Raw genomic sequence first — 57,671 nt, 5'->3', positions numbered from 1 at the left:
CCAAAGGCCTGGCCTCGGCTCAAGCCAATTTCATCCCAGGTGCTGGCCGGCAACGACTCAGTGGCGACAATCAGGCTTTGCACCGGTAACTGATAGCGCCCCAGCGGCGGCAATGTGGTGGCGTAACCCTCAACCGCCGGCACTACCCACGCGGCGCGCACGCTGGCATTGGCCGTGCGCACGCTGCCGGACTGCCAATGGGTGACCGGGCTGTTCTCATAGATCGTCACGCCCATGCTCTCCACCACCCGCGCCAGGCCGCGTACCAGTTTGGCGGGGTTGATGGTTGCGACATGGGGCGCATAGATACCGCCATACGGCTTGGCGATGCGGATTTGCTCGGCCAGCTGTTGCGGGCTCAGCCAGCGGTAGTCCGCTTCGGTAAGGCCCTGGGCGTGGAGCGTGTCCAGGTAACGGCGCAGGCTGCCTTCCTGCTCCGGGTAACGCGCCGCGCAGTACAGCACGCCGCCTTTGCGGTAGTCGCAGTCGATGCCTTCACGGGACAGCACCCGGGCGACCTCGTCGGGGATGCCATGCAACAGGTCAAACGAGGCGCGCCGTTGTTGCGCTGACAGGCCGGCCAGCAGGCGGTCTTCGCCCAACAGGTTGCCCATCAGCCAGCCGCCATTGCGGCCAGACGCACCGAAGCCTGCTGTCTGCGCTTCGATAATCGCAATCTTCAGCTCCGGAGCCTGGCGCTTGAGGTAGTAGGCGGTCCACAACCCGGTGTAGCCGGCGCCGATAATCGCCACATTGACGTCCAGGTCGTGCGCAAGGGACGGCCGCGCCACCAGCGGGTCGTCCAACTGGTCCATCCATAAACTGATGTTGCGCCATGCCGGCATGCCAAGCTCCCCAACCTCATTTCGATAGGCTGGATCCTAGAGCGCGGCGTTATGGGCTGTCTTGCGCGCGTGCACGCAGAGAAATTTGTTTGACGTAGGCCTTGGGCGATTGCCCGGTGTGCTGGCGGAACGCGCTGTAGAACGCCGACAGCGAATTAAAACCGGCGGCAAAGGCCAGGTCATCGACCTTTATCGGCGGCACAGCCTTGTCCAGCGCAGCCAGCAGGTGTTGGAGCCGGGCCTGGTTGACGTAACGGTAGAAGCTCTGCCCCAGCACCTGGTTGAGCAGGTAGGAAATCTGGTTGCGGCTGTAGCCACACTCATTGGCCACACGTTGCAGGTCCAGCTCCGGGTCGAGATAGGGTTGCTTGAGTTCGAAGTACTGCTGCAGATCGTTGGCCATATGCCCCAATTGTTGGGGCGACAGGCCCAGGCGGCTGACTGTCGGGCGCAGGGTTTGGGTCGGCTGCTCATGCACCAGGGAGGCGTACTCGTTGACGCGCCAGATCAACCCATCGCGCACGGTAATCGCCTCACTGGTGCGAAATGACACCAGGCCCTGGCCGCCGCGCAGCGTAATGCGGTACTGGATAAACGCGGTATCGCCGTCGGCGCGAATGCGGTCGATGTGTTCAATCGCCTCGTCGGCGCCTCGCGGCATGCTGGCTTGCAGATACTCGCGCAACTCGGCCTGGCCCACCACGCGGTTTTGGAAGAAGTCGTGGTATTGGATGTCGGGGTGGTAGTAAGACATCACGCCATCCAGGTCGCGATGGCGCCAGCACAGGTGATGGCGCAACACCAGATCGCCGGTGGCTTGGGTTTGTTCGTACTCTTCACTCAAGACGGGCTGCATGGAAGGCTCTGCGGCGGGAATGCCTGGGAGATTGCCGAATTTGCCAGCGGCATTCAATGGTCAATTGGTACTTCTGACTAATGGCCTTTTGCCTGGTTTTGAGTAAGAAATGACCCACGTCATATGATCGCAAAAGAACTGCCGAACGGCCCCTAAAAAGTCACCGCGCGCTTGCGAACGAATGCTATTTTGAAGGTCTTGATGCCACGACCAGTGAAGGTCATGGCCCCCTGCCGCGAGCTAAAGGAAGCGCTCAATGAACAAGGTGGGCAACATGAACAAAGTGACATTTCCCAACGCCTGCCAGCTGATGCGCTGGCATTTTCATCCGATGGGCTTCGAGGGGAGTATGGACGCCCCCGGCAGTATGGTCGCGCGCCTGTTCGACCGGGCCAGCGGCGAGACGTTGATCGCGATTGCCGGCATTCCTTGCGCGACGGTGATGAATGCCGCGGATGTGGAGCGCATCATCGAGGCGGTGGAGGATGAGCTGGAGTGTTTTGTGCCGCCGCTGTCGTTGCGGGCGTGAACCCGATTTAACAGGTAAATCTTAACCAATGTGGGAGCGGGCTTGCCCGCGATGGCGGAGTGTCAGTTTGCAAAGTTGCCAACTGATCTACTGCTATCGCGGGCAAGCCCGCTCCCACATTGGGTACTGTGTTTAGCTGCTAGCTGCGTTGGTCATCAAAAAACGCCTTTCGCCCATCAACCCGCTCCGAAGCCCTGGGCACATTCACGCCCTGGCCTTCCGGCTTCTCCACATACCAATAGCAATGGCTCACTGCCCGGGTAATGCCGACATAGGCCAGGCGCAGCACTTCGTCTTTCTGCGCGCTGTCGTAGGGTTCGCTGTCGCCGTCCTTGCCCAGGCCTGCCATGCGGTAAACCTGGTTTTTGTAAGGCGAGCTGGTGACGTGCTGGCAATCCCCGAGCAGGAATACCGTGTCTGCTTGCAGGCCCTTGGCACTATGATAAGTCAGCTGTTTGAGTCGGCGATCCTGTGGATTCAAGCTAGAATCCACATTAACTACAGACTGAATATGCTCTTGTATCAATAACTTATCGCTACTTTTTCGATAAAGCATTAGCACTGTATTACCGCGCTGATAGTGCTCCAGCAACTGCCGCCCCAGTGCGGCGTCGTCCCGTTCCAGCACCACGACGGGTTCCAAAGCCTTGGGCTCGCCACTGGCCTTGGCCTTCTTGCCGGGGATCGCCGGGGCCGTGCGTACCACATGTTCGGCGGCGTCGATGATGTGCTGGTGGCTGCGGTAGTTCTCGCTGAGCATCACGCGGGTGGTGCTGGGTGACGGGAATTCCTGGTTGAACGCCATGAAGTACTTGGGTGAACTGCCGCGCCAGCCGTAGATCGACTGCCAGTCATCACCCACGCACAGCAACGACGAGCGTTGCGCCCCGCGCCCTACGTGCATCGCCGGGCCACGGCTGCGAATCTCGCGCAGGCTGGCGCGGATCCACGAGACGATCTGCGGCGATACGTCCTGGAACTCGTCGATCATCAGGTGCGACATCGGCCGTAGCAGTGGATCGCTGAGCAGCTTGAGGTTCTCCGGGGTGTTCTCACCGAACAGCGAAAACATGCGGTTATAGGTCATGATCGGCGGCGATTGATCGAGCAAATGATCTTCCAGCGCCTTCCAGAAAATGCTCAAGGCTTCAAAGTAGCCCCGGTCCGGGTCGTCCTTGGCGAAGCTCATTTGGCCCACAGCCGTTGGCACATCCAACCCGAGATTCTCGATAAACCCGGCCGCCATCACGAAACTGTCCAACAGCGGCGCCGAGGCCAGCTCGCCCTTGACCTTGTAATCAAAGCCAGGCCCGGCGCTGGCATCGCCCGCCAGGCTGCTTAAAAGGCGCCTTGATGATTCGTAGTTATCGATCCATATCAATGGCTTGCGACAGAATGCTTGAAACAAGGTGCGCTTTACCGCCCATTCGGCCCGCACGGAAAGCTTTGAATTTGGCCGGCTGTTCTGAGCGTTTTCCCGCGGGTCAAAACCCAATACCACCCAGGCATCCAGTTCCGCGATGTAGCCGTGGCAGTGAAATTGCGCACCATTGATTTCGAAGGTCTGGCGACTGGGCTCTATGCCTTTGATCGGCCAGGCGCCGGCGCGAAACCACAGGTCCTCGATCACGTCACAGAGTTCTTCATCGCGCTTGGCTGCCAGCTCGGTGACGGCGATGCGTTTCTGCACGTCGGGGTGGTCGCGCTCCAGTTCCTTGAGTTGCAGGCCATGGCGGGCCAGTGGTGCGATCAGCTCGCGAAAGCGCGCATGGCGGCCATGCAGCCGGTGATAACAGGTGTTCATCTGTTGGCGCTGGGCGTCGCTGATACGCAGGTCGAAGGGGTTGCTGTCGGCATCGTCGAAACCGCTGCTGAGGTTTTCAAACGCTTGTAGCCGCTCGAAGCCCGGCAGGCTGCGCACCATCGGCAGAATGCGCGAATGAAAGGTACGCACCACGGCCTGGGCTTCTTTGAAACCAAGGGGCTGGCCCCACAGGCTGAGAATTTCCATGAGCTTATTGATGAAGTCTTTGCGCGATTCGCGGGTGAAGGTCACCACGGTCATCGAACTCAGCTCAAAGCCCAGATAGTGGTTCAGCAAGAGGATGCGCAGCACCAGCGAGGTGGACTTACCCGCCCCGGCACCGGCAATCACTGAGGTCGAGGGGGTATCACTGAAGATCATCTTCCATTGCGCGGCACTGGGCTGGGCGTGGGCCGGTAGCAGACGTGCTACGTCAGCCTTCATGCGCTTCTTCACGTCGGCCGTGAGTGGCAAGCGCCAATCGTCGAACAAGCTGTCATCCACCCCCGGTGCGCGGTGCTCGTCGGGGCGAAAGTCGCGGATCAGCAACACCTGCCGACCTTCCTCGAGGCCGTCGGCCTTGCCTTCGCGATAGCCATATTCCACGCCGGCTTCGTGCCCGCTGCGAAAGCCGTCCGCCTGGCCGTGCAGCCAGGAAAACCGATGCTGGGCACGCAAACGCGTCAGGCCATGGCCAAACAAACGGGCGGCGAGCCGTTTCAGCAGGGGCATTTCTGCCAGGGGACGCAGTTCGGGGGGCAGATCGGGCGTTTGTTGCGGCACGCGGACTCCAGCGATGAGGTTGGTTCTGGCGAAGGTGCCATGGTCGCCGGAATCGGCGCGCAGTTCCAGCCAATTGCTTTGTTGTCATGCAGTTAGGCGATGAAGTAAAAGTCAAAACGCCAGCAATCAATCGAATAAACAGATTGGAATCCGGCATTTTTTACGCTTTTTATCGATCATGTACTGCTGGATGATAGCCACCATCCACAGGAGACCCATCATGCTTGAACTTCGACCTTTCACTACCCTGGGCGGCGCCCATCATGGCTGGCTCGACGCCCATCATCACTTTTCCTTCGCCGAGTACCACGACCCCAAGCGCATGCACTGGGGCAACCTGCGGGTGTGGAACGACGACATCATTGCGCCCGGCACGGGCTTCCCGCAGCACCCGCATCGCGACATGGAAATCATCACCTATGTGCGTGAAGGTGCCATCAGCCATGCCGACAACCTTGGCAATAAAGGCCGCACCGAAGCGGGCGACGTACAGGTCATGAGTGCCGGCACCGGGATTGCCCACAGCGAATACAACCTGGAAGCCATGCCCGCCAAGATTTTCCAGATCTTGATCATCCCGAATGAAGCCGGGCTGCCGCCTTCCTGGGGTGCCAAGCCGTTTCCCAAGGGCAATCGCGAGGGTTTTGTGACCCTGGCCAGCGGCAAGGCCGGTGACACTGAAAGCTTGCGCATTCGGGCGGACGCACGCCTGGTGGCGGCTAACTTGAAGGCAGGGGAAAGTGCCGAATATCGGCTGGACAGCGGGCGCCGGGCGTATCTGGTGCCGGCGACGGGGATCATTGAAGTCAATGGCCTGCGTGCGCAAGCGCGAGACGGTGTGGCGGTGGAAGATGAGCAGGTGTTGCGGGTAACAGCGGTTGAAGACAGCGAAATCGTCTTGGTAGATCTGGCTTAACACAAAGCAATGTGGGAGCGGGCTTGTGTGGGAGCTGGCTTGCCTGCGATACAGACACCTCGGTGTATTTGTTACACCGCGGTGATGCTATCGCAGGCAAGCCAGCTCCCACATGTCTGGATCTGCGGTGTTACTGGGAGATGGCGCCGTCTACCAGCACCTGCGCCTCTTCCACCAACTGCTTGAGGTGGTCTTCACCCACAAAGCTTTCAGCGTAGATCTTGTAGATGTCCTCGGTGCCCGATGGCCGTGCGGCGAACCAGCCGTTTTTGGTCATCACTTTCAAGCCGCCGATTGCCTGGTTATTACCCGGCGCGTGGCTGAGGATCTGCTCGATGCTCTCCCCGGCCAGTTGCGTGGAGGTGACCTGCGCAGGCGACAGCTTGCCCAGCAACGCTTTCTGCGCCGGGGTCGCCTTGGCGTCGACACGAATCGCGAACGGCTCGCCCAGCGCGTCAGTCAGGCCACGGTAGATCTGGCTTGGGTCCTGGCCTTTGCGCGAGGTCATTTCGGCGGCCAGCAAGGCCGGGATCAGACCATCTTTGTCGGTGCTCCACACCGTGCCGTCCTTGCGCAGGAACGACGCGCCGGCGCTTTCTTCGCCGCCAAAGCCCAGTGAGCCTTCGAACAGGCCATCGGCAAACCACTTGAAGCCCACTGGCACCTCAAACAGGCGACGGCCGATACGCGCCGCAACACGATCAATCAAGCCACTGCTGACCACGGTCTTGCCCACAGCAGCATCGGCGCGCCACTGCGCACGGTTCTGGAACAGGTAATCAATCGACACGGCAAGGTAATTGTTCGGTGCCAGCAGGCCACCCGATGGCGTAACGATGCCGTGGCGGTCGTGGTCCGGGTCACAGGCGAAGGCGACGTCGAAACGGTCCTTGAGGCCGATCAAGCCTTGCATCGCATAGCTGGAGGACGGGTCCATGCGGATCTGGCCGTCCCAGTCGACGCTCATGAAGCGGAAAGTCGAGTCGACCTCGGTGTTCACCACGTCCAGGTTCAAACGGTAGTGCTCGGCAATCGCCGACCAGTAGCGCACCCCTGCTCCGCCCAACGGATCCACGCCCAGGCGCAGGTCGGCGCTGCGGATGGCGTCCATATCGATCACATTGACCAGGTCGGCCACATAGCTGTTGAGGTAGTCATGGCGATGGGTGGTGTCGGCCTTGAGTGCCTGGGCGTGGGTAATGCGTTTAACCCCGGCCAGTTTGTTGGCCAGCAGCTCGTTGGCCTTGGCTTCGATCCACTTGGTAACGTGGGTATCGGCCGGGCCGCCATTGGGCGGGTTGTACTTGTAACCGCCACTTTGTGGCGGGTTGTGCGACGGCGTAATCACGATGCCGTCTGCCAGGCCGCTGGTACGGCCACGGTTGTAGCAAATGATGGCGTGGGAGATGGCCGGGGTCGGCGTGTATTCATCGCCTTCAGCCAGCATCACGTGCACGCCGTTGGCGGCCAGCACTTCCAGGGCACTCGCGCCCGCTGGAGTCGACAGTGCGTGGGTGTCCAGGCCGACGAACAAGGGACCATTGATGCCCTGGGCTTCACGGTACAGGCAAATAGCCTGGCTGATGGCCAGCACGTGCCATTCGTTGAAACTCAGCTCGAACGAGCTGCCACGGTGCCCGGAAGTACCAAAGGCCACGCGCTGGGTGGAGATCGCTGCATCAGGCTGGCCGGTGTAATAGGCCGTGACCAGTCGCGGGATATCCACCAGCAACTGAGCTGGCGCCGGCTTGCCCGCAAAAGGACTGATTGTCATGCATAAACCTCGAGAAAGAAGGATTCGGAAAAAATGACAGTTTACTGAGAGTTGGACTACTGCGCGACGGTATTGATCCTACAAGCCACAGAGAAATTTCATGCATCTAGCTGATCTGTGCATCACGCAGCGCCTCGCCCACCAAGGCCAGGGCAATGTCCAGGTTGGGCTGCCCATGGAAGGTGCTGCTCAACCGCAGATGCTGGTGATGCAAGCCGCACAGGCTGAACAACTCACCGGGCGCCACAACTACCTGACGGGCCAGCAAGGCGTGGAAAGCCTTGCGCATGTCCACCGCCCGGGAGGCGCCCAACCAAAAGGTGGCCCCGCCCGCCGGCATTCGGTAAGTCACTTGATCACCCAGGTGCCGACCCACAAGTTCGCCCATTTCGCGCGCCTGCTCACGCAGCAGAAGGCGTAAGTGGTGCAAGTGCTGGTCGATCTTGCCGCTGTGGTACAGGCGCGCAATCGCGCGCTGGCGAATTGAGGATAGCCGGAACGAGCGCAGCAGGAACTGGCGCTGCAACTCACCGCTTAAGTGCCGCGACAATGCGTAGCCAAACGGCGCCTCTGGCCCGAGTATTTTCTCGAAAGAGGCAAACACCACCAACCGCTCAGGGTTGACCAGATCGCGCAGGGCAACCGGTGCCGGCTTGAATCCCAGTTCGCCGCAGGTATCGTTTTCCAATAGCCAGCAATCGTACCGATCGAGCAGTTGCGCCACCTCCAGGCGGTCTTGGGGCTGCAAGGCAAAGGCTGACGGCAAGCTGATCGACGATGACAGCACGACCAATTGCACTGATTCGTGACGCAGCATCCCTTCAAGCAATGCCAGTTCCAGGCGGCCATCCTCGCCCCAGGGCAGTTCAAGGACACGTACCCCGGCATCCTGCAGCAGGCGCAGGATTGACCACTCGCAGGGTGACTCGACCACCACCGAGGCACCGCGCAAGCCCAATACCTCGATAAGGATGTCGAGCACACCGCGCAAATCCGCGCCGATGTACACGTCGTCAGCATGCCAGCAACGGGTGGGTGATGAGGTGTAGCGAGCCGCCAATGCCGCTCTCAGTTCCCACACCCCGCAGGGCTGTGACCAAGGCTGCAGATGCCCAGGATACTGGCGCACCAACTCGCGCTCCAGGCGCAGCAAGGTGCCGTCCAATGATGCCAGCAAGGCCGGTTCATCGCCGCTGAGCACTGTCATGCCCGGGCGCCGGGACGCCACATAGAGACGCTCGAGCAGATCCCCGCTGGGACACGCCACGGGTCCACCGGCGAGCGGCCAGGCGTAGTACCCCGACTTGGCCACCGAATACACCCTGCCCTCCTTTTCCAGCAACGAATACGCATATTGAATGGTGGAGATCGACACGTTGAGTCGCTGGGATAACTGGCGCAATGACGGCAGCTTTACGCGCGTATCCGTGCTCACCTCGTTAATCAGGCTGATCATGTAGCGGTAGACCGCCTGATAAGCAAAGTCAGCCTGCCGTGCGCCCCGCAGCGTCATCGCCCAGACAGCTGAAAGGCCATGCCATCACGGGCTTGAGACCTTTGCACAGGCGCGCTGCGGGCACCGCCGAGGGCCAGGTTCATCGGCCGCTTGCGGTACAGATGCTGGAGCAAAGGCAACGGCAACCCACTGGCATCGGCGACCCATTGCTGCAGCATCTCGGCTGCCGGTTTACCCTGCAATACCTTGTGCAACTCGGGCAACGCCACGAGCATGCCAGGGTGGCACTGACGGAAATAGCCTTCCAGCCGTTCGCCATGATGAATGAAAGGCGAAAACAGCAGGCAGACCAGCTGGTTCTCGTCCAGACCGAAAAATTGTTGGGCAAGGCTGCTCGACAACGCACGCTCCCCGCGATTGGCGACCTGGTTCACCAACTCTTCGGGCACCTGCCGACGCCGCAGGTAATTGCGCGCCTGCCCGAGGAACTCCTCCACGCCCTCCTCGTAATGCAACTCGCGCAGGCATTCGGCCTGCAGGCCGCGCAGGTGCGCCATCAACGGTGGGTTGGCAAAGCTCGGGTGGCTAAAGTGAAAGCCCAACGGATCTGGCGTGTAAGCCATGAAGTCGATGAGCAACGGCGCAGTCGCGCGGTCGATGCCTTCGAGCAAGTCGGCAATGCCGATATAGGCCAGGTGGCGATACCCGCCTGGGCTGACGTCAGCTTTGGGCACATAGTGCTCGCCGTACAGGTCACGGTAGAAGTCGCCGCTCCACTCATCCATGCGCGTGAACAACCCGCCAAGCGACGTCGGTATACCCTTGGCAGCCTTGACGCTTTTGGCCTGGGCGGCTTTTTTCAGCCAGGCCAGCAGCTGGCTCTGTTTGCGCGCGGAATCGCCGCTGACCAGCGCGTGCACGCCACCGTTCCAGGCGGTGACACGTTGATAAAAGTCCCCCAGTGCCAGGTAGGCATCGTTACACAGCGTGGCGCGAACATCGCCGGAGGTCAGGTGCCCCACCATCAACATGTTGCGCTGGTGAGCTTCACAGCCACGGCTGGAGGCCGGACGCTGATGGTTGAAGGGCAACACCTGTTCGTTTTCGACCATCAACAACTCGACCCGCTCGTCATCATGGAAAAACAGCCGGCTATAACCGCGATGAATCGCGTCGAGGGTTTCTTGCGTCATACCCGCGTGGCGTAACGTTGCCACCCGTAACTGGAAGGTCCTGGGCGCACGTGCGGCAATACTCAACTGTGCGGCACGCAGTAGCGCCAAGGTGTAGCTGCTGACTTCGCCACCGCCATGGGCCACCAGCACTTTGTAATCGCCTACTTGTTCCATGCCGCCGGCGGCCACAACAATACGCTGAATCAATAATTGAAGTGCGGTGCGCTCCGCGCGTGTGAAATACCCAACCAAGCGTTGTTGAACTTGCTGGTAAACATAATTCATGGCCTGCTCGTGAATAGCGCTCATAGTTCTACTACCTGAGTTGAAATATCAGTTCAAAACAACTACCGAGCGTAGTTGTCCGATCTATTGCATGTGTAAGAACGTTGCCTGCGGCGCAGTGTGTGCGACAGATAAACACTAGCACCCGGTAACAAATCGATAAGGACCGCGCACGGGCTCCTTGCACGGCAGCGCAGGAGTCGAATGGCCGTACCACAAGCATCCCAGCGATTTGCGGCAGCGCTCCTAGGAATATTCAGACAAGCTCCTACAGCTCTTTAACCTCGAATTTAAAGATCCATCTGACAAATAAAACTTGTCAATTTTCAATCTCCGGTCATGCATCGATCGGAACCAGTCCTTGGCGTGCCGATCACCTCGCGTCCTGATAGCAATGGCGTCACGCGTAGTTGCAGGAAGTACCTGCTGATGAATCAGACAATCATTCATTACTCAGTCCTTGAGTTGAAAGTGAAGTACCAATTATCAGGACTGAAATAATGATTAACAGATACAGAAGCTGGCCGAAAACCAGTTCAGATAGTTGCCGGGCCAAATACGCAGGGCGCAGACACAACAACGCCGCGCTGAATTTCAGGGCGGCGGCGGGAAAAAGGGCATCGTTTGCGGGACCGGACGGCCGTTGCGCGTTTCAGACAACGCGCGGATTCAACCCTTTCAAATGGCGCATTTGCCCCATGCGCCGAGGGTTTGTAAAACTCATTTACGAATCTTCCTACACCTCAAACAGCCTCAACCTGCAACGCAACGCGCTCGCGGCACGGGCATTCGTCCATGTAACGGTGTGCTTCTACAAACTGGTTGAACGCAAACACGGTGGTTTTCAGCGGCACCAGCACGCGATCGGCCGTCAGTTGGTTGATGTCACGCAAGGCGCGTTGCAAGGCGACGTGGTCCTGAATGATGCCCAGTTCCGGCTTACCGGTGAAGTTACCGATACAGTGTACGAAGAACTGGATGTTCTTCTGGAACGCTGCACAGGCCGGGAACGGCGTCTGGTTGCCGCCTTGCAAACCGTAGAGCACCAGGCTGCCACGGGGCGCCAGCACATCACCGAGCAATGACATCTGCGGGCCGCCCAAGCCATCGAACACCACATCCACGCCGCGGTTATCGGTGAACTTGTTGATTTGCATCAGCAGGTCCTGCTCTTCGGTGACAATGACCTTCTCGGCCCCCAGCGACAGCAGGTATTCACGCTCGGCGCTGTCCTTGGTGGCGGCGATCACGCGCACGCCCAGCGCCTTGCCCAGTTGTACGAACGAAGGGCCGGCACAGTGGCTGGCGTCAGTCACCAGGGCAAACTGGCCGGGTTTGACCCGCGCCAGATCCATATAGGCAAAGTAGGCGATCAACAGCGGCGTGTAATGCACGCTGGCTTCAATCGGGCTCAGCACATCCGGATAACGGGTCAGCGCCGAACGCGGCAGCACGATTTGCTCGCCATACACGGGGTAATCATTGGGGCTCTCGGCCGGAAAACTGGCCACCTTATCGCCCACCGCCAAGTCATCTACGCCCTCACCGAGGGCCACCACCACCCCGGCCATCTCATGGCCAAGGCCGGACGGCAGACGTGCATGGGAAGACGCCAGGTTCTGGCGCCACAGAATGTCATACCAGCTGATGCCAATCGCTTCGACACGCACCTGCACTTCGCCCGGTGCGGGCTGCGCGGCTGCATGCTCTTCGCATTTGAGCACCTCGGCCGGACCAAACTTGTGAAAACGGATCGTGCGGGACATCGCAAACCTCGTCAAAGTAACCTCTAATGCCATGAACTCTATCTGGGCTTTCCAGGTAAGGCCACCGGTCGCCATTAATAGTCGACATGTCTGTCATTGATTCCGCAACTGAGGCATTTGCCTCAAGTATCGTAGGAAAACTCAATTATCCGGTGCAGAGTACCAGCCTTTCCCCGTAAGATTCATGCCGGTCATTGTTTACATGTGGCCGCTCACGTCAAGTTTGCTGACTCTTCCAGGACACAAGATGAACCGTAACGACCTGCGTCGTGTCGACCTTAACCTCTTGATCGTATTCGAAACCTTGATGCATGAGCGCAGTGTGACCCGCGCTGCCGAGAAATTGTTCCTTGGCCAGCCGGCCATCAGCGCGGCGTTGTCGCGTCTGCGTGGGCTGTTCGATGACCCGCTGTTTGTACGTACCGGGCGCAGCATGGAGCCGACGGCACGTGCCGTGGAAATCTTCGCCCTGCTCTCCCCGGCCCTGGACTCGATCTCCACCGCGGTGAGCCGCGCCGCCGAGTTCGACCCGGCCACCAGCACCGCCGTGTTCCGTATCGGCCTGTCCGACGACGTTGAATTCGCCCTGCTGCCACAACTGCTCAAACGCCTGCGCGCCGAGGCGCCTGGCATCGTGCTGGTGGTGCGCCGCGTCAACTACATCCTGATGCCGGGCCTGCTGGCCTCCGGCGAAATTTCCATCGGCGTCAGCTACACCGCCGACCTGCCGGCCAACGCCAAGCGCAAAGTGCTGCGCCGCAGCCTGCCAAAACTGCTGCGCGCCGACAGCGTGCCCGGCGCCCTGAGCCTCGACGACTTCTGCGCCCGCCCTCACGCCCTCGTGTCCTTCGCAGGCGACTTGAGTGGGTTTATTGATGAAGAGTTGGAAAAACTCGATCGCAAACGCCACGTGGTATTGGCCGTGCCGCAATTCAACGGGCTGGGCACACTGCTGGCCGGCACCGACATCCTCGCCACCGTGCCGGATTACGCCGCCGAAGCACTGACCTCCGCGGGCGGTTTGCGCGCCGAAGACCCACCGTTGCCGGTGCGCACGTTTGAGCTGCATATGGCGTGGCGTGGGTCGCAGGATAATGATCCGGGGGAGCGGTGGTTGAGGTCGCGGATTCAGATGTTCTTTGGCGACCCTGACAGTCTCTAGGCGTCTTCTGGAGGGCTCGAATGCAACTGCCAGAGCAACGCCGACGGTTTGGCCGTCACAGCGCCGGGGCAGCGGGCATTGCAATACGGGTGCGCCGCTCATTCAGGGCAAATACCGTCATCGCCAGCGCCGCAATCGCGCCGGGGATGGCAAAGACCATGAAATTCAGTTGCAGAGGCAGTTCGATCGCCATCAGCGCGCCGCCCAACAGCGGGCCGACAATCGCGCCATTGCGACCGATGCCGGACGCCCAGCCCAGGCCTGTGGCGCGAATCGACAAGCCGTAGAGCTGCGCAGCCCCCGCGTACAGCAGGATTTGCGTACCAATGGTGGTGGCGCCCGCGACGAAGATCAGCAGGTACAGGATCGGCATCGGGCTGTTGATGCCCAGCAGGCTGATCGAGACCATGGCCGCGGCGAAGAAGCAGATCACGACTTTCACCAGGTTCAGGCGGTCGCCCAAACGGCCGCCGAGCAGCGCCCCGGCCATGCCGCCCAGGTTCAGCGCGATCAGGAATGACAGGCTCGACCCCAGGCTGTAACCGGCGCCGGCCATCAGCTTGGGCAGCCATGAACTCAATGCATAGACCATCAGCAGGCAGCAGAAAAACGCGACCCAGATCATCGCCGTACGTACCGCCAGGCCATGGCGGAACAGCTCTACCACCGAGGCGCCTTTACCGTTGCTGTCGACGATCACCAGTGCATCGTCGACCTCGATCCTGGTGCCTGGCGACAACCGATTAAGCAGCGCGCGAGCCTTGTCTTGTTGGCCCTGGCGGATCAGGAAGCCGATGGATTCTGGCAGCCAGTACACAATCAGTGGCAACAGCAGCAGCGGAATCACCGCCACAAAAAACATCGACTGCCAACCGTAGGCCGGTAGCATGAAAATCCCCACGCTGGCGGCGAGCATGCCGCCCAGGGAATAGCCGCTGAACATGAAGGCCATCAAGGTGCTGCGCAATTTCTTCGGCGCGTATTCGTTGATCAGCGCCGCCGCGTTGGGCATCAACCCGCCGCAGCCGAGCCCGGCGATAAAACGGCAGAGACCGAACTCGGTTGGGCTGCTGGCAAAGCCATTGATCACGGTGGCCAGACTGAACAGGGTGAAACAGAACACGATGCCTTTCTTGCGCCCGAAACGGTCCGCCAGGGTGCCGAAAATCAACGCGCCGAACATCATGCCGAACAGCGCATAGCTGCCCAGAGCGCCAGCCTGCAACGGCGTCAGCCCCCACTCGCGCATGATTGACGGCAGGACCACGCCGTAGATAAACAAGTCATAGCCGTCAAAGATCAACAGCAAGGCACACAGGCTCACGATCAACCAGTGGAAGCGGTTGAACGGGGCATTATCGATAATCGAATGGACATCATGGCTACGCATGGCAGTGCTCTCTTTATTGTTGTTGTGAGTCAGTGTCAGCTGATGGAAAAAGCCTTAGCCGAGGTCGCCGCCGCCCACCGGCAAGGTCACGCCGGTGATGTAGGAGGCCTCGTCGCAGGCCAGGAACAGAATCGCGCCAGCTTGTTCGTCGATGCTGCCGTAGCGTTTCATCGGGCTGCTGTCGAGGGTCTGGTCGACGATCTGCTGGTACCACACACGCTCTTGCTCGCTCTGCGGCTGGCTGTTGCGCGGGATCCGCCGTGGCGGTGCCTCGGTGCCGCCGGGCGCGGTGGCGTTGACCCGGATCCCGCTGCCGGCAGTCTCCAGGGCCAGGCAGGCCGTCAAGGCATTCACGCCGCCCTTGGCCGCGCCATACGGCACGCGATTGACCCCACGCGTCGCCACGGAAGACACGTTGACGATGGCGCCCGCGCCCTGCTCCAGCATGTAGGGCAGCACGCAATGGCAGCACCACAACGTAGGGAACAGCGAGCGGCGCACTTCGGCCTCGATTTCAGCCTCGGCGTAATGTTCGAAAGGCTTGGCCCAGATAGTTCCGCCGACGTTGTTGACCAGCACGTCGATGCGCCCGAAACGCGCCGTGGTGGCGGCCATCACCCGCGCGCACTCGCTGTAGTGTTCCAGGTCGGCGGTCAGCAGCAGCGCTCGCTCATGCTGCAATTCATGCACCAGCTCAGAGCGATCCACTGCGACCAGCCAGGCGCCCTCCTCCAGCAAGCGCTCGGCGACACGCCGGCCGATCCCTTGGGCAGCGCCGGTGACCAGCGCGACCTTGTTGTTAAACCGTTGAGTCATGCGGCAGTCCTCAGGCGGCATCGCACGTGGCGACGGCGTTAGCGGTGAATTTCTCGTAATGGAAGCTGGTCGGGGTCACGCCCTGCTGCTTGAAGTGCTCGCGCACCGCATCGACCATCGGCGGCGGGCCGCACAGGTACACGTCGACATCGCCGCCATTGAGGGCTTCGTCGGCCATGTGCTGCGTCACATAGCCCTGGCGCGGGTGAGTGGTGTGCGGATCAGCCACGCAGGTCACCAGGTTGAAGTCGGGCAAACGCGCGGTAAAAGCCTGCAACGCCTCGACCATCACCAGGTCCTGATCGCGCGTTACGCCGTAGATCAAGCGGATTGGGCGGGTTTCCTGGCGCTGCGCGAGCACTTCAAGCATCGACAGGAACGGCGCCAGGCCGGTACCACCGGCCAGTAACAGCAGCGGCCGCGCCACCTCACGCAGGTAGAAACTCCCCAGCGGGCCGGTGATCGCCACGCGGTCGCCCGGCTGGGCGTGCTCCAGCCAGCTGCTCATCAACCCGCCGGGCACGTGCTTGATCAGGAAGCTGGCGTGCGTGTCGCCCGGGCGACTGCTGAAGGAGTAAGCGCGTGTCTGCCCACTGTCGGGCACGCTGATATTCACGTACTGGCCGGGCAGGAATACCGGCGCCTGGTCCAGCTCGAAACTCACCTGCAGCGCGGCATCGGCATGTCGGGTGATGCCGGCCAGCGTCGCGGCAAACTGTGTGGTGCCGGTCTTGCAGGCGCTGGACGGCACCGGCACGGCGATCACGCAGTCGGACTGCGGCACCATCTGGCAGGTCAGTACCTGGCGCGCCTGCGCTTCGTCGGCGCTCAGCGCGTCGTCGATATAGTCGTCGCCCAAGTCGTAGGCGCCGGTTTCACAGCGGCATTTGCAGGTGCCGCACACACCGTCCGAGCAGTCCATGGGCAGGTTGATGCGTTGGCGGAAGGCGGCATCGAGCACCTTTTCCCCCGCCTTGCAGTCGATGAAGCGGGTCACCCCATCTTCGAAGTTCAGAGCAATGGCATACGTCATGGCGGTGTCCTCAGATATGGTAGATGTCGATGACCTGGTGGATGTAGTCGTTTTTCAGCACCACCTTCTTGCGCGTGATCAGCGGCTGCTCGGCACGGATGTCGAGGCGATAGAAGGAGGTACCGAAATAACTGTCGGTGGTTTTGTAGCGGTGGCTGAGGGTGTGCCAGTTGAAACGCAGGTCCACCTGCGAGCCATCGTCGGCCAGCACTTCGAGGTTGCACAGCATGTGCACGGTGCGTGGCTCGGGGGTGCTGGCGCTGGAGCGCTCGGTCTTGATGCGGAAGATGCGGTCTTCCAGACCGTCACGGCTGGGGTAGTAGATCAGCGAGATTTCGCGCTGCGGGTCTTCGGTGAGGGTGTCGTGATCGTCCCAGGCGGGCATCCAGAACTCGGCCTTGGGCGAATAGCAGGCCAGCCAGTCATCCCATTGGCGGTCGTCGAGCAGGCGCGCTTCACGGTAGAGAAAATCCAGCAGGTGCTCACGGGCAAGGCTCATGGCTGCACCTCGCGGTCGCTGGCAATCAGCCCTTGCTGTTCGCGCTCTATCGCACGCTGCAGGCTTTGGGCCCAGTGCGCATGCTGGCGCACAAACAAGCCCTCGTCCTCGGTCTTGACCCCGCTGAGCTGCGGTTGCATACCCATGGCCAAGGCATTCTCATCGGCCCCTTCCACCCACTGTTTGGCGCCACGGCTGAGGTCATTCCACAGGGTGCTCGCGCCCTGGTAACCGGTCTGGCAGGCGCGGAACTCCTCGAGGTCATCCGGGGTGCCCATGCCGCTGACGTTAAAGAAGTCTTCGTACTGGCGAATCCGCGTGGCGCGCTCCTGGGCGCTTTCGCCGACGGGCGCCATGCAATAGATGGTCACTTCGGTTTTATCCACGGCGAGGGGGCGCACCACGCGGATCTGGGTCGAGAACTGGTCCATCAGGTACACATTGGGGTAGAGGCAGAGGTTGCGGGTCTGGTCGACGATAAAGTCGGCGCGCGCCTGGCCCAGGCGTTCGGCCAAGGCCTCGCGGTGAGCGTGCACCGGGCGCACTTCGGGGTTGAGCAGGCGCGTCCACAGCAGGATATGCCCGTGGTCGAAGGCGTAGACGCCGCCCAGGCTTTTCGACCAGCCATTGGCGTCGACGGTGCGCGTGCCTTCGGCCTCGTAGTTGCGCCGGCCCATGGTCGCCGAGTAGTTCCAGTGCACCGAGCTGACGTGGTAACCGTCGGCGCCGTTTTCGATTTGCAGCTTCCAGTTGCCGTCATAGACATAGGATGAGCTGCCGCGCAGCACCTCCAGGCCCAAAGGCGCCTGGTCGACCATCTGGTCGATGATCACGCGGGTTTCGCCCAGGTAATCGCGCAGTTCCGGCACCGCATCGCTGAGGCTGCCGAACAGGAAACCGCGGTAGCTTTCAAAGCGCGCCAGGCGCTTGAGGTCATGGGAGCCGTCGCAGTCGAAGCTGTCCGGGTAGGCGCCGGTCTTGGCGTCCTTGACCTTTAGCAGCTTGCCGGCGTTGCTGAACGTCCAGCCATGGAAGGGGCAAGTGAATGAGCCCTTGTTGCCTTGTTTGCGCCGGCACAGCATGGCGCCGCGATGCGCGCAGGCGTTGACCAGGCCATGCAGCGCGGCGTGTTTGTCACGGGTGATGACCACCGGCTGGCGGCCGATCCAGGTGGTGAAGTAATCGTTGATCTCGGGCACCTGGCTTTCATGGGCCAGGTAGATCCAGCCGCCTTCGAAGATGTGTTTCATCTCCAGGGCAAACAGGTCGGGGTCGGTAAAGATGTCGCGGCGGCAGCGGAACACTCCGGTGGCGGGGTCTTCCTGTACGGACTCGCGCAATTGGCCGGCGAGTCGGTCGAGTGTACTGATCATGGGGCGGGCCCTCCGTTGTTCTTGTATCAGGCGCCCTCACCGTACGTGTTCGCCCTGCGCGTCAATATCCGCTGCCTGCACATCGTTATCCGCCAGGCGCACGTCGCTTAACGATGGCGTTTGAAGGTCTGCGACGGCAGTTCGCCGAAGCATTTGCGATAGGCCTCGGCAAACCGCCCCAGGTGCATGAAGCCATGGTCCAAAGCCACCTCGGTCACGCTGCGCGTGCTGCGCAGTTGCAAGCGTGCGTGCACGCGTTCGAGCTTGCAGCGGCGTACATAGTCGCGCGGCGACAGCCCCACCTGGCGCGCAAACAGGCTGTACAGCGAACGTTCGCTGACGTTGGCCACCGCCATCAACTGCTCGACGCTGATGTCATCGCCCAGGTGCTGCTGGATAAATTCGCGCACCGCTTCAAACCCACCGCCGTGGGCCGCCTGGGGGATCACCCGCAACACATTGCTGCCCAGCAATGCCAGCAGCTTGTTGGCCACGATGCGTTCATACAGACCCTGCGTGTGGGGCTCGGCAGCGTTTTCCGCCTCATGGCAGATCAGCCCGAGCAACGGCAGGAAGCCGCCCATTTCACTGAGCGCGTGGCGGGCCGTCGCGAAGCGGATACCCACCTGCGGCAGGCTCCAGTGCTGCTCCAGGCAGGCGTTTTCCAGCAGGCGCACCGGCAGTTTGATGATGAATTTCTCGCAGTCGGCGGAATAGGTCAGGTCTACCGGGTCGTCCGGGTTGATCAGCAGGATTTCCCCCGGCCCGAACACGTGATCCTCACCACGGGAGCTGGAGCGGCAATGCCCGCTCAACAGGATCTGCAGGTGATAGATGGTCTCCAGCGCCACCGATGTGACCCGTACCGGTGCGCCGTAGCTGATGCGGCACAGGTCCAGGCTGGCGAAGGTGCGATGGCTGATACTCGCCCGTGGCCGGCCCTTGGGAGGCAGGCGAATGCAGTGGCTGCCCACATGCTGGTTGACGTAGTCCGACACCGCGTAGGCATCGGCACCCCGGAAAATCTGGCTGCGCTCACTCAATAGCACGGTCATGGTTGCGACTCTTTTATAGTTATTGGGCTCAGGCTGACGCGTGGGTACGGGGGCGTCCAATATGGAAAAAGTCTGAAGGGATACCCTGGAGGTATTGTCGGGCGTTCTGCGCCAGGGTTTCAGCGGTGCGCCGGGGCGCGCAGGGCTTGGGGTGAGCATGGCGTGCTAAAATTTTGAAACAATACGCTTGGCCGGATTGGACGGCCGCTCGGGTACCTAGCGATACCCCCGCGCCTGAACATCGAACAACTCGGCATAGCGCCCACCTGCCGCCATCAGTTGGTGATGGCTGCCCTCCTCCAGGATTCGCCCGCCGTCCAGCACGATGATGTGGTCGGCATTGCGCACGCTGGAGAAGCGATGGGAAATCAACAACGTCATGCGGCCCTTGGCGTGTTCGCGAAAGTGCTCGAACACCGCCGCCTCGGCGCCGGCGTCCAGCGCGGCCGTCGGCTCGTCAAGAATCAGCAGGTCCGCCTCCTGGCGCATATACGCGCGTGACAAGGCGACTTTCTGCCATTGCCCACCCGACAACTCCTGGCCGCCAAGCCAGCGCCCTAACGGTGTGCCGTAGGCCTTGCTCAGACGCTCGATGAATTCGGCGGCCACCCCTTGTGTGGCGGCCGCGCGCCAGCGCGCCTCGTCGTTCAGCGCATCGACGTCACCCACGCCAAGGTTCTCGCCGACGGTCATCTGGTAGCGGATGTAATCCTGGAAAATCACTCCGATGCGCTGGCGCAGTGTCTGTTCATCCCAGTCTTGCAAGTCGCTGCCATCCAGCAGAATGCGCCCCTCGTGCGGGGTATACAGGCGCGTGAGCAGTTTGATCAGGCTGGTTTTGCCCGAGCCGTTCTCGCCCACCAGGGCCAGGCTTTGCCCCGGCGCCAAGTGCAGGTTGATGTCAGTCAATGCCGGCCGCTCAGCGCCGGGGTAACTGAACCCCACGTGCTCGCAGCGCAGACCGTCGCCGGGACGCGCGCCCTGGGTAAGCCGGCCACGCGGCACGACCACAGGGGTCAGCAGGTACTCATAAAGGTCCGACAGAAACAGACTGTCGTCATACAGGCCGGCAATCGCGCTGAGGCTGGCGGTGATCGCGCTTTGCCCCTGCTTGAACAGCACGATGTACATGGTCATCTGGCCCAGGCTGGTCTGGCCGCGCACGGTGTCCAGCACCACCCAGGCGTAAGCCACATAAAACGCCGCGGTGCCCAGCAGGCCCAGGGCAAAGCCCCAGGCATCCCGGCGCACCGTCAACTGGCGGTCTTCGGTGTACAAGCGCCGGGCGTTGTCGCGGTAGCGCTTGAGGAACAGCGGCGCCAGGCCGAACAGTTTGACCTCTTTGGCGTGGGTTTCGTGGGACAGCAGAGATTCCAGGTAATTCTGCTGACGGGTCTCGGGCGCGCGCCGGTGGAACAGGCGAAACGCATTGCCCGAGAAATGCGTCTCGGCGAAGAACACCGGTAACGCGCCGACCACCAGAATCACCAGCGCCCACGGCGAAAAGTGCACCAACAGCACGGCAAAGCTGATCAGCGAGATCAGGTTCTGCACCAACCCCAGGCCCTTGGTGACCAGGCTCAGCGGCCGTGTCGACGCGCCCTGGCGCACGCGCACCAGCTTGTCGTGGAACTCGGCGTCTTCAAATTGCAGGAGTGAGAGGGTCTGGGCTTTCTCCAGAATCATCAGGTTGACCTTCACCCCCAACTGCACCCGCAGCAACGATTGCTGCATGGACAACGCACGCTGGGCGGCGGCCAGCAGCGCCAACACGCCCGCCTCGGCCAGCACGTACTGCATCACTGGCCACACGGGCGCCTGGCTGCCGGCGGCATGAATCTGCATCGCGTGCACCACGCCATCGACAATACGCTGGCCGATCCAGGCAGCCAGCGCAGGCAACAGACCGGCAATGATGGTGGCCAACAGCAGGCCTATGAATAAGGGCCGCGACGTGCCCCACACCAGCTTCAGTGCCCGGCGCGCCTGGATGGAAAACGCGCTCAATCGATTCAACAGCACCATGAATGGCATGGACTCCGTGTGGGGGGCTGGGGTTAGACGGGTGGATTATGGCAGGCGATGGCGTTGCGCACATCCAACGACGAGGCAACGGGAGATTAATTAAAACAGAAGAAAAAAGGCGCTCCGCAGAGCGCCATAAACACACTTATTGCAGGCTTACTTGACGCTGGTCTGGCTTGCCGGCAGTACCGATCTCAATACGTTTTGGCTTGGCTTCTTCGGGTATAACCCGAAGCAGCTCGATGGCTAACAGGCCGTGGGTGAGCGCTGCACCTTGCACTTCGATATGGTCAGCCAGCCGGAAGGACAAGCGGAAGGCGCGTTGCGCTATCCCTTGGTGCAGGTAAGTCACCTTCTCGTCGTTTTCACGTTTTCCACCAGAAACGCTCAATACGCCATTTTCAACCTGAATGTCTATGTCCTCCTCAGTAAGCCCTGCCACTGCAATCACAATGCGGTATTGATCCTCACCATGCTTCTCCACGTTATGCGGTGGATAGGTATTACCAGCCTCACTACGAAGCGCTGATTCAAACAGGTCGTTGAAGCGATCAAAACCCACAGACTGACGAAACAGAGGGGCCAAAGAAAGAGTAGTAGCCATAGTAAATCTCCTGAGTGTTCTCCAAGTGATTTAAGACGCGACCCGTTTGCGGCATCGCGTAGAACCGAAAATAGGTACTACCAAAACGTTTTCAAGAGCCCCTCGAAAAATTTTTTCAACTCGATTGTTTAGGCAGGCGGGGCCCGATCCCACGTGGCTCCGGGCAGGTAGATGCAGTACTCACTGATCAGAGGCGAGCAGCTTTTTAACTTCGGCAATGATCAAGTCGATGTTGAATGGTTTCGACACTACCGCATCAAACAGATCCGATCTCTGCATGCCGATGTGTGCCTGAGCACCGCTCATCAGGATGATCGGCAATTGATTAGCGCAAGGGAGGGCTCGAACGGCTGTGGCAAATTCCAGGCCGTCCATAACAGGCATCATAAAGTCGGTGATGATCAAGGCAGGCCTTTCTCTATCCAGCACTTCCAGTCCTTTTCGACCATTGCTGGCAGTCACCACCATGAACCCCTCATCCTCCAGTGCGAAGCTGAGAATGTCAGCGATCAAATACTCGTCATCGACGACCAGGATGGTGGTCATGTTAATTCAACCCACTCAAAAGCTTAAGAAAGTGAACCGGGCGATGTCCCAGTGGGGGCTGAAGGTTCATGTCTCGAAGCCTTTTTCAGGAAAACATCGCGATCTTGGATGACAACCTCAAATCTGGAGGGGTCATAAGAGCTATCTCGTACCTTAAGAATGGAAAGCGTCCTGCTTAGTTCAGAGTGATTCTCAGAGAACCGCATCAGCATCAAGTTATCGACGATGCTGGACAGATCAGAGTTTGGCGCGCTGACCTCGGAGCCAAATAGATCACGCATTTCCCAGGACGCGAATACGGTTACGCCCCTGGAGCGCAGTTCATTCATCAGCGCACTCAAGAAGTCAGTAATTCGCGCCGGATTTGTAGAAACTCGGGTCATACCGCTGAGGCTATCGATGAACAGGCGTTTGATGCCCTTCTCTTCTACAAGACTCAACAAGCGTGCGCCTAACCCATCCAGTAACCCCTCAGTCGTCGGCTGCCAGGCAATGCTCAGGGCACCGCTGTCCTCCATGCCTTGGATATCGATACCCAATGATTGGCCTTTGAGTCGCAACCGTTGCGGGCTTTCATAAAAGCCAAAATGCAGTCCCGGAGCATCCACCGTCGACTCGGCCAGAAATTTCAGGCCCAGCGTCGTTTTACCAATGCCGGAGGGGCCCATGACCAGAGACACGCTGGAACTGTAAAGGCCGCCCCCCAATATGCCGTCCAGCGAACCAATGCCACTGGCAATACGCGTCATGTCGGCGCTGTCGGGGGCGGACGGGTGGCTATAAAGGCTTTCGAGACGAGGGTAAACCACCAAGCCATTGTCGGTAATCTCACACTCATGAAGGCCTGTCATGGCTCCACTGCCGCGAGTTTTACGCAGTTGAATACGACGTACCGAGCGAGTGCCAAACAGCTCTTCGCCCATTTCAATGACGCCATCAACCATGGTGTGCTCAGGGCTGCCGTCGTCGAGACGGGAGCTGGTCAGAAATAGCACCGTGCAACCGGCGAAAGCGGCGTGCCCTTGCAACTCGGAAATGAATTTCTTGGTGTCGATGTGCGAGTCGGCTTTTGAGCGAGCATTAAGCAAGCCGTCTACCACCATCACTGTAGCTTTTTGGCGACTTATCTCGCGCCGAAGCAGTTTTACCACCTCGTCCAGCCCTTCGTTTTCCAACGTATCAAACGCGCTGACAAACTGAATGTCGGCGCCCACTTTGGACGCGTCGAAAAAGCTCAGAGTAGAAAGAAACTGAAAAAGACGGTCGTGTGACTCGGCCAGCAGTGTGGCGACCAGAACCCGGCCTCCATTGTTCGCATGATGGAACCCAAGTTGGTTGGCCAGGATCGTTTTGCCAGACCCTGGTCGCCCCTGGATTATGTAGGAGGCGCCCGCGACAAGCCCTCCCTTGAGCAGAGCGTCGAGCCCTTCGATTCCACTTTGGAGGCGTTTTAGCTTTTCCACAATGCGACCCTGATCTGAAAAACAGGCTGTTTAAGCCGAGTGGTGGGAATGCTAACGCCATTTACGCTTTAGAGCCATTCAGACCTGAAGCATGGTGGGCGAATCAGCGGGGATGGAGTTCCAGATCGTGTCTCCCCATGCACCCATTCGCAGGTGGCGGCGGTAAAGACCTCACCTTGACCTTGTGGAAGTGCACCACCATGCCGACCCCGCGCCTATGCAAATCGACACGAGTGTCACTAAGGTCGGGCGCCAGTCGGATGGCGGTTGGCAACTTCAGAAGCACGCAAGGTCGCACTGGGCGGCAGATATCTCATAGGGGCGGTATCCAGCGAGTCATCGGAAAGGCGCGTACATGAACGTTAACTCATGCAGCAGCCAAACTTACTGTAAACGTCGCCTCCCTGACGGGACAGTGGCTCAATTGACACTGAATGCTCAATGATGGGAAGGCTTTTCGGTGTACTGGATCCGGAACGCCAACAGGGCGATGAGCCTTTACTCCTTGGCCCTCAGCACAACAATCCCCGGCGTGTTAGCCACATACGTAAGAAACGGCGAATCCACCACCTTCTGGCTGCCTGAATGCGAGGACGCATTGCGCAGTACGGGGCCTTTGTCCGTCATGATAAAGAACCCCACATGGGTCACATCCAGCCCGGCCAAGGGCGTATAGATGCCAATAAAATCGCCCTCGTGCAGGCGATTGATGACCTTCTTATCGATAAAACCGGCAGGAATGTAGGTGACCGTACGCTGGACCACCGGCAGGCCAGGCAAGTAGGTACTGCCGTCGGCTTTTTGGTTGAGGCGTTTTTCGCGGCGAACGGCATGGGCACTTATCTGCGCGGTGATGTCTTCAGCCGGCTTATACGTGCCGCTGTAGGCCCAATCCGTGTAGAAGTGCTTACGGCTCAGAAAGTCGAGATCGCCATCAACATAACGCGTGCGCAGCAGGTTTTTCATAAAGTCGGGTTGTGCTGCCGATTGTCGCAGGGCCTCGACGTAATCCAGGTAGGTAAAGCAATCCAGGCCTCGAAAATCGACTACCAACTGTTCGGGCGTGCTCAGTGAGCCCTGTAACTTGTTGGCAACATAAGGCGTGCCTAAAAAGGCCTCCGAGATCAGGCCGATCTGTTGGCCCGCGGGAAGCAACCGGTAGTTTGGACGCTCTTGGAGAATCGCATTGAGCTTCTCAACGGTGTAAGGATCCAGCGTCGCACCGGACGTCAGCGCTGCATTTTGCTGACGTTCGAGCGCATGATTTCCAGTGGTTGCCCCCGACGAGCCGCAACCCGCCAACAGCATCGACATCAAGATAAAAACATAGGGTGTGCGCATCTGACTCTTCACTTATCCAAGGGGCATCCGATCATACCTGCCAGCGCAAGTCAGCCGTGGCCGGCGCTCAAGCGCTCCCACAAAAAGCCGTAGACCAGCGCTTTCATGTACGCACTCTGGGCATTATCCGCCGCGCCGCCGTGGCCGCCTTCGATGTTTTCGTAGTACGTCACGTCCTGGCCGGCATCGATCATTTTGGCCGCAAGTTTACGGGCATGGGCCGGGTGTACGCGGTCATCGCGGGTCGAGGTGGTGAACAGCACCGGCGGATAGGTCTTGGCCGGGTCGAACAGGTGGTAGGGTGAAAACGTCTGGATGTAGGCCCATTCTTCAGGCACGTCCGGGTTGCCGTACTCTTCCATCCACGAGGCGCCCGCCAGCAAGTGGTGATAGCGCTGCATGTCGAGCAAAGGCACCTGGACGACCACGGCCGCGAACAACTCGGGGTATTGGGTGAGCATATTGCCGGTCAACAGGCCGCCATTGCTGCCACCTTGCACGGCCAGGTGTCGGGGCGAGGTGATGTTGCGGTTGATCAGGTCTTGCGCCACTGCGGCAAAATCCTCATAGGCGCGCGCACGCTTGTGCTTGAGCGCCGCCTGATGCCAACGCGGGCCGTATTCGCCGCCGCCGCGAATATTCGCCACGGCATACACACCGCCTTTGGACAGCCAGGCGCGGCCCAGCCCGCCGGAATACTCCGGGCACAGCGACACTTCAAAACCGCCATAACCGTAGAGCAAGGTCGGCGCGTTGGCGTTGTACTGCAAGCCCTGTTCGTGCACCAGGAAATACGGCACGCGGGTGCCGTCCTTGGACACGGCAAAATGCTGTTCAACCTCATGCCGGCTCGCATCGAAGAACGCCGGCATGGCTTTGAGCACTTCAGGTTGCGCGCCAAGGTCGGCCAGTGACAGCGTGACCGGCGTGAGAAAACCTCGGGTGACCAGCCACACGGCGTCGCTGTCATCGCTGTCGACGGCGCTCACATCCACGGTCGCCATCGCCGGCGCGCCGATAAATGCGCTGTGTGCCCAGCCTTGCGGGCCTGGCGTCAGCACGCTGAGGCGGTTTCTGACGTCCTCCAGCACGTTGAGTACCAAGTGGTTGCGGGTCCAGTCCATGCCGGCCAGCGAGGTGCTGTCCGATGGCACGAACAACAGGTCGAAATCCCGCGCGCCGGCCATGAAGCGTGCAAAGTTGATCGCCAGCAACGAGCCGGCCACATAGCCATCACCCACCGCCCAATCATCACGCAATTGCAGGAGCAACCAGTCTTTGTGCACCGACTTGTCGGCCGAGTTCGGCGCATCGATTTTGCTCAGCGTGCCATCCGGGGCGCGCAGGTACAGTTCGTTGTTGTAGAACGCCAGGGTGCGGCTGACGAAATCACGCTCGTAGCCCGGTGTGCTGTCGTGCATCGCCGCGATATACATATCGTCGTGCCGGCCTTCGTAGACGATCGTCGCGGCACTCAGGGGTGTACCGCGCTGCCACTGCTTGACGATGCGCGGGTAACCCGAGCGGGTCATGCTGTCTGCACCGAAGTCGGTAAACACATACACGTTGTCGTGGTCGATCCAACCCAGCCCGCCCTTGGATTCGGGCAACTCGAAGCCGTCATTGACCCAGGCTTTTTCGACCAGGTCGAATTCGCGCGTGACACTCGCGTCCGCGCCGCCACGGGACAGTGCGACCAGGGCGCGTTGATAACCAGGGTGCAGGCAGTCGGCGCCGTGCCAGACCCAATTCTCACCTTCCAGGGCATTCAACGCGTCGATATCCAGCACGGTTTCCCAGGCCGGTTGCGCCTTGCGATATTGCGCCAGCGTGGTCCGCCGCCACAGGCCGCGAGGGTGGGCGGCGTCGACCCAGAAGTTGTAATAGTGGGCGCCGATTTTTTCCACGTAGGGGATATTGCTGTCCGAGTCGAGCACCGCCAGCAGGTCGGCTTGCATGGCCTTGAAAGACACGGATTCGGCGAGCCGGGCGTGGGTCTTGAGGTTTTGTGCGCGCACCCAATCCAGCGCCTGCGTGCTGTCGACGTCTTCCAGCCAAAGGTAAGGATCGTCGCCCGTGGAAGGCGGTGTCGGGAGGTTTGGCATCTGCGCATCCTGTGGAAAATTTGTTCGGAAAATCAATGAGTGTCACTCAACCGCGCCCAACCCTGCAACCAGCACCTCCACTACCGCTCGCACCTTGGGCAACGCGTGGCGGCTTTTGACCCAGGCGACACTGATGCCCATCCCTTCACTTGCCCATTGCGGCAAGACTTGCACCAGCGACCCGTCCTGCAAGTGTTGCTCAATCAGCCACGACGGCAGTTGTGCAATACCGCAGCCGGCCAGCGCAGCCATCTTCAGGCCGTTGCCATGGCCGATCACCAGTTGCGGCTGCACGTGGCTGTGCAGTGTCGCGCCATGTTCGCCGGCGTGCTGCCAGTGGCTGACGCGACCATCGACCCAGCCGTAGGCAATGCACTGATGCTGTTCAAGGTCACGCTCGGACTGTGGGATGCCGTGGCGAGTGAGATACGCAGGGGACGCACATAAAACATGCCACTCTCGGGTGAGTATTTGGTGCCCTACCGTCTCCGGCCAGGCCGGGGCGTCGCCTATGCGCACGACGATATCCACGCCTTCCTTGAACGGTTCGACAAAGCCATCAGAGAAGGAGATGTGTGGGGTCAGCAAGGGATGAGTGTTCAGCCACGGCAGCAGGATCGGCAGCACCTGCGCCTGGCCAAATGCGCCGGGCAGGTCAATGCGCACACACCCCCGCAGTTCGGTGTTTTCAGCCTGCAGTGCCCATTCGGCTTCTTCAAGGTCGGCTAACACGCCAGTGCAGGTGCGCAGATACGCAACGCCGGCATCGGTCAGCGACAACCTGCGCGTGGTGCGGTGGAACAGTCGGGCACCCAGACGGGCTTCCAGGCGCGCAATGCTTTTACTCACGGCCGAGGCGGTCAGGTTCATTTTCCCGGCGGTCGCCGTAAAGCTGCCGTGCTGCGCGACACAGACAAATACATCGATGCCCTTCAGGCGCTCTGAAGAAAACATGCACAGCCCTTATTCATGAATTGAGTTCCTGTGTCTGGATAAAAACCATCCTAAATCAGAACTCGGTTCAAAGGTAAGCTGCTTGTACTCTGATAAATGGACTCTGAGGCTCGAATGCTGGCCACGCTGAAAAACTACCCCGCCACCCTCAACCTGCTATTGAGCGCCTCGCTGATACTGACGCTCGCCCGCGCAATCACCCTGCCCTACCTGGTCATCTATTTGTCGAGCCACTTTGGCTTGAGCATCGCCGATATCGGCTTGGTGATCGGCAGCACACTGATCATTGGCTCGCTGCTGAGCCTGTATGGCGGCTTTCTGGTGGATCGGATGAGCAGTTACCGGCTTATCCTGCTCTTCTGCGGTGTGTTCACGCTGGGCTTTCTCGGCGCCCCTATCGCGCCTGCGCTCTGGCTGTTTTACCTGTGCCTGGTGTTGGTGAACCTGGCGTATGCGGTGATTGATATCGCGGTAAAAGCCGGGTTTGGCAGCCTGCTCCCCGTTGATCAGCGCAGTGAAGCGTTTTCGATCAAATACACGCTGACCAATATCGGTTATGCCGTCGGGCCGTTCCTGGGCGCGGGGTTGGCCGCCGTGGATGCCAGCCTGCCGTTTCTGATGTCAGCCGGGCTGGGTGCCGGGTTCTTGTTTATTTACTTCGTGTGGGGCGACAGGCGTTTGGAGACGGCCCAAGCAAACCAGCCACCCGTAGCGTTCCTGGCGGTCGCCACACTGCTGCTGCGCGATTACCGCCTGGTGTGCTTTACCCTCGGCGGACTTCTCAGTGCCGTGGTATTCGGCCAGTTCACGGCCTACCTCTCGCAGTACCTGATCGTCACCACTACACCTCAGGAGACCTACCGGATCATCAGCACGATCGTGGCCACCAATGCCCTGACAGTTATCAGTTTGCAATACAGCCTCGGCAAGCGGATATCCCCGCGCTACCTGAATCGGTGGCTTGCCGCTGGCCTGAGCCTGTTTATCGTCGGGCTGGGCGGGTTTGCGCTGTCGACCACGCTGCTGATGTGGGTGCTGTCGATGGCGATTTTCACCCTTGGCGAAATTATCGTGTTCCCGGCCGAATACATGTTCATCGATAACATCGCGCCCAATCACCTGCGCGGCATGTACTACGCCGCGCAGAACCTGGGCAATGTCGGCGCGGCGTTGGGGCCGGTGTTGTGTGGGTGGGTGTTGGCTACGCAGCCGGCGTACAGCATGTTTTATATGTTGGTGGTTTTTGTTGTTGGAGGTGGGTTGATGTATTTTTTGGGGGAGCAGCTGAGAGTCAGGACTGCAAATTCAGTAGCTGATGATAAAAAGTGACGGGGACTTGATTCATCGACCTTACCTCTTTGTAATAGCGAATATTCGGGTTATCCCGAGAAGAAATGCCCTCAAGCGGTGAAAGCGAATTGCTTTCAAATCCGTCATAAGAAAGCTTTTTTACATAAGCACAGTACTTATCTGAGAACATTTTAAAATTTGAAACTGCCGCATAAACAACGACAAGCACTGAATTGCAACCGACCGAATTATAACGATGAATTTTATTCAAGTGTTCACGAATCACTTTTTTCTCGACCGACATCAATCTGAATGCTTCGATGAGCGCAATATATTTCCCACCTTTATCTTTTATCCAACCATCTACCTCTCCGACCCCCGTGCCCGAGGCAGAGCTACCGCTTCGAGACTGATCATACACCGTCCAGCCTGCGAAACTCATTCGATGCCTCACCAAGGAAACGAGCCAATCGTTAATCATATTTTCCACCATAAGAAGTGGTGTCCCTAGCGACTCTACTGCGCTCGGACGGCTCAGATGCATACGGCGCAGTAACAACTCTTTACCGACATAATCAATCACATCCAGCACATACTCATCAACACTTTCAATGCCATTATTAAAAATTCTTACTTGCTCTACCGCCTGCATATTGCAAATACTATTCCATGCATGAATCGGCTCAACACCCTGCAAAAAAACGCCCGTACCGGCTATAGGAATGACACTTGCTCGGAACAACTCACTCTCAAAGCTCGAGACTTTCGCATTAATTTCTTCAGGCAGATCGCTATGGCGCATGCGCAACCGCCTCATGCAATCAAGCGCTTCACCGGCACGCCCGGTATTCTTAAGGTATTCCCATCTAAGCAATGAAATTTCAACTCTATCCTGCTGCTGAGTAGACGCGATGCTCCAAAACTTATCGAACACCTCACGGTCGAGTATGCTTAGACTCAGCTTCAAAATATAATAGATGTCCGAATCATCCAGCGACGAAGGCTTCAACCGCTCGTAATGTTGCACCCATTGATGGCAGTACAGTTGAGCATCAAACTTAATCCCCTCTTTTCTTGCCCTTTCAAAGACAGCTCGAACCAGTCCGGTCATATCCCTGACCGCCCGAGACCTCACTGATAAGCGTTCGAAGCGCCGTATTGCGCTTGATAAGTCCACTTCAATCTCAGCTGTCGCCAACAAGTAGTCATTATAGTTCTCCACGACTGAATTGTGAGACTCTCTGTCACGCCTGATCGCCTTCAGCTTTTCAACACGCTCGTCAGCAGAAAGATCAGGGTCATCAAAAACCCGCTTCAACACTATTTGTTCGGTCAGTGTATTTATACGTTCTGCGTGTGACGAATGACTGTGTGCTTTTGCATACTCTAAATAATGACTGGCTATTCCGTGCTCATTATTATTGGCAGCCTTGGTTATCATATCCATAATCTGTGGCAGCTAATAAGCACTTTTAAGCGAGCGTTTTCTCTTTGAAAGTTCGCCTTGGATCGAAGCTATACGCGCTGCAGACTCGGTGCTTTCGAGGAAGGTGAACAATGCGATTAACGGCACAGACTCCATAGACATAAGCGTCACTAAACGCTCGAAGGTTACTTTTTCAAATTTATTCGCTGCAATACAAATCTCTTGCCACAACCGAACCGAGTTATGTTCGGAGTTATCGATAAAATAATCCAAAGCGGCGGAATGATGCCCCTCGCCAAAACCAAACTTTTCGACCATCGAGACTATTTCATTTTCGACAGCAGAGGAATCATCAGTCAGCGCTTGTGCCGCGTGTAGATTCAGAAGTAGCCTGAGGTGCATTCTAACGCCGGAAATAAAGCTTCGACGTCTATCCGGGTCATCGCTCATGTCTCCCGTCACCCGGTCTTCAAAAACATGCACCAGCTTTGAACGCTGCCCCTTCGGCAAATATTGATACATCCCGTCCCAACTTAACTCATCGAAGGCAGCCGGATCCTCGCGCTCATTACACTTCTTTTTGAGACGCATGTTAAGAACTGAAAAATAACTCTTTACCAGCACCTCGGCCAGCAACCGGGGATACACAGACTTGCTGCCTTGTGTAAAGAAAGATGTATTCAACACCCAAAAAAGAACAAGCCATTCTCCAAAGGGGGCTTCACCAAGTTCTCGACGACCGTTGCCCAATCTAAACTTAACAACTTTCAATAACGCCTCAACATTATTGGGCAGCAACTGAACGGACGCCCCCGACACGTCGGTGTATCGAATTGACATTATCGCTCTATTCAAAGACGGCAGGTAAGTATCCTGGAGTAATTTGCCGCGGGATGAGCTGCCCAGCTCGCCTTCTACGACGCTCACAATCGCCTCGCAAGCGTTCTCTAATGCTATTATTACCAGCGACTCGCTTAAGTAGAGGGCGTAGGAATCAACATATATTTCAAGCGTTTGAGTCCATAGCAGATCCTGCCATATTTTATCATAGGCAATCTTCGTCGAATTCAGCTGGCGAATTCGTTTGATATGCCAATAAATCTTGACCAGACCTATATGATTGACTGGAAAATAAGAGAGCAACATGCACAAGTATTTAATATCTGTTGCAGACTCCAGCAGCATTCCTGTCAATCTTGGCAGGTCCGGTGCATGCTCAAGCAAGGCTTTGGTCAAGGGAAAGCTGGTCTCCTCCGCGTACTGGTTATTCTCACTGCGAATAACTGTGCCAACCAGACTCCCGCTTATTCCTGCACCGCTATGATGTCCCCATTGCGTAACACTGCTCCACCATTGGGCCTTTTCAAACAATGAGTCAATCTTTCTTGCCGGATCCAGTGCGTCCTTGATTAATCCCAGCTCCAACTGATCGGGGTACTTGCGCTGGCCTGCCTCATCGCTACAGGCAATAGCGCGCACGCCACGTCGGGCCAGTACAACATCCGTGGCGCATACGGACCAATCATCACTGAGTGACGTATCTTCCAACAGGTAGGCTACACCCGCCTCAAGAAACTCATGTTCGTCGATCCGGGGCCGTTTATCATCGTCTATTTCAAAGATAAAGTTCCAACCTGAGACCAGCTTCATTTTGTTGGTAAATTCCGCAAACGCGCCCTCGACGGTATTTGACGCTCGCAGCAACCTCCAGACCTCAGCCCCAACGCTCTGAACTTCACATGTCTCAATCGACAGTACGAGGTGCTCCGCGTGTCGTTTAAAGTATTGCTCCAGCAACATCAACTCATTGGCGGTCACGGTGCTGTGAGCAATGCGCAACCGGGGCGTCAGCATTCCATCCCACCCGCCTTGTATATCATTCAGAAACTGTATTCCGTTAAGCTGACACCTTAATCGTGCCGGCATCTCTGAGTCGACTTCCATGGGACTCAATACCTGAAGACAACCATTCGGAAAACTGATCGCCCTCGCCGCCTCCAAAACTTCTAAGTCAGTAGAGTAGGCTAGATAGAATTCGCCACCGTCTTCGGTCAGCCAGGGCTGTCGCCCCTCGAGCAGCCCTATTACTGTTACCCGATTCAATAGAGGCGGGTAAATTTCAGACGCTACGATCAGCGCGGCTATCCGCTGATGTCCATCACTTGAAACTTGACGGCTGGGCGGCTGATCGCGTTCATAAAGAGATAGCTTCCGTTCCAGGTCTTTAATCAGCTCGTACGATCTCATCTCTGCATTCCAAATCTGTCTGTGCCCTATAAGAGTGTTCACCCTGTCCGATCAAGACATGAAGCCACACTCACGAATTATCCATTTAACAATGAGGCTTCACTTATCGCTTTCACGCTTTCGTTTACGAAACGGCCGTTTGCTAATCCCGGCATTTAATTGCGCTGTTAACTCGCCTGGTTATCGTTGAAAAGCAGATCTTCGATGCCTTTTCACATTTCGAGGTCAAAGCCCTCCCGGCCTAAGTCCTTTTTTGATGTTTTACCCATTGACCTATCCAGGTCCGGCCGCCGGTATTGATGACGCAAGCGTTGCTTGAGCTCAAGCGTAAAGGGCTCATCTTCAATAGCCAACAGATAAAGGCGCAGCGGAAGCCCACCAATCTCCCCACTGCCCAGGACACGCATGGCATCATCGACGGTATCGAAAGTTTCTCCAATGCCGGAGGCCGGATCACACAGGCCAAAGCTGATGAAACTGGCCCAGTCCCAACCACTGGTACGTACATCCAAGTTAAGCGAGGGCGCGCTTGGGTCCCGCTTGCTCTCAATGATCAACTGGTGCAGCGCTTTCGCAGAACTCACCGTCGGCACGGGCGAGTCAAACCGCAGCTCGGGTGATTCATGATAGAACAGGTAATAACCACCCCGGGGTAATCTGGAAAGCTTGGGCAACTGCCCCTTTTGACTGCCTATGTTGGCCTCCCAATCCTTTGCGCGCTTAGCTTGTAAGAGCACGGCTTTGCGACAGACCAAACCACCAATATTTAGAGAGATAATCACACCTAGATCGGCGCCCACGTGCGTTTCTTCTGGCGTGTTAGCCAATTGCAGCATGCCCAGATAGGACTGGGACATAGGATAACCAAAGAGAGGGATATATTTGGAAGCCCAATCCGTCAGCCAATGTTCAACACATTGGCTGAACCGACCGTTCAGTGGGTCTTCCATTGATACAACACTGTCCAGTACATCCGCCATTTGCTGTTGGCACTGAAACATCGCCCAGTAGATCGACCAAAGCACGTCATTGGAAAAAACCTCAGGCGAAGCAGCCAGCCTGGTAAGTAATTGCCATTGATCTGCGGTATGTAGGCCGCTCAGCAACTGGTCTGCGTAAACGGCCTTTAAATTGGCGGCCGCCAGCTTGGCGCAAGCCTCGACGATCGCAGGAAAACTACCCGTGACGGACACACCGTAATGCACAGAGTAGGCACGTTTGCGAAGGTCCAGAGCCTGACGATGCAGCCTCTCGTAAACGGTGTCATCCGGTCGTTTTTGAAATATCAAGTGCGCCAGGTATTTGCTCGCCAAGTGCACATTGCCCTGGCGTATCAGTTTATTAGCCCGTTCCAAGTGCTCACCGAAATCAGCTGCCAGCCAGCCTTGACCACAGGCTGCGTGCAAGGCATGAGCCGCATCGTTGGCAAAACCACTCAGCGCAATATGCACTTGAGTGAGTTTGTGCATTTTTACTTTCAGTTCGGTTTGTTTTTCGCGCTGCTCGGTGACATGAAGGTTATGTGCGAGTATCTGACTGTCACGTAACACCTTGGTGTCTGGCTCATCGTATGCACGGACGATGTCTTCATGCTCATTTTTGGCATTGTTCAGCTGGCTCAATGCCGCATGGGTATCGAAAGGACTCAGTACCCAGCCAAGGCCGTACCCCTCTTTTTTACACGCATCGTAGTGCTGCTGGTGTTTACTCTCACGCTGCTGGGTTGGCGACAATGCAATACTGCGCTCCTTCACGCCATCACGCAGTTTCAGCTCATCAATCTGAGCAATCTGTGCTCGGGTCTGAGTCATGGATTCGGAGCATTCGCCGAGCGTTTTGGAGAGAAATTCGGATAAGTCACGACCTAACGCAGCGACTGTGAGACGGCTTCTGAATTGGAGCGTGGTCATTAATGACTTCCTGGTCAACTAGCAAGAACGATTGAACTGGCCTTCGCACGATGGCACTCATGGGCGGATTTTGCCGTGGCTAAGGCCCGGGTCACAAGCGTCCTGACCTTTATAGAGAAAGACTCATCGAGCTCATTGCAGTGCATGCAACAGTCTTTTGTCATCACGCCCATTGATAGCTCCCTAACGAAAACGCCATTCTAGAGGGCTCGCCTCTCGCTTATATCATTCCGAATGATAGTTACCTTTGTTTCATTCGATTCGTGACATAGCACCTCGCCGCGCATGATCCGCCCATCTCAAATACATTGGCGGATGCACCTCATGGAACAGTCACTCAAACACTTGCGCTTCCCCTTGGCGATTTTGGCCGTTGTGGTGATGAGCGCCTGCGGTAAGACCCCGGATCAAGCGGCTGCCATGCCCCCCGCGAAAATCAGTGTGGCCAAGGTGCTGGAACAGCCGGTCAACGAGTGGGATGAATTCACCGGTCGCCTGGAAGCCCCGGAAACCGTGCAGATTCGTCCGCGCGTGTCCGGCCAGATCGACCAGGTGGCCTTCACCGAAGGCGCCCTGGTGAAGAAAGGCGACCTGCTGTTCCAGATCGATCCGCGCCCGTTCCAGGCTGAGGTGCGCCGCCTCGAAGCCCAGCTCGCACAAACCAAAGCCGCCGCCAGCCGCAGCGATAACGAAGCGCAACGCGGCGAGCGTCTGCGTCAGAGCAATGCGATCTCCGCTGAACTGGCTGACTCGCGCACCACCGCCGCCCAGGAAGCTCGCGCCGCTGTCGCCGGGATCCAGGCGCAGTTGGACCTGGCCAAGCTGAACCTGAGTTTCACCCGCGTGACCTCGCCGATCAGTGGCCGCGTCAGCCGTGCGGAAATCACCGCCGGCAACCTGGTGACCGCCGACACCACGCCGCTGACCAGCGTGGTCTCTACCGACAAGGTTTACGCCTACTTCGACGCCGACGAGCGCGTGTACCTCAAATACACCGAGCTGGCTCGTGAAGGCCGCCGTGGCGCGACCACTCCTGTGTACCTGGGCCTGTCCAACGAAACCGGCAACCCGCACCTGGGCCAGATGAACTTCGTCGACAACCAGGTCAACCCGGCCACTGGCACCATCCGTGGTCGCGCCGTGTTCGATAACAGCAAGGGCGAATACACCCCGGGCCTGTATGCCCGCTTGAAGTTGGTCGGCAGCGGCACCTACTCCGCCGTGCTGATCAACGACGAAGCGGTGGGCACCGACCTTGGCAAGAAGTTCGTGCTGGTGATGGACGGCGACAAGCCGGCTTATCGCTCGGTGGAACTGGGGCCGAAGATCGAAGGCCTGCGCATCGTGCGCAGCGGTTTGAACAAGGACGACACCATCGTCGTGAAGGGCTTGCAGCGCATTCGTCCGGGTTCGCCGGTTGCGCCGGAAACGATCCCGATGGCCAGCAAGGAAACCCTCGCCGCCTTGGCACAACAACGACAAGCGCTTGAAGCCAGCAACCTGGAACAAGTGGCGCCGGATAAAGCCGCGCCCAAGCTCGCAGCCGTCGCGACTCCACGCGGTTAAGGGATACAACTCAAGATGAATTTTTCCAAGTTCTTCATTTCGCGGCCGATCTTCGCAGCGGTGCTGTCGCTGTTGATTTTGATCGCCGGTGCGATCTCGCTGTTCCAACTGCCGATCAGCGAATACCCGGAAGTGGTGCCGCCCACCGTTGTGGTACGTGCCAACTTCCCGGGCGCCAACCCCAAAGTCATCGGTGAAACCGTGGCCGCTCCGTTGGAGCAAGCCATTACCGGCGTCGAGAACATGCTGTACATGTCCTCGCAGTCGACTGCCGATGGCAAGCTGACCCTGACCATCACTTTCGCCCTGGGCACCGACCTGGATAACGCGCAGGTGCAGGTGCAGAACCGTGTGACGCGCACGCAGCCCAAGCTGCCTGAGGAAGTGACGCGCATCGGTATTACGGTCGACAAGGCTTCCCCTGACCTGACCATGGTTGTGCACTTGACCTCGCCGGACAAGCGTTACGACATGCTCTACCTGTCCAACTATGCCTTGCTCAACGTAAAGGATGAGTTGGCGCGTCTGGGCGGTGTGGGTGACGTGCAGTTGTTCGGCATGGGCGACTACTCCCTGCGTGTATGGCTGGACCCGAACAAAACCGCTTCGCGCAACCTGACCGCCACCGATGTGGTCAACGCGATTCGTGAGCAGAACCGTCAAGTGGCCGCCGGTGCCCTGGGTGCGCAACCTGCACCGAATGCCACCAGCTTCCAGTTGTCGGTGAACACTCAGGGCCGCCTGGTGACGGAGGAGGAGTTCGAGAACATCATTATCCGCTCCGGCGCCAACGGTGAAATCACCCGCCTTAAAGACATTGCACGGGTAGAGCTGGGTTCCAGCCAGTATGCGCTGCGCTCGTTGCTCAACAACCAGCCGGCGGTGGCGATCCCGATCTTCCAGCGCCCAGGTTCCAACGCCATCGAGATCTCCAACGAAGTACGCGCCAAGATGGCGGAGCTGAAAAAGAGCTTCCCGGAAGGCATGGATTTCAGCATCGTCTATGACCCTACCATCTTCGTGCGTGGCTCTATCGAGGCGGTGGTTCACACCCTGTTCGAAGCACTGATTCTGGTGGTGCTGGTGGTGATCCTGTTCCTGCAAACCTGGCGCGCCTCGATTATTCCATTGGTGGCGGTGCCGGTATCGTTGATCGGTACCTTTGCGGTGATGCACTTGTTTGGCTTCTCGCTCAACGCACTGTCGCTGTTCGGCCTGGTACTGGCCATCGGTATCGTGGTGGACGACGCCATCGTGGTGGTGGAGAACGTCGAGCGAAATATCGAGTTGGGACTCGAACCGTTCCCGGCCACCGAAAAGGCCATGAGCGAAGTAACCGGCCCGATCATCGCGACCGCGTTGGTGCTGTGTGCGGTGTTCATTCCAGCGGCCTTTATCAGCGGCTTGACCGGTCAGTTCTATAAGCAGTTCGCGTTGACCATTGCCATTTCCACGGTGATCTCGGCATTCAACTCGCTGACCTTGTCCCCTGCCCTGGCCGCCGTGTTGCTGCGCAGCCATGACGCGCCGAAGGATCGCTTCTCCAAGGTGCTCGACAAGCTGTTGGGTGGCTGGTTGTTCCGCCCATTCAACCGCTTCTTCGAGAAAGCCAGCCATGGTTATGTGGGCACCGTACGCCGGGTGATTCGCGGCAGTGGTATCGCGCTGTTCCTGTACGCCGGCCTGATGGTCCTGACCTGGCTGGGCTTTGCCCACACGCCAACCGGTTTCGTACCGGCCCAGGACAAGCAATACCTGGTGGCTTTTGCGCAATTGCCGGACGCCGCGAGCCTGGACCGTACCGAAGACGTGATCAAGCGCATGTCCGACATCGCGCTGAAACAACCCGGCGTGGAAGCCGCCGTCGCCTTCCCGGGCCTGTCGATCAACGGCTTCACCAACAGCCCGAACAGCGGCATCGTGTTCGTGACCTTGAAGCCCTTCGATGAGCGTAAAGACCCGAGCATGTCCGCTGGCGCAATTGCCGGTGCATTGAACGGCAAATACAGCAGCATCGAGGAAGCCTACATGGCGATCTTCCCACCGCCGCCGGTACAGGGCCTGGGTACGATCGGCGGGTTCCGCCTGCAAATCGAAGACCGTGGCAACCTGGGTTACGACGAGCTGTACAAGGAAGTGCAGAACATCATCACCAAGAGCCGTACCACGCCTGAATTGTTCGGCCTGTTCACCAGCTACACGGTCAACGTACCGCAGGTCGATGCTGCCATCGACCGCGAAAAAGCCAAGACCCACGGCGTGGCGATCAGCGACATCTTCGACACCCTGCAGATCTACCTGGGTTCGTTGTATGCCAACGACTTCAACCGCTTTGGCCGTACTTACCAGGTCAACGTGCAGGCAGACCAGCAGTTCCGCCTGGATGAAGACCAGATCGGCCAGCTGAAAGTGCGTAACAACAAGGGCGAGATGATCCCTCTGGCGACCTTTATCAAGGTCAGCGACACCTCGGGGCCGGACCGCGTGATGCACTACAACGGCTTTATCACCGCCGAAATCAACGGCAACGCCGCACCGGGCTACAGCTCCGGCCAGGCTCAGGCGGCGATTGAGAAACTGCTCAAAGATGAACTGCCCAACGGCATGACCTACGAGTGGACCGACCTGACCTATCAGCAAATCCTCTCGGGCAATACCGCGCTGTTCGTGTTCCCGCTCTGCGTACTGCTGGCGTTCCTGGTGCTCGCCGCCCAATACGAAAGCTGGAGCCTGCCACTGGCGGTGATCCTGATCGTACCGATGACCCTGCTGTCGGCCATCACCGGGGTGATTATCTCCGGTGGCGACAACAACATCTTCACCCAGATCGGCCTGATCGTATTGGTGGGCCTGGCGTGTAAGAACGCGATTCTGATCGTCGAGTTTGCCAAGGATAAACAGCAGGAAGGTCTCGATCCGCTGGCCGCGGTACTGGAAGCTTGCCGCTTGCGTCTGCGGCCGATCCTGATGACCTCGTTCGCCTTCATCATGGGTGTGGTGCCTCTGGTGTTGTCCAGCGGTGCCGGTGCCGAGATGCGTCATGCCATGGGTGTGGCGGTGTTCTCCGGGATGATCGGGGTGACCTTCTTCGGTCTGTTGCTGACCCCAGTGTTCTACGTACTGATCCGTCGTTATGTGGAGCGCGGCGAAGCACGCAAAGCGGCCAAGGCCTTGAAGCTGGAGACACAGCAATGAGCGTGAAAGTATTTTTGCCGAGCTTGCTGGTACTGGCGCTGAGCGCCTGTGCCGTAGGCCCGGACTACAAAACCGAAAAATTGGAGGCGGCCAATATCACGGCCGCCGCCGACACCAAAAGCTATGACCACGCCAAGTACGAAGGCATCTGGTGGCAGCAGTTCGAGGACCCGACCCTCAACCAACTGGTCACCCAGTCGTTGAGCGGTAACCGCGACCTGCGTGTGGCGTTCGCCCGTCTGCGGGCGGCACGCGCCATCCGTGATGACGTGGCCACCGACATCATGCCGGTCGTCACCTCTCGCGCCAGCAGCGACGTGGGCAAAGGCCAGATCCCGGGCCAGACCACCAAACGCGTCAACAGCGAGCGCTACGACCTGGGCCTGGACATGGCCTGGGAAGTCGACTTGTTCGGCCGCATCCGTCGCAACCTGGAAGCCAGCGATGCGGACCAACAGGTCGCCGAAGCCGACCTGTACCAACTGCAAGTCACCATGATTGCCGAACTGGTAGACGCCTACGGCCAACTGCGCGGCGCTCAATTGCGTGAACGCATTGCTCTGGACAACCTGAAGAACCAGCAGGAATCGCGCACCATTACCGTGAGCCTGCGTGATGCCGGTGTGGGCGATCAGCTCGATGTAGAACGCGCCGACGCACGCCTGGCCGCCGTTGAAGCCAGCGTGCCGCAACTGCAAGCCGAGCAAGTGCGCGAGCGTAACCGCATCGCCACCCTCCTCGGCCAGCGCCCCGACAAGCTGAGCGTGGACCTGAGCCCCAAAGACCTGCCGGCGATTGCCAAGGCCTTGCCGATCGGCGACCCCGGCCAGTTGCTGCAACGTCGCCCGGACATTCTCAGCGCCGAACGCAAACTGGCAGCCGCCACCGCGCGTATCGGCGTGGCCAAGGCCGACCTGTTCCCTCGGGTCAGCCTCAGCGGCTTCCTCGGCTTTACCGCCGGGCGCGGTTCGCAGATCGGTTCGGCTGCCGCCAATGCCTGGTCGCTTGGCCCTAGCATCACCTGGGCCGCCTTTGACCTGGGCAGCGTGCGCGCACGGTTGCGCGGTGCGAATGCCGAGGCTGATGGCGCCCTGGCGACCTACGAGCAGCAAGTGTTGCTGGCGTTGGAAGAATCGGAGAATGCCTTCAGTGATTACGGCAAACGCCAGCAGCGCCTGGTCTCGCTGATTCGTCAGAGTGAATCCAGCCGTGCTGCCGCTGACCTCGCCGCTATTCGTTATCGCGAAGGCACCGTGGACTTCCTGGTGCTGCTCGATGCGCAACGTGAGCGCTTGGCGGCTGAAGACTCCCAGGCCCAGGCCGAAGTGGATCTGTATCGCGGTATTGTCGCGATCTACAAGGCCCTGGGTGGTGGCTGGCAGCCGGACACGGTCGTCGCCAGCAGCAAGTGATGTAAAGAGCTCCTTTGGTTGGTCGCATCCAGCCAATTTTTAGCCCTGCGGCTCATTCGGTCGCGGGGCTTTTTTTGCTGATGATTTGAGGTGAGACTTTACGGCTCGGTCGTGCAGGAGGGCGACAGTTGTCGGGGGGGGGCGGAGAATCGGGGTTAAACCAGCGAGAGATGAGCATCCCTGCTCGAAACAACAGTCGTTACGTTTTAGAGACGATTCTGCCTTCAGACGCCTCGGGCGGTGATTGCTGGGAATAATCTATCGTGCCGTTAACCGTATTTGGCAATCCGATATTTCCCACTAAGTTAGTGACCTCTTTGCCCGTACGCTCACGTGGCGATAACCTGATTAATTTCTCGGTTTTTTTGCTACCACACGCCAGTTTTCTGAAATGAGAGAGTCCTTTCCCTAATGATTTAGGGACGTTCACCCCCACGCTTCTGACGCCCATTGCGGTGAGACGAAACAAGGATTTCGCCGTGCCGGCCACTGCCCCCGGTAGATTAAACATCGACAGCACTGCTTTACCCGCAACGGCTAACTTGGCAGCTATCGACCCTGCCTTTGCGACCGCGCTGACGGCACTGGCGGCCACAAACAGAGCACCTACAATTTCCAAGCCCAGCCCAATAGCGCCCACGGCAACTCGACGGCGATCGCCTGAGGCGAGCTCTTCGATATTGCCTTTGAACGGAATCAGGGTATTGATGACGAAATTATCGATGGCATCCAAACGCTGCTGAACGGCTTCGTTATACGTCGTACCTGCAGCTTGCTTCATCAGCAGCAAGGGGTCGACGAGCAAATTTTCCAGTTGCAGCGCTCTAAGAATTTCAGCCGTTCGTGTCGATGAATAGGTATTGGGCAAGCCCGCTGAAGCGTCCTGACGCTTAGGCGGCGCGGGAAAGTGCGCGACGACCTCAATGTCAACCGGCAACGTCGGGGTAAGACGCCGGCGCATGATTTTCCCGAAGGAATCGGTACCCGAATCACTCATAAACGTCATGGCATCGACCAGCTCCGGGCGTTCTGCGTAACGGTTAGTGCCGGGGAGAAGCTCATAACACTTGGCGCCCAACGCATCTCTGAGAAATAGAATAGGCCCGACTTTCTGCTGAGCCTCTTCTTGACTGAGGTCACCCTCCTGGGTCGAAGCGCCATAGATGGTGACCTCTCCAAACTCCAACCTTCGCCTGTCTTCAACAGGCAATTCGCTCATCAACATTTTCGTGGCAATGACTTGATAGTTTTCCAAACTTGTAATGCCCTGCATGACGGGCAACAGAAACACGCTTTCGATAGGCTTCAACTTTACAAGTTGACGCTTCAATGCCTCAAAGGCTGTTTTATCTGAAGGGTTGATGAAGCTCCATTCTGTCGTGTTTATATTTTCAGCCGTCAATTCGCCTGACAAGTATAAATCCTTGATTGAGCATGGCCCCGCTGCAAGCCCAAGGAGATTGGTATTAGGTTTCCACACATTGATGACTGAGTTCGCAATATTGCTCAAGGGTATGGAGTTAACAACTGACGAACTGGGGTTGAACAATACCGTGTTTTTACTAAAGAACTCATTCTGGCCAGGGCAAACACGCTCCAACTCCTGCTCACCTACCTGCGTACGGGCTTTAAGTAATGAGTTGGCGTTATCAAGGCTGGCGGCCATTAGCTCACTGTCGTTCACGCGCTCATTGTAAGCAATTAACGCGGCATTCAGCGCCGTGGGTGAGTAATCATCCTCATCGATCACTCCACCTTGGGCCACGGCCCAATCGTATATCGGCCCGGCACAGTGCATTGCTTCCAATTGTTCGTGCTCAGGCGAGATCGGCTTCAGAAAGGCACGCGAGCCAAGTTGTTCTGCACTCATCAGGCGCGAACTGCCTTGGGATGCCATTTCCACCAGTGCCGTTTGAACGCGCAGGCTGACAAGTGGCAACGACCCGACACGTACAGTATCCGCGCCCTTCACCAGAAACTCGGGGGCGACGGTCGACAACAATGCATGCGTGACCAGTATGGCTTGCTCGATGGGCAGTTTTTTTTCTCTGGCGAGGTGTTGTTCAAGCTCAGTACGCACCTCGAACAGGGTTTTCCCTGTGTTCGATGCCGAGTACAGGTTATAGCCGCCGATATGATTACGGTGCGTACCCAGTGTTGGATCAATGACCAGCAGATCACGGGTCACGATCAACTGTTTGCGATAGCTTGGCGAAGCTTTTCCGGACGCCTCTGAGGGGTCGTCTTTGAGTGCAGCAAGAATGGGTTCGCAGCGCCGCAGTCCTGCGCCTTGAGTCAACGCTTGGCCAATGAGTTCGTCGGCATTCTGGCGGATGTATTCCGGGCTCTGGCCTGCCCAGGGTTTGGGTGAGCAATCAAGCAGTGTCAACTGTGGCGGTGTGCTGGTGCCGGGTGCTGACCGGCGCACTCTGGTACGTTGCTCCTCGGTCAGGGAATCAGGTGATTGCTGATCTTCCAGAAAATTACGGGCATAGCTGCCAAGTGGTGGCGCTGGTGGTAGCGGGTTGAGTTTCCAGTTCAAAATATTGCGCAAGTCGCCGGCAGTCATGATGGCCGGTAATTCGCTCGACGTTGCAAACCGAAGCAATTGCCATAGATCGCCGACTGATTGTGGTCTGATTATTTGTCCGGTTGCTTCAGATTGCTGAATGGCACTGTCGAGCAGTTGCGCAAGCGTGGGATGGGCCAGAACTTGCTCCGTCACGTTACGCCACGGTCCAGATGTGCCATTGGCGCTGACCATAAGCTGCCCATTCTCCAGCCGAACCTGGGCATTCACACCTAAGTTTTTCGCGCTCAAGATGGGCGCCATCAAGGGTTCACGCATCAAGCGCTTCACTATTCTGAGCCCCGAGCGATTGGCAATGCCAAGTGACGACCCCGGTGCAATGGCCTGGGAAATCGCTCTGAGGTCGATGTCCTCGTTGTCTGGTTTGTCCTTGAGCTTACTGAGCAGCGTATTTATCAATGCGCTTTCATTTTCTACATCCATGAACTCACGCTCTGCCAGCTTGCGCATTTCAGGTGACCGCAGGGGGTCTTGCTCCACAGGTTTTACCGGAAAACCGTTGGCTTTGAGAGCGTCGGCATCGTGACTGTTGAGGGGCCAACGAACGCCGTAGAACGCCGCAATCTCAGCGGGCAAAAGCCTGGTTCCGGGGTTGCTCAGGCCATTTGCTTGCGGATCAAGCATGGCAGCACTGGCAATCACCTGCCGTCCGATCGGCCACCAACCGCTGCCATCAGACGGGGTAAATGTAGTGATTTTGCCGGTATCTTGCGCTTGTACCGTCAGGGTGGACCCTACTATGTGAAACCTAGGCATCACGAAATTTTGCGCCCTTACCCAAGCCTGCAGGGACGGCGCGTTCCACGCGTCAACAAAATGGCCCATCCATTTGCCAATCGACGTCTCTGGCGACAAATCTTGAAAGCGCCAATCGTCTTGGTGCCCGCTACTCAGCAGGGTGGCCAGTTCAGCGTCAGCGGTTGGTTTAACGGCAATCGCCAGCTTGTCCGTTTGGCCGGTTGACGTCGCCAGGTTCAGCTCACCGGGTGACGGATTTGATTGGTGTGAGAGCGCACTGTTGCCTGTATCAACACGGGATAAGCTCATTAGACGTACTCCAGAGAAAGGAGCCTAATAATCTGTGAGCCGCCCCTTCGAAACGGATCGGCTTATTCTGAAGCGCAGTGCAACAAGTGTATGTACACATTACCTCCTGCTAATCAACGCATGAGCCTGCGTCACAAAGACGGCAACGCGTCACTCAGAATCAGGCTGCGGTAGTGCCCTGGGTTTGAGCCGGACCATTTGCGGAAGGCTTTGTAGAATGAGCTGACATCAGCAAAACCAAGGCGCACGGCAATTTCAACAAAACTGATATCGGCCTCGGCAAGCCAGACAATCGCCAGTTCCTTGCGCACGCTATCCTTGAGCCCCTGATAAGTCTGCCCTTCATCTGCCAGGCGGCGACGCAAGGTTGACGCCGATATACACAGGTTGGCCGCCAAGCCTTCGGTTTCGGGCCAGGTATTGGCAGGCATATGGCGCAGATCATTTTTGATGCGATTGGCCAGGCTCGCCGGGTCGCGGTACTTGACCAGTATGTTGGCCGGCGCATGCGCCAGAAACCGCTTGAGTTCTTCCGGGCTACGCTTGATCGGCAGGTCGAGACAGTCGGCAGAAAAGATCATGCGCGTGCGTGGCCGATCAAAGCGCAGGTTGTCGGAGAACATCACGCGGTAGTCATCACAGAATTGCGGCTGCGGGCAACGCAGCTCAATGGCGAGTATCGGAATCCGCCGACCCGCCAGCCAACAGGCCACGCCGTGGACGATCATCCAATAGGTAAAATAGGTAAACGCGCGTTTGGGTTCGGGTTCGAGCAAGACGATTTCTGCCAGGCTCTGTTGGCGCACCAGCTGTGCAGGCATCTGCTCGAACATCAGCGACAAAAAACCCAGGCCGGTTTCCAGGCCGGCATCCAGGCTCGGTTGCGCCATCGCGGCGCGGCACAGGAACGCCAGGCTGCCGGACTTGAGTTGGCGCGGGTCCATGCCAAAAAACTCGTCGTCCATGCGCCGCGCCAGCAAGCGCCACAGGCGTGCGTAGGCCGTGGCGGGCACGCGAGCGTCGGGCTGCTCGAGCAGCGCCGGGTCTATCCCGACCTTGCTCAAGGCTTCAACCGTGGCCGTGCCGGGCGCGCAGCTCTGCAGCAAGGCTTCGCGCACAAGATGGATAGAGATGGTGTCTTTTTCCGCCATGGGAATCGGGCTATTCAATGCTGCAAAAGATGGGATGCATCATAAGGGCGGTTGCGATTCGCCACCACCGTTCAGCCGCAGTTCAGCAAAGGTCAATATTGGCTGTTTAGTAATGAGTATCATTATGTTACAAATTAGCATCCTATCCAGCCTTGATGCGGTGCCGAATGCTCGTTCCCTTTCTAATCATGCTGCGCGAAGGCATTGAAGCCGCATTGATCGTTGGCATTATTGCCAGTTACCTGCAACAGACCGGCCGTGGCCAGTGGATGCCCGCCGTGTGGATCGGCGTGTTCCTGGCCGCTGCGTTGGCCCTGCTGGTTGGTGGCGGCCTGGAACTGGTCAGTGCGGAGTTCCCGCAGAAACAACAGGAATTGTTCGAAGGTATCGTCGGCCTGGTAGCCGTCGGCATCCTCAGCTCCATGGTGTTCTGGATGCGCAAAGTGGCGCGCTCCATCAAGCATTCCCTGCACGAATCCCTGGATCATGCACTGGCCGGCTCCAAGCACCAAGTCATCGCGCTGATCGCCATGGTGTTCTTTGCCGTGGCCCGTGAAGGTCTGGAAACCGTGTTCTTCCTGCTCGCCGTGTTCCAGCAAAGCGAAGGTCCGGGCGCCCCGATTGGCGCCCTGCTCGGCTTGATCCTGGCGATTATCGTCGGCTTCCTGATCTACACCGGCAGCATGCGCCTGAACCTCGGCGCGTTTTTCCGCTGGACCGGCCTATTCATCCTGGTGGTGGCCGCCGGCATTCTTGCCAACTCGGTGCAGGCGCTGCATGAAGCCGGGGTGTGGAACCACCTGCAAACCGTGTTGTTCGACTTCAGCGCCGTGCTGCCGATGGACAGCCCGTTGGGTTCGGTGCTCGCCGGGATGTTCGGCTACCAGGAAGCGCCGACCGTGAGCACCCTGGGTGCCTATCTGATTTATCTGGTGGTGGCGCTGGTGATGTTCTTCCTGCCCTCGGCCCCTGCCAAGCCTGTCGCCAAACCTTCTTCCGTTTCCAGCCATTAAGGACCGTCTCTTGTCCAACCCAACCCTTCAACCGGCACCGCCGTCGCGCGCCCTGCGCTGGGCAGTGGCCGGCTCGGTAGTGGTGATGATCGCCGCCGGTGCGCTGTTTTATTACGCCGCGCAATTGGCTGCCGCCAAGCGTCAGACCAACCACAATGAAATCGCCGTGACGATTCACGCTCACGCTTGCGAGCCGAATGAAATCAGCGTGCCCGCCGGGCGCGCGAGTTTTCGCATCATCAACCGCTCCGACCGCGCGGTGGAATGGGAAATCCTCGACGGCGTGCTGGTGATTGAAGAACGCGAAAATATCGCGCCGGGCCTAAGCCAGGTGATCAACGCCAACCTGTTGCCCGGCGACTATGCGATCACCTGCGGCTTGCTGAGCAACCCGCGCGGCACGCTGCATGTGACCCCGACCGCCGAGTCCGACGCCCAGGCCAAGGCCAAACCGTCGATGGTGGCGTTTATCGGCCCGCTGTCGGAGTTCCGGGTATACCTGAGCGGCCAAGGCAGTGCGCTGGTCAAGGCCGTGACCGCGCTGCAGCAAGCCATTGCCGCCGATGACCTGGCCCAGGCGCAGGCGCTGTATGTGCCGGCACGTGAAGCGTATCAGCGCCTGGCTCCCGCCGCGCAACGTCTGGCCGAGCTGGACAACGCGATCAACGCCCGCGCCGATTACTTCGAAAAACGCGAGCAAGACCCTGCGTTCAGCGGCTTCCACCGCCTCGAATACAGCCTGTTCCAGCAGCGCAGCCTCGATGGCCTCGGCCCGATCGCCGAGCGCCTGGTCACTGACGTCACCACCCTCAAGCAACAGCTGCTTGCGCAATCACTGCCGCCGGAACAACTGGTCAGCATTGTGGTGCGCAACCTCAACAGCCTGGCGGATGTGCGTGCCGCCAGCGGTGAAGAGGAACGCTACAGCCATATCGACTTGAGCGGTTTTTCCGCCAACCTGGAGGCTGCCCGCAAGGTGGTCGACCTGATGCGCCCATTGCTGACCAAATCGGCGGCGGACCTGTTGCCAAAAATAGACAGCGCGCTCGCTGCCTTCGATGCCCAACTCAACAGTTTTAAAGTTGACGGCCAGTACAGCCGCTACGACAGCGTCACGGCCGATCAGCGCAAGCAGATCGCCGACAAGGCCAAGGCTCTGGCCGTTGCACTCGATGGAATCGACCCCGCCCTTGGCCTTTCCGGCCTGCAGTGAAGACGACCTAATACATGAGTGATTCAGAACAGTTTTCCGCACACTTTTCAGCACAGCGCCGCCGTGTCCTGCTGGGCATGGCCGCCACCGGCGCCGCGATTGCCGGCAGCACCCTGACCTGCCCGGCCATGGCCGCTGCGGCCGAACAAGTCACCACTGCACCGCGCAGTGACAAGACCCAGGACCACCACGAGTTTTTCGGCCAGCACCAGACCGGCATCGTCACCCCGCGCCCGGCCTGCGGCATGCTCGTCGCCTTCGACGTGCTGGCCAGTGACCGCGAAGACCTGGAGCGCCTGTTCCGCACCTTGAATGAGCGCATTGCGTTTCTGATGACCGGCGGCACCGTGCCGCAAGTCGACCCGAAACTGCCGCCCACCGACTCCGGAATCCTCGGCCCGGTGGTCACGCCGGATAACCTGACCATCACCGTCTCGGTCGGCGAGTCGTTGTTTGATGAGCGCTTCGGCCTGGCGGCAGCCAAACCCAAGCGCCTGAGCCGCATGGTCGGCTTCCCCAACGATGCGCTGGAACCCGCGCAGTGTCACGGCGACCTGAGCCTGCAATTCAGCTCGAACACCCCGGACACCAATATCCACGCCCTGCGCGACATCGTGAAGAACCTGCCCGACCTGCTGCTGGTGCGCTGGAAACAGGAAGGCAGCGTGCCGCCCCAGGCACCGGCCAAACCCGGTGAACCGGCGCAGAGCGCACGCAACTTCCTCGGTTTCCGTGACGGCTCGGCCAACCCGAACTCCAACGATGCCAAGGCGATGGACCAGATCGTCTGGGTGCAGCCCGGCAGCGACGAACCGGCGTGGGCCGCCCACGGCAGCTACCAGGCCGTGCGCATCATCCGCAACTTCGTCGAGCGTTGGGACCGCACGCCGCTGCAGGAACAGGAAAGCATCATCGGCCGTATCAAACCGACTGGCGCGCCCATGGATGGCGACAAAGAAACCCAAGTACCTGACTACAGCAAAGACCCGGAAGGCAAGTTGACCAAGCTCGATGCGCACATCCGCCTGGCCAACCCGCGCACCCCGCAGACACAGGCCAACCTGATCCTGCGTCGGCCGTTCAACTACTCCAACGGCGTCAACAAAAACGGTCAGCTGGACATGGGGCTGTTGTTCATCTGCTACCAGGCTGACCTGGAGAAAGGCTTTATCAGTGTGCAAACCCGGCTCAACGGCGAGCCCCTGGAGGAATACCTCAAGCCGGTTGGCGGCGGGTACTTCTTCACCTTGCCTGGGGTGACGGGGCCTAAGGACTTCCTTGGCCGCACGCTGCTCGCTGCAACGCACTCTCAAACCACTGCCAAGACCTAAAACAAACCCAGAGCGGAAAAGCCCCATGAAGAAGTCGACTATCGCGTTGTCGTTGCTAATGACCCTTTCACCGTTGGCAGCCTTCGCCGCCACCGCGCCTCTGGACCTGGTAGGCCCGGTGTCGGACTACAAGATCTACGTCACCGAAGAAATCGGCGAATTGGTCACCCAGACCAAGGCGTTCACCGATGCCATCAACAAAGGCGACCTGGCCACCGCGCAGAAGCTCTACGCACCGACCCGCGTGCACTATGAGTCCATCGAGCCGATCGCCGAGCTGTTCAGCGACCTCGACGCTTCGATCGACTCGCGTGTTGACGACCACGAGAAAGGCGTGACCGCTGAAGACTTCACCGGTTTCCACCGCATCGAATACGTGCTGTTCTCCGAAAAGACCACCAAAGGTCTGGAAGCGCTGACCGCCAAACTCAACACCGACGTCAACGACCTCAAAACCCGCGTGGATGGCCTGACCTTCCCGCCGGAAAAAGTCGTCGGCGGCGCAGCAGCACTGTTGGAAGAAGTGGCTGCCACCAAGATCTCCGGTGAAGAAGACCGTTACAGCCACACCGACCTGTATGACTTCCAGGGCAACATCGACGGCGCGAAGAAAATCGTCGACCTGTTCCGTGGCCAGATCGAGAAGCAGGACAAAGTCTTCCTGGCCAAAGTCGACAAGAACTTTGCCGCCGTGGACAAGATCCTGGCCAAGTACAAAACCAAGGACGGCGGTTATGAGACCTACGACAAGGTCAAGGAAACCGACCGCAAGGCCCTGGTGGGCCCGGTCAACACCTTGGCTGAGGACCTGTCGACCTTGCGCGGCAAGTTGGGTCTGAACTGATTAAAAGCCCCGAGCCATGCATTCATACCGCAAGGCACGGCTCGGGGCTTATCGGTGCTTAGTTCACCGCTGCGTCGGGCTTGAAGTCTTCAATTGGCGCTCCAGTGGGTGTCTGAGTTACCGGATCAATCGCATACCATTTAGTGTCTATTTGTACCGCATATGTCGGGCAGCTTCGACTCACGCCCAGCTGGCTTCCTGGGTAAACACCGCTCGCCTGCCGTGGGGCTAACGCGTCATACGCCCCAAGCCCCCAACGGCATTTCTCAAAGGCGGTGGTCGTCAGAAAAAAGCCTGGCCCCACACAAACCAATTCGCCTCTGAGCACCTGCCTGGCCGCCCCCAGGGCTTTGGGGCCAATCCTGAGCACATCAAAAACCCCGTCCAGCGGGTTGAACAAACCGCGCAACGTTTTCGATCCGCCCTTCAGCGCGATCATCGTAAACGCACGACTGCCGAACGGCACAACCGTTTTGAACCCACTGAAAAAGCCACGTAACCCACCGGTAAACGCAAAGGAAGCAAAGTCGATCACCAGCCCCTTCAGGCCTGCGCCAATGTTGCCGTCGGCGATATCGGCAATCGCCCCCACAAATGGGATAAGGCTTAATACCATCCTGAGGTTTTCACGGGTAAAGACCTTTCCGGAATCAAACGGATAACTGCGTCTTCTCTGTAGCTTTGTCGGCGCGTTGGCGTATTCCAACAGCGTCTCGCGCTTCACATCGAACGTAGCGTTGACGATGGCCTTGGCTATATCGTTGGTTTTTTTCGACGCCCAACTGTTAGGCACAGCACCTGGCGTGCTGCTGGCCCACCTCGACGAACTCTGCCCCGGCAACGTCTCTCCGAACTTTTCGATAATGGCCTTGGTTCGCACGCCGGGGCGCAGCTCGCTGCCTGTCTGATAGGCCTGAAGGTCAAAATCTACTTGTGTTGCCTTGCGATAGTCCGCAGGTACATTGGCAAAAGGACCATACGGGACCGTCCCCTTTTCAATCACCCCGTCCAACTTTAACGTAGAGAACAGCAAGTTACGCTTGCACACTTTCATGGACCCCGGGAACATTTCGAGACAGCTATAACCTCCCTCAGGCCCCTTGTTTTTGTAGCGCAACAACACACCCTGTTTGGCCCTCTTTTCGACCACCTTCGAGTCGCTCCCCTGATCCTGGGCCAGGGATTCCCCGGTTTCCTCACGCAACGTGAAAATCTCCACATCGCCGGACTCCAACCCTGTGCGTACATCCAGCGGTGCATTGGCGATCATCAGTTTGATCACCGTTTCCTGCGCGCGACGACTGTCGGCCAGGTATTGGTCCACTGCCGGCGCTACCAGCGGCTTGATACGTGGAAGCTTCTTGATTCTTTCTTCAAAGGTTTCCGGGGAGATAGTGGGGTGCGTGAATGCGTATTTCTTCTCGCCAAAAAGTCGCGTATTCACCCACTTCTGAGCCACGAAAAAAGGGTCCTCCTCAGGTTCTCCGGCAAGGATCAACTCGGTCAACAACGGGGTACGTGTTTCCAGGTGGCCCTCGTTTCTGGCGTCATACGGTTTGTTGGTCACCAGCGTCAACTTGATCTTGGCGATCTCATCCCGCGTCATTTCGGGAAACAACAGAACCAATTGATTAATCAACAGGCTCGTCTGCGAAGGTGGCTCACTTGTCAGGCTCTGGAAGGCCGCGACAGTACTGCTCTGGCGGTCAGCAAACGCTTGCGCGGCCGCCCGATAATCCCCTGCGGAATAAGTCCCATCGCTGGTTTTGGGAAACACACCGGCCATCACCGCCCAATCCAACAGAGGCGCAGCCCCCAGGCATTTGGTCAGCGTCTCGTGCTCCGGCCCCATGGGTTCGAGTCGGTTAAGGGCTTGCGCCTCTGAGATGTTCAATGCGCGCGAACTGCCTGCCCCACTGAGTTTTTCCGCCATGGCGCAACCCAGGCGCAGGCTCATCCAAGCGGTCGAGCCCACGCTGACTTGGCCAGGAGACAGCTTGAGCGCCTCAGGTGCCTGTGGCGATAACCCAGGATCCGGTTTGATCAGAAACTCGGGGGCCGCCTGTGCCAACAACATATGGGCGATCAAGGGCGCGGTATTGACGTCGGCACCCTTTTTTCTCAATAGGCCTTCAATGTCAGCACGTACTTCGTCCAAGGTACGACCAAGGTTGTTGGGCTGATAAATGTCGTAGCCCGCAACCATCCCAGGCTTGCCAGGCATCTGTGCATTGACGCTGGCCTTGATGGCGGCCGCCAGGAGTTGATGGCGGGTAGCCTTTGACAGCTGTTTGTCGCCGGTAACCTCAGCCATATTCAACTGCTGCGCCAATGCCTGAGCCTCGATGATCGCCTCGTGCGAGTCGAAAAACTGCTGCAGTTGCAGGTCAGGGTCGCGGGGCAAATTTGTCCGGGCCATATGGCTGGCGAACAGTTCGGACACCGAGCCAGGCCCGCTGGACGCTGCCTTCAACACGTTCAGGTCAGCGGGCGACAGCGCGCCAGGGGCCCATGTATAAGGTGACAAACGGGCATAGTCACCCTGCGTTGGCGCGGGTGGCAGCTTGGCGGTCAGCCAGCCGATGGCCGAATAGATCTGCGTAACCGTTTCGGGGCTTCCCAGCCCGGAAAACGCCAGTACTTGCCGCACGTCATAAAGGGCCTGGGAGTACAGGACATTCCCGGTCGCCTTGCTCATCTCTACCAGTTGATGGAGGTCGTTATTGAGCGCGTGGATAGCGGCTTTTTCGGCCGGGTTGCCACCTATCGAAACGTTGTAGATCTCTTGGTCAAGAAAGACTTGAACACTGATCCATTGATTGGCCGAGTCACGTATCTCAAGGCTTCCATTGGATATCCTGTAAACGCTCTCAGCAGCACCCAGACCGGACCTCTCGATGAAAGCCTTGAACGCCGGCCTGCCCAGCCACTCAACAAAACGTTCACGGGGCGCATGACTTTTGTGTGCCAGCGTCGATTCAGGATAAACGGTGGCGTACTGCGCGCTCAGAGTGGGCGTATCACCCTCCCCACGATCCTTGACCAACCCTCGCAACTGAGAGGTCAGGTGCGTTCGCACATCAATGTCACTGTTGTGCTGCATGAGCTGCTCATACTGCCGGCGCCACTGGTCGCGATGCTGGTCGGATATCGGCGGCCAGCCGTGTTTTTTCAGGCGTTTCCCAAGCGCCTTTGCATCTATTTGAGGGGCCGGATATTCCACACCGTAGAATTCAAGCACCGCATTAAAATCGCGAAATTTGACCGTGTGCTGGCCCGGCAGCAATACACCCATATCACTCGGCTTCAACTGCTTCACCGCCGCACTCACTTTCGCGCTGACCTCCCACCAGCCGGAGCCGTCGGTGGTCGTGAAGGTTCGCGCGACTGTTTTGCCGTCAACCACCACTGAGCCTTCGACCCTGTCGCTGAAAACAAGCGCAGTTGATAGATCCAGGCCTTTGGATGTGAGCCAGGCCTGCACCTGTGGCTCGTTCACCGCCTCAGTGTAGGCATCAATGAAGGGCCTTATCGAGGCACCTGGCGGAAACGGGTCGGCGTTCAGTTTGTGGGTAGTCAGCAGATGAGTGAGGGTTTTCTGCAGGCTGCTGTCGGCTTTTTTTGCTTGCGCCAATGCGGGATAAACCGCTGTTTTGCGCTCAGCGTCGGGGGCGTGCGCGCCACTTTCAGACGCAACCTCGCGCGTCTTGCGTACCGATGCGGGTTCAAACTTGAATTGCGTCAGCTGTCCGCGTACCGGGCGGGGTGCGCCTGCAGGCGGCCCGTTTTCAATCATTGGCAAAACAGCGGGGTCAGGCGTTGCAGGCTTTACAGCAGTGGGGAGCTGCATCTGAGACAGGTGGGGATGACTGACAACTGTAACGCTACCCTTGGCAAGGCTTGTCGACATTCAAAAATTCTCTCTACCGGTTGGGTTGATGAGAGTTCCCATCCCTAAAAACAGTCGGTTAAGAAAATATTAAGAATTCTTGAGATGCAGAGTAGGAAACTTCTCGATTGACTGAGGAATAGTGTGAAAACCTGAGCGCTTGAACCGGCACCGAAAGGATGTGCCCGTTGTGGGCCACCATCTGGCGACCAGGCCCTTGCGGGTGGGAGATCCACTCAATGAGCGCAGGTATGTGCGCACAAGCGAGTGACAGCGTGCGCGTCCCTTAGATCTGTTCCACAGAGAAATGTACGAACCTGGGTGTAGGCAAACTCTCAAGATGGCGAAGACCTTCTGAGAGTTTGCGGTAACGCGTCCGCTTTCCTACAAGATCCGGTAAAGCAGCCGCTCAATCCGCACCCGGCTGACCCGGCGCAAAAACTTGCCGACTGCTGGCGGATACTCCACCAGGGTCTGCAATTGCTGATACCGCTCGATGCGCGTGGTGTGCTGGAAGATCTGCGCGAGTTCTGTGCGCCGCGGCGCCAGCCACTCGCCCTTGGGATCATCGATCAGCAAGGCATTTTCCAGATCGAGGCGGAATGCCCGTGGGTTGAGGTTGTTGCCCGTGAGCAAGGTGTAACGCTGGTCGACCCACATACCCTTAAGGTGATAAGTGTTGTCGCCGTCACGCCATAAGTGCAGGTTCAACTGGCCGCTGTCGATCATCGGCTGATGGCGTTTGGCGAAGCGGCGCAGGCTGATTTCATACAGGTAAGGCAAGGCCGAGATCACCTTGAACGGCTCGCTGGGCGGGATGTAGAAATCGTTGGCGGTTTTGTCGCCGACGATAATGTCGACCTTCACCCCACGCGCCAGGGCGCGGTTTATTTCGCGGGTCACCGGCAGCGGCAGGTTGAAATACGGCGTGCAGATGGTCAGTTGATGCTGGGCACTGGCAATGAGTTCGAGGATCACCCGGTTCAACGGATTGTTCTTGCCCACACCCAGCAACGGGCTGACCGACAAGTGCCCATTGGGCAGCAAACCTGTGGTGGTGTCGTAGGTCGCGTGCTTCAAGCGGCTGCGCAAGTCACCGATGTCATTGCGCAGGCTGCGGGTGGTCGGCAGGTTCGGCAAGTCCAGGCGATGCACGGCTTTGGACGCGACCAGGCCGTGTTCCACCAGGTGTTGCATCGAGTCAGCCAAGGACTTGCTGTGGATCAGGTGATAGCGGTCAAAGCGGTATTTGTCGAACTTGTGCAAGTACACATTGTTCAGGCTGGCGCCGCTGTACAGCACGCTGTCATCGATCACAAAGCCCTTGAGGTGCAACACGCCGAACAGTTCGCGGGTTTGCACCGGCACGCCGTACACCGGTACTTCGCTGGCGTGGGAGTGGGTCATGGCCTGGTACCAGGCGCTGTTGCCCGGCTGCTTGCCGGCGCCGATCAGGCCGCGCTGGGCGCGCAACCAGTCAACCACCACCACGATATCCAACTCGGGCCGTGCCGCCTTGGCGGCGTGTAAGGCGTCGTAGATTTCCTGCCCCGCTTCGTCCTGCTGCAAGTACAGCGCGACGATGTAGATGCGTTGTGTGGCCTGAGCGATTTTTTCCAGCAGGCACAGACGGTACGCAGCGGCACCGGACAGCACGTCGATGGCATCGGGAGACAGCGGGAAACCACGCAGTTTGGGCAACAGGGAGCGTTTGAAGAACGACGGCATAAGGCTCGCAATGGGTCGAATCCGAAGAGGCACAGAGCTTACACCATGGGGCTGCTCAGGTCTCGTCGCGGCCAATGGAAAAAATTTAATTGACCATGAAGAACGATCGTTCTACTGTTTGCCGCATGAACGATATTAACAGCAACGAAACCCGCGACATTATCCTCGACGTCACCGAGAAGTTGATCTATCGCCACGGCATCGCCGCCACCGGCATGGAGTTACTGGTGAAAACCGCCGGCGTCTCACGCAAAAGTATTTACCGTTACTTTGCCAATAAAGACGAGCTGGTCATCGCCGCCCTGCAACGCCGCGACGCACGCTGGATGCAGTGGCTACGCACTGAAGTGGAACGCAGCGAAGGCAGCGGCGAGCGCCTGCTGGCGCTGTTCAGCGCACTCAAGGCCTGGTTTGGCTCGGCAGACTTTCGCGGCTGCGCCTTTATCAACACCAGTGGCGAAACCGGCGATGCGCAAGACCCGGTGCGCCTGCTGGCCAAGGCGCATAAACAAAAACTGTTCGAGTACGCCCTTGAACTGTGTAAAGCACATGGCACCCCCGACCCCGAACGGCAGGCCGCGCACCTGCTGATTCTGATCGATGGCGCCATTACCGTTGCCCTGGTCATGGGCGATTCAACAGCGGCTGATAATGCGCAATGCATGGCGCGAACCTTATTGGAACTTTGAACGCACAGGCTGAGCAACTTTCGACAACACCTTGGTATTGATAGGAGCTGCCCCATGTCATCGACAGCAGAACAACGTCCGCCGCTGCCACCGTTCACGCGTGAATCGGCCATTCAAAAAGTGCGCCTGGCCGAAGACGGCTGGAACTCCCGCGACCCGCAACGGGTGTCGCTGGCGTATACCCTGGACACGCAGTGGCGAAACCGTGCCGAATTCGCGCATAACCGCGAAGAGGCCAAGGGTTTTCTCACGCGCAAATGGGCCAAGGAACTGGACTATCGTCTGATCAAGGAGTTGTGGGCATTCACCGGCAACCGTATCGCCGTGCGCTATGCCTATGAGTGGCATGACGACTCCGGCAACTGGTTCCGTTCCTATGGCAACGAAAACTGGGAATTCGACGAAAACGGCCTGATGGCCAACCGTTTTGCCTGCATCAACGATCTGCCGATCAAAGCAACCGAGCGCAAGTTCCACTGGCCACTGGGCCGACGCCCGGATGATCATCCGGGGTTATCCGACCTCGGCCTGTAAGCCACACGCATAGGTATCTACACAACCGGTTATTGTGGCGA

Annotated in this window: 40 protein-coding genes (1 of these 40 only partly in view); 13 read left to right on the top strand and 27 right to left on the bottom strand. The window is 58.5% G+C overall.

Annotation, left to right across the window (positions count from 1 at the left end):
- Window positions 1-845, bottom strand: partial view of an NAD(P)/FAD-dependent oxidoreductase gene (locus ACQY47_RS29400; protein ID WP_428554305.1) — the 5' portion only. It extends 562 nt beyond the left edge of the window; the window shows 845 of its 1,407 coding nt (coding positions 1-845); it begins with the start codon at window positions 843-845; its stop codon lies beyond the left edge, outside the window.
- Window positions 846-894: 49 nt separating this feature from the next.
- Window positions 895-1,701, bottom strand: coding sequence for a helix-turn-helix transcriptional regulator (locus ACQY47_RS29395; RefSeq protein ID WP_099549795.1), 807 nt, complete (start codon window positions 1,699-1,701; stop codon window positions 895-897).
- Window positions 1,702-1,957: 256 nt separating this feature from the next.
- On the opposite strand from ACQY47_RS29395, the gene ACQY47_RS29390 reads away from it, so the two are divergent.
- Window positions 1,958-2,230, top strand: coding sequence for a DUF1652 domain-containing protein (locus ACQY47_RS29390; protein ID WP_026013572.1), 273 nt, complete (start codon window positions 1,958-1,960; stop codon window positions 2,228-2,230).
- 139 nt (window positions 2,231-2,369) lie between these two features.
- Here the strand turns inward: ACQY47_RS29390 and ACQY47_RS29385 are convergent, their stop codons facing one another.
- On the bottom strand, window positions 2,370-4,817 hold the full coding sequence (locus ACQY47_RS29385; protein WP_428554300.1) for a UvrD-helicase domain-containing protein: 2,448 nt from the start codon (window positions 4,815-4,817) through the stop codon (window positions 2,370-2,372).
- Between the two features lie 220 nt (window positions 4,818-5,037).
- Here ACQY47_RS29385 and ACQY47_RS29380 point away from each other — a divergent pair, with 220 nt between their 5' ends.
- Window positions 5,038-5,733, top strand: a complete 696-nt coding sequence (locus ACQY47_RS29380) for a pirin family protein (protein WP_428554297.1) — start codon at window positions 5,038-5,040, stop codon at window positions 5,731-5,733.
- A 130-nt stretch (window positions 5,734-5,863) separates the two neighbouring features.
- On the opposite strand, the gene pgm is transcribed toward ACQY47_RS29380, so the two are convergent.
- The 4 genes from pgm to ACQY47_RS29360 form a co-directional block, all read right to left on the bottom strand.
- Window positions 5,864-7,507 (bottom strand): phosphoglucomutase (alpha-D-glucose-1,6-bisphosphate-dependent), encoded by a 1,644-nt coding sequence (pgm, locus tag ACQY47_RS29375; protein WP_428554294.1) that lies wholly within the window; start codon window positions 7,505-7,507, stop codon window positions 5,864-5,866.
- A 106-nt stretch (window positions 7,508-7,613) separates the two neighbouring features.
- On the bottom strand, window positions 7,614-9,020 hold the full coding sequence (locus ACQY47_RS29370; protein ID WP_017135576.1) for a PLP-dependent aminotransferase family protein: 1,407 nt from the start codon (window positions 9,018-9,020) through the stop codon (window positions 7,614-7,616).
- Window positions 9,017-10,447 carry a hypothetical protein gene (locus ACQY47_RS29365; RefSeq protein WP_428554290.1) on the bottom strand — a complete coding sequence of 477 codons (1,431 nt, stop codon included), beginning with the start codon at window positions 10,445-10,447 and terminating at the stop codon, window positions 9,017-9,019. Before ACQY47_RS29365 ends, ACQY47_RS29370 begins: the two co-directional genes overlap by 4 nt.
- Before the next feature lie 719 nt (window positions 10,448-11,166).
- A complete protein-coding gene (locus ACQY47_RS29360) occupies window positions 11,167-12,189 on the bottom strand; it encodes a zinc-dependent alcohol dehydrogenase family protein (protein ID WP_017135574.1) in 1,023 nt (340 codons plus the stop codon).
- Window positions 12,190-12,436: 247 nt separating this feature from the next.
- Between ACQY47_RS29360 and ACQY47_RS29355 the strand changes: the two genes are divergently transcribed.
- Entirely contained in the window at window positions 12,437-13,351 is a 915-nt protein-coding gene (locus ACQY47_RS29355; RefSeq protein WP_225933053.1) for a LysR family transcriptional regulator, read from the top strand.
- A 55-nt stretch (window positions 13,352-13,406) separates the two neighbouring features.
- Here ACQY47_RS29355 and ACQY47_RS29350 read toward each other — a convergent pair whose 3' ends face one another.
- From ACQY47_RS29350 to ACQY47_RS29290, 13 genes are all read right to left on the bottom strand, one after another.
- Window positions 13,407-14,741, bottom strand: a complete 1,335-nt coding sequence (locus tag ACQY47_RS29350) for an MFS transporter (RefSeq protein ID WP_428554285.1) — start codon at window positions 14,739-14,741, stop codon at window positions 13,407-13,409.
- Between the two features lie 54 nt (window positions 14,742-14,795).
- Window positions 14,796-15,557 (bottom strand): 1,6-dihydroxycyclohexa-2,4-diene-1-carboxylate dehydrogenase, encoded by a 762-nt coding sequence (locus ACQY47_RS29345; RefSeq protein WP_428554282.1) that lies wholly within the window; start codon window positions 15,555-15,557, stop codon window positions 14,796-14,798.
- A gap of 10 nt (window positions 15,558-15,567) precedes the next feature.
- A complete protein-coding gene (gene benC, locus ACQY47_RS29340) occupies window positions 15,568-16,590 on the bottom strand; it encodes a benzoate 1,2-dioxygenase electron transfer component BenC (protein WP_428554279.1) in 1,023 nt (340 codons plus the stop codon).
- A gap of 10 nt (window positions 16,591-16,600) precedes the next feature.
- Window positions 16,601-17,089, bottom strand: a complete 489-nt coding sequence (gene benB, locus ACQY47_RS29335; RefSeq protein WP_099549814.1) for a benzoate 1,2-dioxygenase small subunit — start codon at window positions 17,087-17,089, stop codon at window positions 16,601-16,603.
- On the bottom strand, window positions 17,086-18,462 hold the full coding sequence (locus tag ACQY47_RS29330; RefSeq protein WP_428554275.1) for a Rieske 2Fe-2S domain-containing protein: 1,377 nt from the start codon (window positions 18,460-18,462) through the stop codon (window positions 17,086-17,088). Before ACQY47_RS29330 ends, benB begins: the two co-directional genes overlap by 4 nt.
- A gap of 107 nt (window positions 18,463-18,569) precedes the next feature.
- A complete protein-coding gene (locus tag ACQY47_RS29325) occupies window positions 18,570-19,517 on the bottom strand; it encodes an AraC family transcriptional regulator (RefSeq protein WP_428554272.1) in 948 nt (315 codons plus the stop codon).
- 216 nt (window positions 19,518-19,733) lie between these two features.
- Complete coding sequence (locus ACQY47_RS29320) at window positions 19,734-21,542, bottom strand: ABC transporter ATP-binding protein (RefSeq protein WP_428557403.1); 1,809 nt, start codon at window positions 21,540-21,542, stop codon at window positions 19,734-19,736.
- A 145-nt stretch (window positions 21,543-21,687) separates the two neighbouring features.
- Window positions 21,688-22,146, bottom strand: a complete 459-nt coding sequence (locus tag ACQY47_RS29315; protein ID WP_056859925.1) for an Hsp20 family protein — start codon at window positions 22,144-22,146, stop codon at window positions 21,688-21,690.
- 180 nt (window positions 22,147-22,326) lie between these two features.
- Window positions 22,327-22,692: a response regulator gene (locus tag ACQY47_RS29310; protein ID WP_065930162.1), complete on the bottom strand. Its 366-nt coding sequence runs from the start codon at window positions 22,690-22,692 to the stop codon at window positions 22,327-22,329.
- Between the two features lie 23 nt (window positions 22,693-22,715).
- On the bottom strand, window positions 22,716-24,155 hold the full coding sequence (locus ACQY47_RS29305; protein ID WP_428554267.1) for an ATPase domain-containing protein: 1,440 nt from the start codon (window positions 24,153-24,155) through the stop codon (window positions 22,716-22,718).
- Between the two features lie 498 nt (window positions 24,156-24,653).
- Window positions 24,654-25,496, bottom strand: a complete 843-nt coding sequence (locus tag ACQY47_RS29300; RefSeq protein ID WP_428554264.1) for a DUF1460 domain-containing protein — start codon at window positions 25,494-25,496, stop codon at window positions 24,654-24,656.
- Between the two features lie 50 nt (window positions 25,497-25,546).
- Window positions 25,547-27,601: a prolyl oligopeptidase family serine peptidase gene (locus tag ACQY47_RS29295; protein ID WP_428554261.1), complete on the bottom strand. Its 2,055-nt coding sequence runs from the start codon at window positions 27,599-27,601 to the stop codon at window positions 25,547-25,549.
- 42 nt (window positions 27,602-27,643) lie between these two features.
- On the bottom strand, window positions 27,644-28,555 hold the full coding sequence (locus ACQY47_RS29290; RefSeq protein ID WP_428554258.1) for a LysR family transcriptional regulator: 912 nt from the start codon (window positions 28,553-28,555) through the stop codon (window positions 27,644-27,646).
- A gap of 114 nt (window positions 28,556-28,669) precedes the next feature.
- On the opposite strand from ACQY47_RS29290, the gene ACQY47_RS29285 reads away from it, so the two are divergent.
- The gene (locus ACQY47_RS29285; protein ID WP_169985938.1) at window positions 28,670-29,884 is read left to right on the top strand and encodes an MFS transporter; all 1,215 of its coding nucleotides are present in this window, start codon (window positions 28,670-28,672) and stop codon (window positions 29,882-29,884) included.
- On the opposite strand, the gene ACQY47_RS29280 is transcribed toward ACQY47_RS29285, so the two are convergent.
- The 3 genes from ACQY47_RS29280 to ACQY47_RS29270 form a co-directional block, all read right to left on the bottom strand.
- The gene (locus tag ACQY47_RS29280; RefSeq protein ID WP_428554254.1) at window positions 29,847-31,292 is read right to left on the bottom strand and encodes a hypothetical protein; all 1,446 of its coding nucleotides are present in this window, start codon (window positions 31,290-31,292) and stop codon (window positions 29,847-29,849) included. The genes ACQY47_RS29285 and ACQY47_RS29280 overlap by 38 nt on opposite strands.
- Window positions 31,293-31,304: 12 nt before the next feature.
- Window positions 31,305-33,518 (bottom strand): hypothetical protein, encoded by a 2,214-nt coding sequence (locus ACQY47_RS29275; RefSeq protein ID WP_428554251.1) that lies wholly within the window; start codon window positions 33,516-33,518, stop codon window positions 31,305-31,307.
- A gap of 212 nt (window positions 33,519-33,730) precedes the next feature.
- Window positions 33,731-35,428: a hypothetical protein gene (locus ACQY47_RS29270; protein ID WP_169985934.1), complete on the bottom strand. Its 1,698-nt coding sequence runs from the start codon at window positions 35,426-35,428 to the stop codon at window positions 33,731-33,733.
- 324 nt (window positions 35,429-35,752) lie between these two features.
- Here ACQY47_RS29270 and mexE point away from each other — a divergent pair, with 324 nt between their 5' ends.
- The 3 genes from mexE to ACQY47_RS29255 are packed head-to-tail and all read left to right on the top strand — an operon-like array spanning window position 35,753 to window position 41,601.
- The gene (mexE, locus tag ACQY47_RS29265) at window positions 35,753-36,994 is read left to right on the top strand and encodes a multidrug efflux RND transporter periplasmic adaptor subunit MexE (RefSeq protein WP_176992254.1); all 1,242 of its coding nucleotides are present in this window, start codon (window positions 35,753-35,755) and stop codon (window positions 36,992-36,994) included.
- A 15-nt stretch (window positions 36,995-37,009) separates the two neighbouring features.
- Window positions 37,010-40,189 (top strand): efflux RND transporter permease subunit, encoded by a 3,180-nt coding sequence (locus ACQY47_RS29260; RefSeq protein WP_017135542.1) that lies wholly within the window; start codon window positions 37,010-37,012, stop codon window positions 40,187-40,189.
- Window positions 40,186-41,601: an efflux transporter outer membrane subunit gene (locus ACQY47_RS29255; protein ID WP_099549834.1), complete on the top strand. Its 1,416-nt coding sequence runs from the start codon at window positions 40,186-40,188 to the stop codon at window positions 41,599-41,601. The genes ACQY47_RS29260 and ACQY47_RS29255 overlap by 4 nt, the downstream gene beginning before the upstream one ends.
- A 199-nt stretch (window positions 41,602-41,800) precedes the next feature.
- On the opposite strand, the gene ACQY47_RS29250 is transcribed toward ACQY47_RS29255, so the two are convergent.
- The gene (locus tag ACQY47_RS29250; protein ID WP_428554245.1) at window positions 41,801-45,238 is read right to left on the bottom strand and encodes a hypothetical protein; all 3,438 of its coding nucleotides are present in this window, start codon (window positions 45,236-45,238) and stop codon (window positions 41,801-41,803) included.
- Window positions 45,239-45,369: 131 nt separating this feature from the next.
- A complete protein-coding gene (locus ACQY47_RS29245) occupies window positions 45,370-46,389 on the bottom strand; it encodes an AraC family transcriptional regulator (RefSeq protein ID WP_017135539.1) in 1,020 nt (339 codons plus the stop codon).
- Window positions 46,390-46,556: 167 nt separating this feature from the next.
- Here ACQY47_RS29245 and efeU point away from each other — a divergent pair, with 167 nt between their 5' ends.
- Genes efeU through efeO (ACQY47_RS29225) form a run of 4 tightly spaced genes read left to right on the top strand, consistent with a single transcriptional unit; the run spans window position 46,557 to window position 50,790 of the window.
- Window positions 46,557-47,402, top strand: coding sequence for an iron uptake transporter permease EfeU (gene efeU / locus ACQY47_RS29240; RefSeq protein WP_099549836.1), 846 nt, complete (start codon window positions 46,557-46,559; stop codon window positions 47,400-47,402).
- 10 nt (window positions 47,403-47,412) lie between these two features.
- On the top strand, window positions 47,413-48,615 hold the full coding sequence (efeO, locus tag ACQY47_RS29235) for an iron uptake system protein EfeO (protein ID WP_428554241.1): 1,203 nt from the start codon (window positions 47,413-47,415) through the stop codon (window positions 48,613-48,615).
- Window positions 48,616-48,629: 14 nt separating this feature from the next.
- Window positions 48,630-49,946, top strand: coding sequence for an iron uptake transporter deferrochelatase/peroxidase subunit (gene efeB / locus ACQY47_RS29230; RefSeq protein ID WP_428554238.1), 1,317 nt, complete (start codon window positions 48,630-48,632; stop codon window positions 49,944-49,946).
- Window positions 49,947-49,971: 25 nt separating this feature from the next.
- Window positions 49,972-50,790 carry an iron uptake system protein EfeO gene (gene efeO / locus ACQY47_RS29225; protein WP_017135535.1) on the top strand — a complete coding sequence of 273 codons (819 nt, stop codon included), beginning with the start codon at window positions 49,972-49,974 and terminating at the stop codon, window positions 50,788-50,790.
- Between the two features lie 58 nt (window positions 50,791-50,848).
- Here the strand turns inward: efeO (ACQY47_RS29225) and ACQY47_RS29220 are convergent, their stop codons facing one another.
- Window positions 50,849-54,700: a hypothetical protein gene (locus ACQY47_RS29220; RefSeq protein ID WP_428554234.1), complete on the bottom strand. Its 3,852-nt coding sequence runs from the start codon at window positions 54,698-54,700 to the stop codon at window positions 50,849-50,851.
- A gap of 363 nt (window positions 54,701-55,063) precedes the next feature.
- Window positions 55,064-56,407 (bottom strand): CDP-diacylglycerol--serine O-phosphatidyltransferase, encoded by a 1,344-nt coding sequence (pssA, locus tag ACQY47_RS29215; protein WP_017135533.1) that lies wholly within the window; start codon window positions 56,405-56,407, stop codon window positions 55,064-55,066.
- Window positions 56,408-56,532: 125 nt separating this feature from the next.
- Between pssA and ACQY47_RS29210 the strand changes: the two genes are divergently transcribed.
- Both ACQY47_RS29210 and ACQY47_RS29205 read left to right on the top strand, forming a co-directional pair.
- Window positions 56,533-57,096, top strand: coding sequence for a TetR/AcrR family transcriptional regulator (locus tag ACQY47_RS29210; protein WP_428554231.1), 564 nt, complete (start codon window positions 56,533-56,535; stop codon window positions 57,094-57,096).
- Between the two features lie 54 nt (window positions 57,097-57,150).
- A complete protein-coding gene (locus tag ACQY47_RS29205) occupies window positions 57,151-57,630 on the top strand; it encodes a DUF1348 family protein (RefSeq protein ID WP_428554228.1) in 480 nt (159 codons plus the stop codon).
- The last annotated feature ends 41 nt before the right edge of the window (window positions 57,631-57,671 follow it).

It is taken from the genome of Pseudomonas edaphica, from assembly GCF_965277385.1.
Classification (GTDB): Bacteria; Pseudomonadota; Gammaproteobacteria; order Pseudomonadales; family Pseudomonadaceae; genus Aquipseudomonas; species Aquipseudomonas edaphica.
This window is presented reverse-complemented; position numbering and strand designations above follow the sequence as displayed.

Excerpts from the sequence above, each read along its gene's own strand:
- ACQY47_RS29395 (WP_099549795.1), bottom strand. The coding sequence starts at position 1,701 with ATGCAGCCCGTCTTGAGTGAAGAGTACGAACAAACCCAAGCCACCGGC.
- ACQY47_RS29390 (WP_026013572.1), top strand. The coding sequence starts at position 1,958 with ATGAACAAGGTGGGCAACATGAACAAAGTGACATTTCCCAACGCCTGC.
- ACQY47_RS29380 (WP_428554297.1), top strand. The coding sequence starts at position 5,038 with ATGCTTGAACTTCGACCTTTCACTACCCTGGGCGGCGCCCATCATGGC.
- pgm (WP_428554294.1), bottom strand. The coding sequence starts at position 7,507 with ATGACAATCAGTCCTTTTGCGGGCAAGCCGGCGCCAGCTCAGTTGCTG.
- ACQY47_RS29370 (WP_017135576.1), bottom strand. The coding sequence starts at position 9,020 with ATGACGCTGCGGGGCGCACGGCAGGCTGACTTTGCTTATCAGGCGGTC.
- ACQY47_RS29365 (WP_428554290.1), bottom strand. The coding sequence starts at position 10,447 with ATGAGCGCTATTCACGAGCAGGCCATGAATTATGTTTACCAGCAAGTT.
- ACQY47_RS29360 (WP_017135574.1), bottom strand. The coding sequence starts at position 12,189 with ATGTCCCGCACGATCCGTTTTCACAAGTTTGGTCCGGCCGAGGTGCTC.
- ACQY47_RS29355 (WP_225933053.1), top strand. The coding sequence starts at position 12,437 with ATGAACCGTAACGACCTGCGTCGTGTCGACCTTAACCTCTTGATCGTA.
- ACQY47_RS29350 (WP_428554285.1), bottom strand. The coding sequence starts at position 14,741 with ATGCGTAGCCATGATGTCCATTCGATTATCGATAATGCCCCGTTCAAC.
- ACQY47_RS29345 (WP_428554282.1), bottom strand. The coding sequence starts at position 15,557 with ATGACTCAACGGTTTAACAACAAGGTCGCGCTGGTCACCGGCGCTGCC.
- benC (WP_428554279.1), bottom strand. The coding sequence starts at position 16,590 with ATGACGTATGCCATTGCTCTGAACTTCGAAGATGGGGTGACCCGCTTC.
- benB (WP_099549814.1), bottom strand. The coding sequence starts at position 17,089 with ATGAGCCTTGCCCGTGAGCACCTGCTGGATTTTCTCTACCGTGAAGCG.
- ACQY47_RS29330 (WP_428554275.1), bottom strand. The coding sequence starts at position 18,462 with ATGATCAGTACACTCGACCGACTCGCCGGCCAATTGCGCGAGTCCGTA.
- ACQY47_RS29325 (WP_428554272.1), bottom strand. The coding sequence starts at position 19,517 with ATGACCGTGCTATTGAGTGAGCGCAGCCAGATTTTCCGGGGTGCCGAT.
- ACQY47_RS29320 (WP_428557403.1), bottom strand. The coding sequence starts at position 21,542 with ATGGTGCTGTTGAATCGATTGAGCGCGTTTTCCATCCAGGCGCGCCGG.
- ACQY47_RS29315 (WP_056859925.1), bottom strand. The coding sequence starts at position 22,146 with ATGGCTACTACTCTTTCTTTGGCCCCTCTGTTTCGTCAGTCTGTGGGT.
- ACQY47_RS29310 (WP_065930162.1), bottom strand. The coding sequence starts at position 22,692 with ATGACCACCATCCTGGTCGTCGATGACGAGTATTTGATCGCTGACATT.
- ACQY47_RS29300 (WP_428554264.1), bottom strand. The coding sequence starts at position 25,496 with ATGCGCACACCCTATGTTTTTATCTTGATGTCGATGCTGTTGGCGGGT.
- ACQY47_RS29295 (WP_428554261.1), bottom strand. The coding sequence starts at position 27,601 with ATGCCAAACCTCCCGACACCGCCTTCCACGGGCGACGATCCTTACCTT.
- ACQY47_RS29290 (WP_428554258.1), bottom strand. The coding sequence starts at position 28,555 with ATGTTTTCTTCAGAGCGCCTGAAGGGCATCGATGTATTTGTCTGTGTC.
- ACQY47_RS29285 (WP_169985938.1), top strand. The coding sequence starts at position 28,670 with ATGCTGGCCACGCTGAAAAACTACCCCGCCACCCTCAACCTGCTATTG.
- ACQY47_RS29280 (WP_428554254.1), bottom strand. The coding sequence starts at position 31,292 with ATGGATATGATAACCAAGGCTGCCAATAATAATGAGCACGGAATAGCC.
- ACQY47_RS29275 (WP_428554251.1), bottom strand. The coding sequence starts at position 33,518 with ATGAGATCGTACGAGCTGATTAAAGACCTGGAACGGAAGCTATCTCTT.
- ACQY47_RS29270 (WP_169985934.1), bottom strand. The coding sequence starts at position 35,428 with ATGACCACGCTCCAATTCAGAAGCCGTCTCACAGTCGCTGCGTTAGGT.
- mexE (WP_176992254.1), top strand. The coding sequence starts at position 35,753 with ATGGAACAGTCACTCAAACACTTGCGCTTCCCCTTGGCGATTTTGGCC.
- ACQY47_RS29260 (WP_017135542.1), top strand. The coding sequence starts at position 37,010 with ATGAATTTTTCCAAGTTCTTCATTTCGCGGCCGATCTTCGCAGCGGTG.
- ACQY47_RS29255 (WP_099549834.1), top strand. The coding sequence starts at position 40,186 with ATGAGCGTGAAAGTATTTTTGCCGAGCTTGCTGGTACTGGCGCTGAGC.
- ACQY47_RS29250 (WP_428554245.1), bottom strand. The coding sequence starts at position 45,238 with ATGAGCTTATCCCGTGTTGATACAGGCAACAGTGCGCTCTCACACCAA.
- ACQY47_RS29245 (WP_017135539.1), bottom strand. The coding sequence starts at position 46,389 with ATGGCGGAAAAAGACACCATCTCTATCCATCTTGTGCGCGAAGCCTTG.
- efeU (WP_099549836.1), top strand. The coding sequence starts at position 46,557 with ATGCTCGTTCCCTTTCTAATCATGCTGCGCGAAGGCATTGAAGCCGCA.
- efeB (WP_428554238.1), top strand. The coding sequence starts at position 48,630 with ATGAGTGATTCAGAACAGTTTTCCGCACACTTTTCAGCACAGCGCCGC.
- efeO (WP_017135535.1), top strand. The coding sequence starts at position 49,972 with ATGAAGAAGTCGACTATCGCGTTGTCGTTGCTAATGACCCTTTCACCG.
- ACQY47_RS29220 (WP_428554234.1), bottom strand. The coding sequence starts at position 54,700 with ATGTCGACAAGCCTTGCCAAGGGTAGCGTTACAGTTGTCAGTCATCCC.
- pssA (WP_017135533.1), bottom strand. The coding sequence starts at position 56,407 with ATGCCGTCGTTCTTCAAACGCTCCCTGTTGCCCAAACTGCGTGGTTTC.
- ACQY47_RS29210 (WP_428554231.1), top strand. The coding sequence starts at position 56,533 with ATGAACGATATTAACAGCAACGAAACCCGCGACATTATCCTCGACGTC.
- ACQY47_RS29205 (WP_428554228.1), top strand. The coding sequence starts at position 57,151 with ATGTCATCGACAGCAGAACAACGTCCGCCGCTGCCACCGTTCACGCGT.